Source organism: Streptomyces sp. AV19, assembly GCF_015999245.1.
Lineage (GTDB): Bacteria > Actinomycetota > Actinomycetes > Streptomycetales > Streptomycetaceae > Streptomyces.
The window spans coordinates 253,955-297,782 of sequence record NZ_JAEAMR010000007.1 but is presented as its reverse complement, the minus strand read 5'-3'; the positions used below and the strand labels follow the sequence as shown (position 1 = coordinate 297,782).

The window sequence follows — 43,828 nt, the reverse complement described above, 5'->3', positions numbered from 1 at the left end:
AACCTGCAACCTCTTGATCCGTAGTCAAGTGCTCTATCCGTTAAGCTACGAGCGCTCGGCTTCCCGGCGGTTTTTCTTGCCGGTCGGCGTTGCGGGAACAACATTACATGAACTGCGCCGTGAGGCGAAATCCATTGCCGTCACCCCATCTGACCTGCACAAACACCTTCTTCGTCGGCCAACGCGAAGATCGCGGGAAGCCCGTCGGCGCGGAGATCGAAGCCCGCCGGCGCGAAGATCGCGGGAAAGAGATCACCGGAAGCGGGCCCGGGGAAACAGCCGGCGGATACAGAAGAGCCCCGGCCGTCCTGAGGACGACCGGGGCTCCCGGCTGCGGAGGCGGAGGGATTTGAACCCTCGATGGGCTTTAAGACCCAAACCGCATTAGCAGTGCGGCGCCATAGACCGGACTAGGCGACGCCTCCAGCCGCACCCGCGCGTAGGCGGATGCTGCATGCAGATGATGACACAGCCCAGGGCCTCGCCACCAACCGCACTCCAACGGTACCGGTCTCCGCGGCCCGCGGGCAAAGCAGTTCCGGGCGCGCAACGCCCGGCGCACCCGCGCGTTAGAGGGGTGGGGCGCCGGCCGTGCGGCCCGCCCCGCACCATTCGCACCCCCTGGAGTCCCCGCATGCCGCTCCGCCGTCTCGCCCTCGCCGCCGCGCCGGTCCTGCTGTTCGCCGCGCCCGCGGCGGCCGCCGCCCCGCTCCCCCTGCCCCCGGGACCGGCGGCGGGGGACCACCTCACGGTCACGGTCACGGACAGCGGCCGGCTGAGCGGCCGGTACGAGTTGTACTGCCACCCGGCCCACGGCACCGTCCGCGACCCGAAGGGCGCCTGCGCCCAGCTCGACGAGCAGACGCGGTGGGGCCGGGACCCGTTCGCCCCCGTCCCGCCGGACGCCAACTGCACGATGATCTACGGCGGTCCCGACCACGCCCACGTGTCCGGAGTCTGGGCCGGCCGCCCGGTCGACACCGACTTCAGCCGGGCGAACGGCTGCGAGATCGCCCGCTGGAACAAGTTCTCCCGGCTGCTGGGGGATCCGGGCCGCCCGTCCGGCAAGTGATCTTCCCCGCGCTCCCGATGCACCCCGAATGCCGCGCGACAGGCGACGCCGCACCCCTCATCCGCCGTCGCGCCGGACTCCACAGCCCGTAGACTTCCCCCCAGCAACACGCCGCAGGGGCGGCGGACTCCCCCGGCCACCGCGCCGGCGGTGCCCCCGGTCCTGCGGTCGCACGGTGCGGTAACCAGGGAGGAAGCGTCGCAGTGAGCAGCAGGCCATCCCGAGGCGCTGCTCGCCTCGCAGCCATACTCGACGCCCTTCCCGACGCGCTGTTGCTCGTCAACTGCAACGGCACGGTCGTCAACGCCAACCACATCGCGCTGGAGACGTTCGAGGTGCCGGGCACCGGGCTCGTCGGGCGCGGACTCCTCGACCTGCTGCCCGCGTTCGACTCGCGCCGCATCCCCGGTTCGATGCGGCTGCCCGACCATGAGGCGAACGGCGGGCGCACGAAGCCGACCCGCATGATCGCCCGGCGCACGGACGGCACCCAGTTCCCCGTCGAGGTCAGCAGCGCCAACCTCACGGACGGCCGCACCCCGTACGCCGACCAGGGTTCCTACACCGGCGACGAGCTGCTGATGCTCGTCGTCCGCGACCTGACCGGCACGCTCGACACCGAGGCCGAACTCGCCCGCCAGCAGCGCCAGACGGAGATGATCCTGCGCGCGGCGGCCGAGGGCGTGGTCGGCGTCGACACCGCGGGCAAGGTCGTCCTCGTCAACCCCTCCGCCGCGCAGATCCTCGGCTACCGCGCCAGCGACCTGGGCGGGCGGGAGCTGCACCCGCTGATCCACCACTCACGGGCGGACGGTTCGCCGTTCCCGTACGAGGAGTCGCCCGTCGCCGACACCCTGCGCTCCGGGCGCAAGCACCGGGTGCGCGGGCAGGTGCTGTGGGCCAAGGACGGCCGCGCGGTGCCGGTCGACCTGACCACCGCCCCGGTGCGCGACGGCGACCAGCTCGTCGGCGCGGTGATGACCTTCACCGACCGCCGCCCGTACGACGCGCTCGCCGCGCGCCACGCCCAGTTGACGGCGGTGCTCGACAGCTCGCTGCGCGGCCCGCTGGACCGCCTCCGCGGCGAGCTGGGGGCCTTGGCCGCCGACCCGGCCGGGCAGTTGTGGCCCGAGGCCAACCAGATCCTGCACCATCTCGCCGCCGGTTACGGGCGGATGGCCCGGCTCGTCGACAACGTGCTGGAGTACCAGCGGCTGGAGGCCGGCGAGAGCAAGGTCGTCCGCGCGAAGGCGCAGCTGGACGAGGTCGTCGCGGCGGGTGTCGAGGGGGCCGTCGAGCTGATCGGCCCGGGGCGCGCGCAGTTCGCGGTGCACGCCCCCGCCATAGAGGCCGAGGTCGACGCGGAGTGGTTCGCCCGCGCGCTCGCGCATCTGATCGCCGACGTCGCGGGCGTGGACTCCACCGGTGACGCGCCCGCCGGGGGCGCGCCGTCCGGCGACTCCACGATCGTCGTCGCGGCGGCGAAGCGCGACACGGCCGTCCGCATCGAGGTGCGCGGCCCCTACCCGGGCGGCGACCCGGTCCACGGGCCGGTCGTGCGGGGCATCGTCCGGCGGCACGGCGGCGTGCTGCAGACCCACGACGTGCCGGGCGCGGCGGGCGGCAAGGCGTACGTCCTGGAGGTGCCGGTCTCCGCGGACGCCGGTCCGGTGGCGCCCGGCGACCGGCCGGACTCGCCGCCGAGCATCGGCAGCGGGACGACGATCATGCCGATGCCGGGGCAGCGGACGGCGTCCGCGCCGGTCCCGGAGGGCGGTTCCGGCGGCAAGGGACCGGCGGCGCCCGAGGTGCCGTCGGGCCCGCGCCCGGAGGTGTCCGTCCCCGCCCAGCCGACCGGCCGCCGGCGCGGCCCCGCCCGCGCGGACGAGGAGGACGCCCACGCCAGCCGGCACGGCCGGGACGGCGAGGCCTCCCCGGCGCCCGCGCCGACCGGGCGGCGCGCCCGGCGCGAGGCGGCGACGGCCACCGCGCCCGGACCGGACGCCCCGCGCACGGCGTTCGCGCTGCCCCCGGCCGAGGCCGACCGTCCGTCCGGTGCCTCCACCGGACGGCGGGCGCGGCGCGCCCTTCCCGAGGCGCCGGAGCACCCGGCCCCGGGCGGCTCCGGAGCGGAGGTCCCCCGGACCGCGTTCGCGCTGCCCCCGGCGGAGGCGGACCGCAAGCCGGAGGCTCCGGCCGGCGAGGCGGGCGCCCGTCCCGTCCCGGCTCGGAGCGGGCCGGTGGACGCGGCCGCTCCGGGGGCGCAGAACGAGGCCGGCGCGCCGGAAGCGGCCGGGAACGCGCCGCTGGACGTGGCCGGACTGCTCGGAATCACCGGGCAGCGCGGGCCTGTTGGTGCCGGTGGTGTCAGCGGTGCCGGTGGGAACGCGGGGCAGAACGGACCTTCCGGGACCAGTGCGCCCGCAGGGCCTGACGCGGGTCCCGTGGCGCCGGGTGCGGTCGGCAACGGCCCCCTGGACATGGCCGGACTGCTCGGAACCACCGGGCGGCGTGAGCCTGTTGGTGCCGGTGGGGACATCGGGCAGAGCCGTCCTTCCGGGGCCCCCGTGCCGGGCGCGACCGCCGGGCACAGCGGGCCCGTCGAGCCCCCGGTCACGGCCGGGAACGCCGGGACTTCCGGCCCCGGCGGCGGACCGGCCCCCGCAACGGGCACGCAGGGTCGCCCCGTTGACCCCGCCAAGCCCGCGGACGCGTCCGGCGCACCCGCGGGCCCCGGCGAGCACGCGACACCGGACGGGGCCGCGCGGACCGGTGAGCCCGTGGGCGGCTGGAGCGGCCCCGGCGGACCGGTCGGTCCTGTGGGTCCTGTGGGTCCCGCCGCGCCCGTCGGCGCGTCCGGCCACTCCGGGCCCACCGGCCCGGCCGGCAACGATGACTCCGGCGCCGCCGCCCCGCGGCACCCCGGCGGCCCCTCTGACCACACCGGCCCCGCCGCTCCGACCGGCCGTCGCCGCGCCCGGCGCGCGCTCGCCGAGGAGCCGGGCGCCGCGGCGCAGCAGGGCGGCGGCGGAGCCGACGGCACAGCACAGCCCATCAGCGTGCGGACGCTGGGGCAGGGCGCGCCGTTCGCCCACGGCGGCGGTGACACGCAGGCCAGCGGCACGGGCGTCGGGTCCGGCCGGCGGCGCAAGCTGGGCAATCCCACCGACGGCGAGCGCGAGGCGCAGGCCCAGGCGGCGGCCGCCGCGCCGCGTCCCGGGCCGGTCGGTCCGCGTCCGCCGGCCGCGCCCCAGGGGCGCGCCTTCGCCATAGGGGCACCGGACGAGGGGGCCGAGGGCCCGGAGCCGCTCGACGGGCCGAACGGCGCCGTGGAGATCGTCGGCACGAACGAGGCCGTTCCGCCGCCCGTGGACGACGAGTTGCCGCCCGAGCCGCTCGACAACCCGCGCCGGCTCCTCGTCTGGCCCGCGCCGGACGCGTCCACCCGGCAGGCACTGACCGACCGCGGCTACCGGCCGGTGATCGTGCACTCGCGCGAGGAGGTCGACGCGCAGATGGCGGCCTACCCGGCGGCCCTCTTCGTCGACCCGCTCACCGGTCCGATCACCCGCACCGCTCTTCAGGCGCTGCGCCAGGCGGCGGTGGAGTCCGGGGTTCCGGTGCTGGTGACGGCCGGTCTGGGCCAGGCGACGCGGGAGGCGGCGTACGGAGCCGACCCGGCCGTCCTGCTCAAGGCGCTCGCCCCGCGCGACAGCGAGATGCACCCGCCGCGCGTGCTGCTGGTCGAGGAGCACACGCCGATCGCCGACGCGCTGACGGCGACGCTGGAGCGGCGCGGGGTGCAGGTCGCGTGCGCGGCGACGGACGCCGAGGCGGTGGCGCTGGCCGAGCAGATGCGTCCCAACCTGGTGGTGATGGACCTGATGCAGGTGCGCCGCCGGCGGACCGGGATCCTCGACTGGCTCCGCGACCGGGGGCACCTGGAGCGGACGCCGCTGGTCGTCTACACCTCGGCCGGCATCGACCCGGCCCAGCTGCCCCGGCTCGCCTCGGGCGAGACGGTGCTCTTCCTCGCGGAGCGCTCCACGAGCCCGGAGGTGCAGGGCCGGATCGTGGACCTGCTGGCGAAGATCGGCACCGGGCCGGCCTGAGGCCGGGCCGGCCCGCGGCCGGTCTCAGCCGTCGATGCGCACGATGCGCCGCGCGGCCTCCTGCACGGAGGACCGCAGCCGGGCCCGGTCCTCGTCCGTGTCCCCGGTCAGCACCCGGCGCATCTGCGGCTGCACGGTGGACCAGGACACCATCGAGATCATGATGAACAGCAGGTCGGCCGGGGGGATGCGGGCGCTGATGAGCCCCTTCTCCTGGGCCTCGGCGAAGACGGCCACCTTCCGGTCGTAGTGGCGCCGGCGCTCCTCCTCGTGGGGGAAGCGCTCCGTGCCGTACTCCAGGCCCTCCCAGTAGATGAGCCGGATCAGCTCGGGGTGGGCCGCGTGGTAGTCCATGAGGCGTTCGACCCAGCCGTCGACGTCCTCGGCATCCACCGGGACCTCGGCCGCGAGCCGGGTCAGACAGGCCTCCAGGACCTGGGAGAAGAGCTCCGCCTTGTTGCCGAAATAGGCGTAGAGCAGCTGCTTGTTGGCCTTGGCCTCGCGCGCGATGCGGTCCACCCGCGCTCCGGCGATGCCGTGGGCGGCGAACTCGGCGGTGGCCGCCGCGAAGATGCGGGCCTTGGTGGCCTCGGGATCTCTGGCTGCTGGCATGCCACCCAGGGTAACCAACCGATTGGTTGACAAGCGGGGGCGGGATTGGGAAACCTATAACCAACCAGTTGGTTACTAACCCGGGAGCCGCGTTGCCAGCGTCGTCGTCCCCTCGTACGACCGTCACCCCCGTCACGCCTGCCATGCCCAGCACCAGGACGGGCCCACGCCCCGGAGTGCTGCTGACCGTCATCGCGGTGTGCACGGGCGTCACGGCGGCCAACATCTATCTGGCGACGCCGCTCCTCGGGCTCATCGCGGGCAGCTTCGGCGTCACGGCCTCGGCGGTGGGCTGGATCGCCTCGCTCGCCCAGCTCGGCTACGCCGTCGGCCTGCTGTTCTTCGCACCGCTCGGCGACACCGCCGACCGGCGGCGCCTGGTGTGGGTCCTCTCCGCCCTCGCCGCCGTGGCACTGGCCGCCGCGGCCTGCGCGCCCGGCCCGGCCTCGCTGGCCTCGGCCGTCCTGGTCTCCTGCGCCGCCACGGTCGTCCCCCAGCTGCTCATCCCGCTCGTCGCCGAACGGGCCCCGGCCGACCGGCGGGGACGGCACGTCGGCGCCGTCGTGACCGGGATGTTCGCGGGGAGCGTCGCGGCCCGGGTGTTCGGCGGGCTCGCCGGCCAGGCGTACGGCTGGCGTCCGGTCTTCCTCGGCGCGGCCGCGCTGACGCTGGTCATCGGCGTGGTGACGGCCCTGGTCCTGCCGCCCGAGACCCGTCCCGTCCGCCGGTCGCACCCGCTCCGGGCCATCGCGGGCCTGCCCCGCATGGTCGCCTCCTCGCCCGGCCTGCGCGCCGCGTGTGCCCGCCAGGCCGGGCTGTTCGGCACCTGGAGCGCCCTGTGGACGACGCTCGTCCTGCTGCTGACCTCGGACGGGACGTACGGCATGGCCACGGCGACGGCCGGGCTCTTCGGCCTGTTCGGCCTCACCTCGGCGCTGGCCTCCCCGGCCGCGGGCACCCTCATCGACCGCTTCGGCGCCCACCGCGTCATGGTGACGGGCTACGCGCTGACCGCCGTCTCCCTCCCGCTCTTCTGGCTCGGCGGACACCGGCTGTGGGCGCTGTGCGCGGGGGCGGTGCTCCTCCACGCCGGTTTCACGGCCGGCCAGGTCGCCAACCAGACCCGGGCCCTGGGCTCCTCGACGTCCCCCGCCGCGGCCAACACCGCGTACGTCGTCTCCTGCTTCGCCGGCGGGGCCATCACTTCGGCACTGGCAGGCCCGGCCTTCGCCCACTGGGGCTGGAACGGCGTCTGCGCCATCGCCGCGGGCTGCGCGGCCCTGGGGTGGGCGGGAGGCGCGCTGGCGGAGCGGGGGCGGTGAGCGGTCCGGGGACGACGAGCAGTTCGGGGGGCGCGCGGCGGAGCCGCGGCCGGGGCCCAGGCGGCGCAGCCCGCGGTCCGGGTCCGGGGCTCGCCCCGGAAGGAACGATGAAAGGGCGGGGCAGGGGCACAACCACCCCCGGCCCACGCCCCACCGCCCGCCAGACGCCCCTCACCCGGGGCGCGCCCCACGAGCCGGGGGCACCCCCAACGGGCCCGAAAGCCGTGGGCACCCCCAACGCGCCGGAAGCAGAACGGAACCGCGACGCGACCGCCGCCCAGGCCGGGGCAAGGCCGCACGCCCCGCGCACACCCCCCGCCCCCACGGGCAACCCCCCTCAGCCCCCCACCCGCGGCAACACCACCACCTCCAACTCCCCCTCCGCGTACTGCCGCCGCAAAGCCTTCTTGTCGAACTTCCCCACCGACGTCTTCGGCACCGCCGGCACCCGCACCCACCGCTCCGGCAGCTGCCAGCGCGCCACCCGGTCCTCCAGGAACGCCCGCAGCACCTCGTACTCCACCGCCGAGCCGTCCCGCAGGACCACCGCGGCCAGCGGCCGCTCGCCCCACTTCTCGTCCGGGACGGCCACCACGGCCGCCTCCGCGACCTCGGGGTGGGCCATGAGGTGGTTCTCCAGCTCGACCGAGGAGATCCACTCGCCGCCGGACTTGATGACGTCCTTGGCCCGGTCGGTGAGCGTCAGATAGCCGTCGGGGCTGATCGTCCCGACGTCACCGGTGCGCAGCCAGCCGTCCGGGCTGAACTTGTCCTCGGGACGGAACGGTTCGCCGTCCGCGCCCCCGTGGTACGCGCCCGCGATCCACGGCCCCCGGACCTCCAGCTCGCCGGCGGACCGCCCGTCCCACGGCAGGAACGACCCGTCCGGCCCGGCCAGCCGGGCCTCGACCGACGCGGGGATCCGGCCCTGGGTGACCCGGTAGGGCCACTCCTCCTCCGCCGTCAGCCCGGGCGGCGGGTAGGCCATGGAGCCCAGCGGGGACGTCTCCGTCATCCCCCAGGCCTGCACGATCCGCAGCCCGTGCCGCTCCTCGAACGCCCTCATGAGGGAGGGCGGACAGGACGCGCCGCCACTGATCACGGCCTTCAGCGAGGACGTGTCCCGCGGCCTGGCGTCGAGCTCGGCCAGCAGCCCCTGCCAGATCGTCGGCACGCCGGCGGCCATCGACGGCCGCTCCGACTCGATCATCTCGGCCAGCGGCGCGGGCTGGAGGAAGCGGTCGGGGAGCAGCAGCGAGGCGCCCGACATGAACGCCGCGTGCGGCAGGCCCCACGCGTTCACGTGGAACATCGGCACGACGGGCAGGCAGGTCTCCCCCGCCTTGAGCCCGAAGGAGCTCGCGGAGTTGACCTCCATCGAGTGCAGGTAGACCGAACGGTGGCTGTAGACCACGCCCTTGGGGTCGCCGGTCGTGCCCGAGGTGTAGCAGAGGGCGGCGGCCCGGCGCTCGTCCATCTCGGGCCAGTCGTAGGCGTCGTCCGGCTGTGCCGCGAGCAGTTCCTCGTAGTCGTGCACCCGGGCGCGGCAGCCGTCGAGCACGGACCGGTCCCCGGCACCGGAGACGATCACGTGCTCGACCGTGTCGAGGTGCGGCAGCAGCGGGGCGAGCAGCGGCAGCAGAGAGCCGTCGACGACGACCACCCGGTCCGCCGCGTGCCGGACGATCCAGGCGAGCTGCTCGGGAGCCAGCCGGAGGTTGAGCGTGTGCAGGACGGCGCCCATGGACGGGATCGCGAAGTACGCTTCGATGTGGGCGGAGTTGTTCCACATCAGGGTGCCCACGGGATCCCCGGGGCCGACGCCGAGGCCCCGCAGCCCGTGGGCGAGGCGCGCCGCCCGTGCCCCGGTCTCGGCGAAGGTGCGGCGCTGCGGCGCGCCGTCCCCGGTCCAGGTCGTGATCCGCGACTGTCCGTGGACCACGGAACCGTGCTCCAGGATCCGGGTCACGGTCAGCGGTACGTCCTGCATCGTGCTCTGCACCAGGGGCCTCCCCATTCGGCACTCGTTACGCGAGGGTCGTTCCCGGGTGATTCTGGTGGCGTTTCCAGTGGTACGTCACTACCTCTGCAGCGGCGAAAACGGCCGCGGGCGGCACATATGGCCGCCCACGACGCTCCGTCCCGCCTGCTACGCCGCCCGCGCCAGATCCGGGTCCTCGCGCAGCTTGCCGAGGGCGCGCGAGACCGCGCTCTTGACGGTGCCGATCGACACCCCGAGCAGCTCGGCGGTCTGCGCCTCGGTCAGGTCCTCGTAATACCTGAGGACGACCATCGCCCGCTGCCGGTCCGGCAGCCGGTGCACCGCGCGCCACATCGCGTCGCGCAGCGCCTGCGCCTCGGCCGGGTCGGGGGCGGGCAGCGCCTCGCGCTCCGGGAGCTCGTCGCAGGGGAACTCCTCGACCCTGCGCTTGCGCCACTGCGAGGTGCGCGTGTTGACCAGCGCACGCCGGACGTAGCCGTCGAGCGCCCGGTGGTCCTCTATCCGCTCCCAGGCCAGGTACGTCTTGGTGAGCGCCGTCTGCAGCAGGTCCTCGGCATCGCTCGGGTTCGAGGTCAGAGAGCGGGCGGTGCGCTGCAGCACCGGACCGCGTGCCCGCACGTACGAGGAGAAGGACGGGTACACGGCAGTGGATGCACGGGGGCACACGGTCGTGGTCATGCCTCAACGCTAGGAGCGCGCCGGTACCCGGCGGATCGGCCGCAGGTGCCGAAGGACGATCCGCCTCAAGTCGTACGGGTCGGGCTGCCCCCACCTCCTGGAGGGGTAGACGGAGCGACGTCCGTATCGGCCCCGCCCGGCGGCTCCGGCGCACGTCACCCGATGACGGCCACCGGCGCGTCGACCAGGTCGCGGTCGATGGTCAGCTTCCGGCCGCCGTGGGTCTCCGACACCTCCCCCGCGTACTGGTGGATGCGGCGGTGGGGCTGCCAGGCGGTCTTCGCCAGCGTGCGCTCCTTGTCGGTGGAGGCGGCCACGCGCCAGCGGGCGAACCACATCACCGAGGGCAGCGAGTCCGTGCCGGACCGGCGGGCGCGCTCCATGTGCCGGATGCCGGACTCGGCGCTGCTGTAGAAGCCGGGCACGTAGCCGCGGCGGTTGACGGTGGCGCTCCAGGAGCGGATGAAGGCGAGCGTGGTGGACGCGCAGTCCTCGTCCTTGTCGTCGTACGCCTCCATGTCGAGGTAGATCGGGCTGCCCGGCAGGATCCCCAGCTGCGCGGCCCTGTTCACCGCCTCGACGGCCTCGTCGGCACCCTGCTCCTCGGGCGCGTCCGCCGGGATGGGGACGGACCGCTTGGTCTCGGAGCGGACGCAGGGCGACTGCGAGCCGACGTAGAGGGGGAGCACGCGCCAGCCCAGGTCGCGGGCGCCGGTGAGCCAGGCGGCGCTGAGCCAGCGCTGCCGGGGACAGGCCCGGCCGGATCCGGCGAAGTAGATGCCGACGGCGCGGTACTGGGAGGTCTTCCACGCCCGGAGGGTGACGAGCGACGGGGCTTCGCAGGTGTCGAACGCCCGGCCCCGGAAGACGGCGCGGGCGTGGACCATCGGCGGCTTCAGCGCGTCGTCCGCCGTGGCGGGCACATCACCCGCCGGGAGCTGGGCCACGCCCGCCATCAGGGCGACGAGATATCCGATGATCTTCCTTCGTGGGTACATACGGCGAAGTCAAGGTCCACGATCCCACGCGCCCTCGGTGACACGCCCCGGATTCATCCGTCTGCGCCGAGAAGCAGCCCGGACGTGGGAACTGTCCCTTCTGCGATGACACGTCCCTTGAATCCTGGTTCGGGTGATGCCCCGGGAGGGGGAACCGAGGGGATCCCGCCACTCCGGCGCGGCCGAACTCGACCGGCAGGCCGCGCCGATGGACCGAACACACCGTCAACTTCCCGATGCCTCACCGTCGTACGTCGAACTCCACGCAAAGCAAACGACCGCGCGACGGGCACCGAGGCCCCGTCGCGCGGTCGTTCAGACCCTGTCCACGATCACCACACCCATGGTCACCCCGAGTCGGCCGGGGTGACCGCCACCTCAGTGGCCGTGGATGCTGGTGAAGACGATCCTCACGTTCTCCTGCTGGATGTGCGTGTGACCGCCCCCCGTCACACTGGCCGTATTGTTCTGATTCGTTGCTCCTGTGCCGGTTGCCACCTGCTGGGTCGTCGTGGAGTTGCCGTGGTTGCTCCCCCCGACTCCGCTGCCCACGACGCCGGCGGTCGCCGCGTTGGAGCCCCTGTTGGCGAGCTGGCCGTGGTGGCCGTCGTCCGAGGCCTGGGCGACCCCTGCGAAGAGGAACGCGGCCATCGGGAGAGCGGCTACGGCGGCGAGGATACGGGCTGCAGTGCGGGTGCTTGCCATGTCATGCCTCCAGAACGGAACTGCGGGATCTTGCGGGGTGGTTGGCCGGCCGCCCCAGCGGTGGATCGACGTCGCGACACCAGGTTTGCCCACCGAATCTCCACCGAACCCCCCGCCGCTCCCCATTCCCTCGCAAGCATGACCGTCCCGGAATAAACCTTCACCACATCCCCAAGTCGCCACAACGACCCCCACATCCCACCCTCGACACCCCCAATCCCCAAAAGCCCCAAGCAACGAATCGTTTCGGCACAAATTCGGCCAAGTTGATTTCGGCCACCTCCCACCGACCCTGGCGGACAAGGGATTTGAACACCCGGCCGTGGCGACCGCCCGGCCCGAAACGGGGACGTCCAGCATGACCGGCCCTTCCCGGACCGGACCCGGCCGGAACGATTCCGCGGCCCGCGACAGCGCGTCCGCACCGGCCCTGCGGCCCCCCGGGAGTCCGGGCCGCGCGATCCCCCGAAGCAGTCCGCGAACGCCAGCGTCCGCACAGGAAGGTGCCCGATGAACCTCATACTCCAGGCCCTGCCCGTCGCCGCCCCGACCATCGGATGGGCCGTGCACGCCCTCTTCCTCGTCCGCCGCCTCCGCACCGCCCGCACCGACCCCCTCACCGGCCTGATGTGCCGCGACGAATTCACCTCCCGCGCCCTGCGCGCGATCCGCCGCCCGCACACCGCCGTCCTGCTGCTCGACCTCAACGGCTTCAAGCAGATCAACGACACGCACGGGCACGCGGTGGGCGACCAGGTCATCGCCGCGGTCGGGCACCGGCTCGCGGCCTGGTGCGCCTCCCGCGGGGGCTTCGCCGCGCGGCTGGGCGGCGACGAGTTCACCGCGCTGGTCCGGCTCGCCCCGGACGCGGACCTCGACGCCGAACTGACCTACGGGCTCTCGGCCCGGATCTCCGCACCCCTCGACACCGGTGGCGTCACCCTGGCCCCCCGCGCCTCCATCGGCCTCTGTCACACCGCGCACCGGCCCGGCGCCGGACTCTCCGAACTCCTGCGCGGCGCCGACGAGGCCATGTACACCGCCAAGCGCCTCGGCGACCACTGGCGGACGGCCGGGCCCGCCGACGTGTACCCCACCGTGGCCGGCCGCCGGGCCGGCCGGCCCGGCGCGCACCTGACCCTGCTGGTTCCCGCCCGGCGCCGGGCGGCGTCGTAGGACGCGGGGCGCCTCCGCCGGGCGGATCGTCCCCGCCCGGCGGGAGCCCGGCACCGTATCCGCAGGCCGGGGCAGTTGTCAGTGGTGGGCTGTTCAATCGGTGCATGAACCTTCGCCCCGCAGGACCACCACGCGCCTCGGCCCCACCCCCGGCCGACCGCGTCGCCCGGGTCATCCGCGACGAGGACTGGCACGGACGCCGCCTCACCCCCGACGACCGCCACGAGCGCCACACGTTCCTGGACACCGACTGGACGGAGGTGGAGAACGAGGGCGCCGTCTTCGAGGAGTGCGACTTCGCCGGAGTGCGCTTCAACGCGTCCCGCCACACCGGCGCGGCCTTCGTCAACTGCACCTTCCGCGACTGCACGTTCTTCGATACCAAGTTCACCGACTGCAAGTTCGCCGGAAGCCGCTTCCAGGGAGCGGCCTTCACCCTCCTCGAAGTCAGCGGCGGGGACTGGTCGTTCACGGACCTGGCCGGGGCCGACCTCCGCGGGGCCGTCTTCGACCGGGTGCGGATGCGCGAGGCCGACCTGACAGCCGCCCGATTGGAGGGCGCGACCCTCACCCGCACCGACCTCTCCTCCGCCGCCCTCCACAACTCCCGCCTCACCGGCGCCGATCTGCGCGGCAGCGACATCGGTTCCCTGGACCCACGCACGGTGGACCTCTCGGACGCACTCGTCGACCTGACCCAGGCCGCGGCCATCGTGGCGGCACTCGGCCTGAAGGTGGAGGAAATGCCCTGACCCCGGGACGGGGAGAACAACGCCGGGCGATCGGCAACGCGTTGGTGCCGCATGCCACCGCCGAGCGCCGGTCAATAAGGTCTCCGCATGGCCATACGGGACGACCTCCTCATCGATCTGATCAACCGCACCGAGATGGAAGGCAACGGTCCGCGCATCACGGTCGTGGCGGAAGGCGTAGTGATCACGGGCCGCCTCGCGGCGCACCGGCACTGGGCGACGCACATCGCCGACCGGCTCGCCGACGCCGGCCTGCCCGACGAACGCTTCGCCGAGGACTTCGCCCGGGAGGCCGCGGAACCCCCGCCCTATCCGCCCGCGTTCCTCCACATCCAGGGCAGCCAACTGATCTCCGGTGCCGGCAGCCTTCCCACCGCGCTGGGCGAGTTCTTCCGGGTACCACTGTCCACCGTGAGCGCATGGAGCGTGCGCTGACCCACCCACCACACCGGCTTCCCCCGCGGGCACCCGATGAAGAGTCATGAGACGGAACCGATGGAACCTACAGCACCCATGCAAAAAGGGGTGCCCGGAATTCCCGGCACCCCTTGTGGCCGACGCACGCGCCGGCATGGCGGAGGCTGTGGGATTTGAACCCACGGTGACATCGCTGCCACGACGGTTTTCAAGACCGTTCCCTTAGGCCGCTCGGGCAAGCCTCCCCGCGCCGCGACCTGCCGCGACGCGGGGACAGCCTACCGGGTGCCGATCGAGGACGTGCAGCCCCGCCCGGGAGGGCGGACGGGGCCGTGGCCGGGCGTCACTTGTCGCCCGCGCGCTCCCCGAGGGTGATCTCCGTGGTCTTCTGCTTGCCGTCGCGGACGTAGGTGACGGTGACCTTGGTGCCGGGCTTGTGCGTCCAGATCTCGCTGATCAGGGTCGGGCCGCTGTCGATCTTGGCGTCGTCGAGCTTGACGATGACGTCGCCGGGCTTGAGGCCGGCCTTGTCGGCCGGGCCGCCGGGGGTCACGGCGGGCGTGCCGCCCATGCCGTTGGCGACGATGCGGGCGCCGCCGCCGGCGTCCTTCATGTTCACCGTGGCCTCGATGACCGGGTACACCGGCTTGCCCGTCCTGATCAGCTGCTCGGCGACGTTCTTCGCCTGGTTGATCGGGATGGCGAAGCCGAGGCCGATGCTGCCGGACTGGCCCTGGGCGCCGGGCATGCCGCCGCCGTTGTTGGCGGACTGGATGGCGGAGTTGACGCCGATGACCGCGCCCTGCGCGTTGAGCAGCGGACCGCCGGAGTTGCCCGGGTTGATCGAGGCGTCGGTCTGGAGCGCGCTCATGTACGACGGGTTGCTGCCACCGCCGTCGCTGGAGGCGACCGGGCGCTTCTTGGCGCTCACGATGCCCGTCGTGACGGTGCCGGACAGGCCGAAGGGCGCGCCGATCGCGACCGTGGCGTCGCCCACCGCGGTCCTGTCCGAGTCGCCCAGCGGGAGCGGGCTGAGCTTGAGGCCGGAAGGGTTCTTCAGCTTGATGACCGCGACGTCGTAGCCCTGGGCGCGGCCGATGACCTCGGCGTCGTACTGCTTGCCGTTGGAGAAGGTCACCGCGAGCTTGCCGCCGTCGGCGGCGGAGGCCACGACGTGGTTGTTGGTGAGGATGTGGCCCTGGGTGTCGTAGACGAAGCCGGTGCCCGTGCCGCCCTCGCCGCCGCTGCTCTGCGCCTCGATGGTGACGACGCTGGGCAGGGCCTTGCCCGCGATGTCCGCGACGGACCCCGGGGTCCTGCTGGCGATCTTCGGGTCACCGGCGGAGGAGACGGTGGTGGAGCCGGTGTCGCTCCGGTCCGCCGCCCAGTAGCCGATGCCGCCGCCGACGCCTCCCGCGACCAGGGCGGCCGCCAGCACCGCGGCCACGAGCCCACCACGCTTGCGCCGCGGCGGCTCGGGAGCGCCCCAGGGGGTCAGCGGGACGAGGGGCCCACCGCCGGCGGGATCCCCGTAGGCGGGGGCACCGTAAGGCTGTTGCGGAGCACCGGCGGCGTTGTACCAGGTAGGGGCCTGGGGCGCGCCGGCCCCGGCGGGCGGCGCCGGCGGGACGGCGGGCATCTGCGCGGTCTGCGGCTCCGGAGCCGCGGCACCTGCCGCGGCTCCGGAGCCGCGGTCGGGGCGGGGGGCGCGCCGGCCCCGGCGGGCGGCGCCGGCGGGACGGCGGGCATCTGCGCGGTCTGCGGCTCCGGAGCCGCGGCAGGTGCGGCGGCCGGACGCGCCGGAGCAGCGGGAGCCTCCGCGGGCGCCGCGGCAGGAGCTTCCGGAGCGGGACGCTCCGCGCCCTGCGGCGCCGGAGACCCCTGCGGCCCGGCCGCGGACGGAACGGCGGCGTCCTCGTTCTCGGTGCTCACGGTGGTCTCCTCATTCAGGTGCACATCGGGTCGTACGCGGCCGTGGCCGCGCGGGCGGGCCGGGGCCACACCGGAACACCTACCCTGACCAGCCTTCACCATCGCCCGTCAGGGCGCCGTAAACGGAGGCTGTGCGCGGTGGTGCCCGAAGGGGCCGGCGGGGCGCCGAGCGAACAACCGGACAAACGCCCCATGCGCGATTGTGCCAGGCGGTGGCACGATAACGCGGTGACCTTCGCCCACCCGGCCCCGGAACCCCGCCCGGGACGCCCCGCCCCGGCCGTCGTCGCCCACCGCGGAGCCTCCGAGGACGCGCCGGAACACACCCTCGCCGCCTATCGCAAGGCGATCGATGACGGCGCGGACGCGCTGGAGTGCGACGTCCGGCTGACGGCCGACGGACACCTGGTCTGCGTCCACGACCGCCGGGTCAACCGCACGTCCAACGGCCGCGGCGCGGTCTCCACACTGGAGCTGGCCGACCTCGCGGCGCTCGACTTCGGCTCGTGGAAGGGCCGGGCGGCCGACGCCGAGGAGCCCGACACCGAGACGTCCGGCCCCGACCGCACCGCCGTCCTCACCCTGGAGCGGCTGCTCGAACTGGTCGCCGACGCGGGCCGCCGCGTCGAGCTGGCCATCGAGACCAAGCACCCCACCCGCTGGGCCGGCCAGGTCGAGGCGCGGCTGCTCGAACTCCTCGGCCGCTTCGGCCTGGCCGAGCCGCCGCCCGGCGAGCCCTCGCCCGTCCGCGTGATGAGCTTCTCCGCCCGCTCCCTGCACCGGATCCGGACCGCGGCACCGGAGATCCCGGTGGTCTACCTGATGCAGTTCGTCTCCCCGCGGCTGCGCGACGGACGGCTGCCGCCGGGGGTGGGCATCGCCGGCCCCAGCATCCGGATCGTCAGGAGCCACCCCGGCTACGTGGCCAGGCTGCACCGCGCGGGACACCGGGTGCACGTGTGGACCGTCAACGAGCCGGAGGACGTGGAGCTGTGTCTGCGCCTCGGCGTGGACGCGGTCATCACCAACCGCCCCAAGGCGGTGCTCACTCAGCTCGGACGGCGCTAGGGGCGTCGCCCACGGCCCCCGCCCCGGACCGTCCGCGCCCACCGGTGCGCCTGTGCGCCGTCGGATGCGCCCGTACGCTCCCGCGCCCGTTACCAGGAGTGCACCGGCGCGTTCGGTACGTGTTCGGCCGGGGCCGAGTGCCTCCACCGGGCACCGAGTGGCCGGTTTCCGGTCCAGTCCATTGGGGCATTCATCCCCTGACGTGGGGCAAAGGAGGTCTCGGGGGTGGCGTTGGTGGTGGCGCAGGAGGTGCCCACATCGTCGGTCATGGCCGTACCCCACGGTCCTGCCGGTGTGGGCGAAGCGAGACACCGGATGCGCAAGGATCTGCGCGCCGGCGGGGTACCGGATCCGGTCATCGACGACGCCGTACTCATCCTCTCCGAACTGCTCAGCAACGCGTACCGGCACGGGCGCCCGCTGGGCCGGGACGGCGGTGCGGGCGAGGGCGAGGGCGACGGCGGGATCCGGGCCGCCTGGCGCGTCGACGAGCGCGGCCGGCTCACCGTGGAGGTCACCGACGGCGGCGGACCCACCCGACCGTTTCCGGCCACTCCGTCGGTCACGGCACGCGGCGGCCGCGGCCTCAACATCATCAGCGCGCTGTCCCAGGAATGGGGCGTACGGGACGCCTCGGGAGAGGTGACCGTATGGGCCGCGCTCTCCGCACGCGCCGGTTTCGCTACGCGCGTTGACCTCGCCCCCGAGCTCGACTTCTCCGACCTGGACGGGCTGGTGTGACACCGCCGGGCAGACCCCCGCAGGACGTCCGCCCGAGCCCGTAGGACGGGCGCTTCCCGGCCCCCGCCGAGCCGTCCGCCGACACCCCGCCGACCCCGCCCCGGCCGTCCGCACCCCACGCGCGGACGCACCGGACGCGGCCCTCGGACCGACCCGCCCGTGCTGCCGCGGACGGCGCCCAGCCGGGCGCTAGGCTCGCGCCCGTACCAAGCCGGACGCACCGACACGGGAGACATTCACGCCATGGCCAAGAAGCGCCGCCCCCAGACCAAGGCCGCCGCACCGCGGCCCGGCGACGGCCCGATCCCCGTCGTCGGCGCCCGCGAGCCCTGCCCGTGCGGCTCCGGCCGGCGCTACAAGGCGTGCCACGGCCACGCGGCGGCGAACGCCGCGACCGAGCTGGTGCAGCGGCCGTTCGAGGGGCTGTCGGGCGAGGCCGACTGGGTCGCGCTGCGCGAGCTGGTCCCCGCCGCGACCGTGGAGCTCCACCTCAAGGGCGGCCTCCCCGAGGGCGTGCCCTCGGTGACACTGGCCACCGTGCTGCCCATGGCCTGGCCCGCGCTGCGCCGCGACAACGGCGCGGTCCTGCTGGGCCTGCAGAACGACACCGCGACCGGCGACATCAGCCGCGATCTGGCCGACACCCTCCGGCGGGCCCTGGCCGCCGAGCCCGGCACCCCGGTCGCCGCCGAGCGCACCGCCGCGGACGGCCCCCGGCTCCAGGACCTGCTGGACCCGGCCGCTCCGTTCGAGCCCGCCGTCCACACGGGCTTCGAGTTCTGGGTCGAGAACGCCGAGAACGCCACCGGCGAGGTCGCCGCCTCCCTGGAGCGCGCCAACGCCGCCGCGATCCCGACCGTCCGCCTGGCCTCCGTCGAGGGCGCGTACTGGTGCGAGGTGCCCGAGAAGAACCACCTGCGCTGGGTGATGACCCACCCCGAGGAGCAGTTGCTCGACGCGCTCGCCCGGCTGCACGCGGCCGGCGAGTCCTCGCTCGGCGAGGGCACCCGCCTCGTCGGGTCGTTCCGGGCGCACGGGCTCACCGTCCCGGTGTGGGACCTGCCCGGCACCGTGCGCGCCGCGGACGTCGAGAAGCCGGCCGCGACCTTCGCGGAGCGACTGGCCGGGGCGCTCGCCTCGCAGACGCCCCTGACGGCCGACGAGCGGCGGGCGCGCAACGGTCTCACCAGCCGTCAGGTGACGCTGAACTGACCGGTGCCGCACCCCTCCGGGCGGCGGCGGAGGCTCTCGTTCCGGTGATCCGGAACGACCCCCTCGCGTGACTCCTGTCACAACTCCCGCTGTCGGCCCGGAAATCGGCGTCCGGAAATCCACGATCGAATTTGCGAACCGCCGATCTCTTGTTACCGTTCTAGGAGCCCGGTCGCTGGTGCATCCCCCGTCGCCAGCGATCGGGCGTTTCCATGCCCGGACGCCGGAAGGCTTCCGCGGATTCCTCCCGGCCCGCCGCGTACGGCGCCCCGGGGACCCCCTGCCGCCGCCTCCCCGTCCTGCGCAGGCCGAGGCCACGACGTTTCTCCGGCCCCGCGCCCGGGCCCGCCCACGGGCCACGGCCGGACCGCGCGGACGGAGCCGTTCCGGGTGTCCGGCGCTAATCCTCGGTGAGGTCCGGCGAGTTGCTGCCGGAGCGGAGGAGCAGATTCCCCTCGGCCGAGGCGATCTCCGCGACCGCCGTATACGCGCCATGTCCGCGCAGCGTCCGCCGCCGGGGCGTCTCACAGGCGTCGGGGGCGTCGGTGGCCTCCATCGGACACTGCACCTGGAGCGACCTGCCGTCCGGGGACATCAGCGTCAGCACGCCCGCCAACGGGCCGTCCGTGCCGTTGCGGTAGTACGTCCGGGCCCAGGTCTCCTCGCCCTCCGTCAGGACGCAGGTCTGGGCCTCCAGGCCCTCGGGGGAGTCGAGTTCGGGGCCGCACTGGGCGGCATCGCGGGGCTCCTCCGGCGCACCGGACACGGAGGGCGCGGACGGGGCGCCCACGCCGAGGAGGCCGGCCGGCTCGTCCGTCGAGGGCGAGGAGGCGAGGGAGGGCACCGCGGCGGGCACGGCACCGCCCCCGCCGGGCCTCCGTTCCTTGCCGTCCGGCCAGGCCTTGGCACGGCCGGCCACCGCCGCCGGACCGGCCGTCGCGGCCGCCAGGGGCAGCACGACGGCGAGCGCCACCACACCGGCGAGCACCACCATCCGGAGACTGGCTGCACGTTGCTGGGACACGCCGGGCACACCGGACGCACGCTCCATGGGACCACCTGCGACTCGCCGCGGACACTGGCATTTCACGGGACGGCATAAGGGCCCACCCCGCCCGGACCGACGGCGTCCACAGGCGCCCGGTCGAAACCCGCCGGAGAGCCCGGCGTTCGACCAGCACGGCATCCGACGCAGGCCCGCACCCGAACATAGCGGCCGGCACCCCGTCCTCCCGGCCCTTCCACACCCGATTCCCGCAGTTCTCGGCGCGGCTTACACCCGTAAGAGTGAGAGCGCGTGCGTCTCCCGTCCGTACGCGCTCCCACGGGCGGCCGCGCCCGGCGATCCGTGCGGGCCGCGGGGCGTCAGTGCGCCAGCCTGCTCCCGCCGCCCTGCGTGCCGGTGGCCGCGCTCTGCTCGACCAGGACGTCGACGAGCGACGCCACGTCCGGGAGCCAGGGCCGGGCGTCCGGCGAACCGGCGGACGGACGCGGCGCGCGCGACCGCCCGGACGCCGGCACGGCGGGCTGCGGCGCCCGCTCCCAGCGGGCCCGGCCGGGGCCCGTGGCCGACGGCGGCAGGACGACGTACCCGCCGTCGCCGTGGAAGCGCAGCGAGCCCGGCACCCACTCCTGGCGGTGCAGCAGTTCGCCGAGGACCTCCAGCGAGTACGGCGCGACCAGGAGCGTCCAGCGGGCCGGGGTGGCGACCACGGGGCCGAGGCGCACGCCCGACAGGTCGAGGGCCGCCAGGGCGCGTGCCCCGGCGACGGCGGGCAGGCTCACGGCACAGGCCGCGCGCCCGCCGGTGGCCAGGACGACGGGCGCCTCGGGCCGGTTGGTCCACCACCAGCGGACCATCCGGGCGTCCGTGGTGGCCGCCAGCAGCCCCGGGTCGAAGGGGTGGGCACCGGGGGCCGCGCAGTCGGGGTGGGCGCAGCCGCACTCGCGCACGCGGCCGATGCCGGGCCGCAGGCCCACACCGGGGAGCACGGGCCACTTCCACTCCGTCGCGTAGGTGAGGGCCGCGGTGACCACCGCGGACCGGCCGGACCGCCGGAGCGAGAGCTTGCGTCGCCTTCCGAGGATCTCGCGCATGAGCGCTCGTTCCTTTCCGTGAACGCCGAGGGTGGCCCCGGCCGGAGCCGGGGGCCGTGATGGCACTGCACTTCTTTGCAGGTCACTTCGTTGCAGGTCGCGGCGCTGTGGGTGACAGCACCGCGATGTCGCACTACATGGCACTACGGGCACCGCGTGGCGCGGCACTCAACGCGCCGCCGCCCTTCATGGTCGACGCACCACATGGATCACAGGTCACTGCGCGTACAACGCAGCGCATCACGCCTGGGGCCGAGCGTGAAACATGGCGGAGGGTGGCGCACGCATGGCGCTTGGTGCTGGGGCCGGTATGCCCCTCGCCCACGGCATGGGTTCCCCCACACCGTTCGGGGACGGACACGGCCGTTGCCGGGTAAGACGCCCGGCCCCGCTGCCGGGTTCCGGGGCGCCCCCAACTGCCCCTGTCCTTCCTCGAGTACGTACCCACCGCGGTGGCGGTGACGCGCTGTCGAGCTACGCCAGTCGACCGCAAGAGGGTGGGCACGGCACTATTTTCCGGCCAACTTCAAAACCCCTCAGACACCATCATTCCCATTGGTCCAATGCTGGACATTGCCTCACTGGGGCGTGTACATGTGGAGGCCCCCATAGCACGCACCACGACAGGGGGTTCGCCGTGCTATTTCCTGCCACGCACAGGCCGATGGGCTGGTCGGACGGACTCGCCGAAGTCTCCCCCGGCCCCCGGCGCACGGGCCGCCGGAGCGTCCCCGTCCCGCCTCCCCGGAGCGGACGTCCATGAACGCCCCCCATCTCCCGAAAGTGGCCGGAATCGATCCTCCTGTTCCTGCCCCGACCCTGTCTTCTGCTTCTGCCGCGGCCTCCGGAACCTCCGATTCCCCTGCTCCCACGGGCACTTCCGGCCCCACGGACCCCTCCGATGCGGACTCCCCCTCCACCCCCACGACCCACTCCGGCCTCCAGGCTCCCCACCTCCTCGTCCAGGACCGCCTCGCCCGTTGGGTCTCCGACCTCACGTCGCTCCAGGAACTCACCGAGCGACTCTCCCGCACCACGACCCTCGAAGATTCCCTCCACGAACTCCTGCGTGCGGGCGCCACTCTCGTCGGCGCCGGCCGGGGCCTCGTCACCCTGCATCCCGTCGACGACTCCGGCCGGGCGCTGACCGTCGCCCTCGGGCTCGGCCCCGCCGACCTCGGCCACCTCGAGACCATCCCGCACGGAACGGCGCCCTCCGCCCCGTCCCGCCCGTACGTGGGACTCCTGGAGGACCTGCCCCCCGTCGGCGCCCGTTCCGGAACGGCCCGCCCCGACATCCCCGCCGAGGAGGACCTCGGCCCCCGCCACCGCGAGGTCGCCTCCCGGCTCGGCTACGCCGCCAGCTACGCCGTACCGCTGGACGCGGCGGCCTCCGCCGGCGCGGCGGCCCGCCGGATCGGCGCGGCCGTCTGGCTCTACGACGAACCGGCCGAGCCCGACGAACGGCGTCGCCACCTGGCCTGCCTCTACGCCGCCCACGCCGCCGAGCACCTGGCCCGGCTGCTGGAGCTGGACCGTGCCCGCGAGGCCCTCGCCACCCTCCGCGAGGAGCTGCTGCCCACCCGGCTGCCCCACGTCCCGGGCGTACGGCTCGCGGTCCGCCACCGCACCGGGCCGCACGGCGGCGGGGACTGGTACGACGCGCTGCCGCTGCCCGAGGGCGCGCTGGGCCTGGCCGTCGGCGGAATCACCGGCTCCGGTCCGGGTGCCGTCGCCGCGACGGGCCGGCTGCGGGCCTCCCTGCGGGCCTACGCGGTGATGGAGGGCGAGGATCCGGTCGCCGTCCTGTCCGACCTCGAACTGCTCCTGCGGCTCACCGAGCCCACCCGTTCCGCCACCGCCCTCTTCGCCTACTGCGAACCGGCAGCCCGGAAGGTCGTCCTCGCGGCGGCCGGGCACTGCTCGCCGCTGATCATCGGCGACCACCGCACCGAGTACGTGGACACCTCGCTCTCGGCCCCGCTCAACATGCTCACCTGCTGGGAAGCGCCCAGCGTGGAGATCGAGCCGGCTCCGGGCGAAACGCTCCTCCTCTACAGCGACGGCCTGCTGCACCGCACCGGTGACGCGATGGACCGCGCCTTCGCCCGGCTGCACGCCGCGGCGGCCGGCGTGCCCCGGGAGGCCCGCCGCGACCCGGAGGCCGTGGCCGACCACGTCCTGCGCGCCGTGCTGCCGGACGACGAGGACGGGGCGGAGGGCCCGGACGGGACCGGCGAGGACGTCGTCCTGCTGGTCGCACACTTCGAGTGACGGGCCCCGGCCCCGGACCTACGGCCCTTCTCGGCCGCGTACGGCCGCACCTACGATGGAATGCGGCCCCGTCCGAGGAGGAAAGCATGACCGACCAGCCCGCGCCCGAGAACCCCGAAGGTGACGAGCCGATCAAGCAGCGGAAGAACGGCCTCTACCCCGCCGTCTCCGACGAGCTTGCCGAGAACATGAAGAGCGGCTGGGCGGACACCGAGCTGCGCGACCTGCGGCCCATACCCCAGGCCCAGGAGACCGCGCGGCGCCGCGCCGAACTCTCGGCGCGTTTCCCCGGCGAGCGGCTGGTGATCCCTGCGGGCAACCTCAAGACCCGCTCGAACGACACCGAGTACGCCTTCCGCGCCTCGACCGAGTACGCGTACCTGACCGGCGACCAGACGCAGGACGGCGTCCTGGTCCTGGAGCCCGCCGGTGACGGCCACGAGGCCACGCTCCACCTGCTGCCCCGGTCCGACCGGGAGAACGGCGAGTTCTGGCTCGACGGCATGGGCGAGCTCTGGGTGGGCCGCCGCAACAGCCTCACCGAGGCCGAGCGGCTCTACGGGATGCCCTGCGCGGACGTCCGCGAGCTGGCCGCCGCCCTGGCGCAGGCCACCGGTCCGGTCCGCGTCGTCCGCGGGCACGACGCGGGCGTCGAGGCGGCCCTGACCGACAAGGTCACCGCCGAGCGCGACGAGGAACTGCGGATCTTCGTCAGCGAACAGCGCCTCGTGAAGGACGCGTTCGAGATCGGCGAGCTGCAGAAGGCCGTGGACTCCACCGTCCGCGGCTTCGAGGACGTCGTGAAGGTGCTCGACAAGGCCGAGGCCACCTCCGAGCGCTACATCGAGGGCACCTTCTTCCTCCGCGCCCGGGTCGAGGGCAACGACATCGGCTACGGCTCGATCTGCGCCGCCGGCCCGCACGCCACCACCCTGCACTGGGTCCGCAACGACGGCCCGGTCCGCTCCGGCGAACTGCTGCTGCTCGACGCGGGCGTGGAGACCCACACCCTCTACACCGCCGACGTCACGCGCACGCTGCCCGTCAACGGCCGGTACGACGAGCTCCAGCGCAAGATCTACGACGCGGTGTACGAGGCCCAGGAGGCGGGCATCGCCGCGGTCAAGCCGGGTGCGAAGTTCCGCGACTTCCACGACGCCTCGCAGCGCGTCCTGGCGGAGAAGCTGGTCGAGTGGGGTCTGGTGGAGGGCCCGGTCGAGCGCGTGATCGAGCTCGGCCTCCAGCGCCGCTGGACCCTGCACGGCACGGGCCACATGCTCGGCATGGACGTCCACGACTGCGCCGTCGCCCGCACGGAGGCGTACGTGGACGGCGTTCTGGAGCCCGGCATGGTGCTGACCGTCGAGCCCGGCCTCTACTTCCAGGCCGACGACCTGACCGTGCCCGAGGAGTACCGCGGCATCGGCGTCCGCATCGAGGACGACATCCTGGTCACCGAGGACGGCAACCGCAACCTCTCCGCGGGCCTGCCGCGGACGTCCGCGGACGTCGAGGCGTGGATGGCCGGCCTCAAGGGCTGACCTCGGGCTTTTCCTCCAGGATTCGGCTTCGGGAATTCGGCTTGCGGAAGGGGCCGCAGGGACCGGTGCGGTCCCTGCGGCCCCTTCCTTTTCAGTCTTCCCTTTCAATCCCGCCTGGAGAGCGGCCTGTTCACAGGGCGAACAGCGCGCCGCTCGCGACCCTGGTGTCCCGCAGCGGCCGCAGGGCGAGCCGCATCAGGACGAGGGCGTTGTCGTCCCCGGCGATGCGGTTGGCGCTGAGTTCACCGCAGGTCAGGCACTGGTGGACGATCAGCCATTCGCCGTCCGGGCGTACGGACATGCTCAGCGCCTCCATGCGGCCCCGGCAGGACGCGGCGCGGTCGCCGGGGACCCGACGGTCGACGTGGCGGCTGGCCAGGCAGTTGGGGCAGTGGTTGCGATGAGCGGTGCCCGGCGCGTCGGGGGAGACGTCCAGACCGCAGCCGACGCACCGGAAGGCGTTCGTCCGGTGGCCGCCGCGGCCGTGGAGGACGTCCTTGCGGCGCTGCGGCCGCCGGGGCCGGTGCGGAGTGTTTTTGCGTCGTGCCATGGCCCGGCCCCTCACAGGTCCCCGAACACTTCGAGGGGGAAGGGGGGTTGGGCCAGCGGGCGCACCGCCATGCGCATCAGGATGAGCTGGTTGTCGTCCGCGCAGACGGGGTTGGACGTCAGCTCGTCACAGCGCACGCAGCGGTGGATGACCATCCAACTGCCGTCGCGCAGAACCGCGATGGAGATCGGGGCCATCCGCGCGTGACAGTCGGACGGACCGCCTTCGACGTGGTCGACGACGTGGCACGAGTGCAGACACGACGGGCAGTGGTTGCGGCGGCTTCCGTCGGCCGCGTGCGCGGAGACGGTCAGACCACAGCGCACGCAGGTGAACGTGCTGGTCTTCAGGATGTTGTGGGAGTGGGACACCCAGGGGCTCCTTGCCGGAAGGTTCTCGATGGCAGCGGGAGTCGGCCGAGCGGCCTCGGGGCACCGGGCTTCGCGTTCCGGTCCTCCGCTCGCCGCAACGGGGCGGCGGGGGGAGCGGCTGTTACGCGGTGCGGGCGGGCGCGCTCGGCGCCGGCCGGGTCGTCGACATGAACACCTGTCCCGGGTCGGGCGGGCCGGCGGGCCCGCGAGGAAAAGCCCAGAGGTCCGGAGTCCTGCAGGGCCTGGAGCATCGCCAACGTAGCAGCGGCCCGGACCCGGCTGCCATCGATTTCCCGGGCCCGGCAGAAGTAAAAGCAACGCAGGTCGCATTAACCCTTGCGAGGGGAGGGCGTCGCATGCCATGCTTTCCTCTAACGCGACAGAGGTTGCATTACTTCCTGTTCACCTGCCCTGGAAGGAGCCCCCCATGGCCGCCACCACGATCCCCGACCCCACTGTTCTGCACCCGCTCACCGGCCACGACCGGGTCGTGCTGCTGCGGTCGCTGGTCTCGGACCCCCGCATCGAGGTGGGCGAGTACACGTACTACGACGACCCGGACGGGGCAGAGGAGTTCGAGCGCCGCAACGTGCTCTACGCCTACGGCCCGGAGCGGCTGGTGATCGGCAAGTACTGCGCCATCGCCGCCGGTACACGCTTCATGATGCCGGGCGCCGCGCACCCCACGATGGGCGTTTCCACCTTCCCGTTCACCATGTTCGGCGGCTCCTGGGCCGAGCGGACCCTCGACCTCGTCACGGACCTGCCCAGTCGCGGTGACACCGTGATCGGCAACGACGTCTGGATCGGCTACCAGTCGCTGATCATGCCCGGGGTCCGGATCGGCGACGGGGCCGTGATCGCGGCGGGCTCGGTGGTGACCGGTGACGTCGAGCCCTGCACGATCGTCGGCGGCAACCCGGCCCGGCCGATACGCCGGCGCTTCGACGACGCCGACGTCGAAAGGCTCCTCCGCGCGGCCTGGTGGGACTGGCCCGTGGAGCTGGTCACCGAGCACGTGCGCACGATCATGGCCGGGCGCCCGGCGGAGATCGAGCGGATCGCCGAGGAGTTCGCGGAGCGGAAGGCGGCGTGAAGGACGCGCACGGCCGCTCCCCTCACCTGCCCGCCCGGGCGACCAGCCGCGCCGCCAAGTCGCGGACCGCACCGCGCAGTTCGTCCGGGGTGCGGATGGTGAACGGGAGGTCGAGACCGGCGAGGAACCTGGCCATGCCGTCCAGGCTCTCGGCCCGGGTGCGCAGCAGGACGCCGCCGGCCGTCGCGGTGAGGGTGGCGATCGAGGGCGGGACGCGGTCGCGGGCGTCCTCGAGGGTGGCCTCCAGGACGACCTCCACCTCGTGGGCGTACGGCACCGACGCCAGGGAGCCGAGGACGTGCCGCACCGGATCGACGTCGGCGGGCGGCTCGAAGGAGGCGGTGCCCGGCTCGACGGACAGCATCCGGTCGACCCGGAAGGTGCGGGTCTCGCCGCTGCGGTGGTCGTGACCGGTGACGTACCAGCGGCCCGAGTGGAAGACCAGCCCGTACGGATCCAACTCCCGTTCGCTGTCAGCACCTCGCCAGGATCGGTAGCGCATGCGGACACGGCGTCGTTCCCTCGTGGCCTCGGCCAGGGTCAGCACGGCGTCGGCGGCCGGCCGGGTGCCCTCACGGGCCTCCAGGGTGAATTCCAGGGTCTCCCGCAGCGCCTGGACCCGGTCCCGCAGGCCGGCGGGCAGGACGCGCTGGACCTTGGCCAGGGCGCTCTCGGCGGCCTCGCCCGGCAGCCCCAGCCGGCGCCCGGCGAGCAGTCCGAGCACGACCGCGACGGCCTCGTCGCCGGTGAGCATCAGGGGAGGCAGTTTGTAACCGGGCATCAGCCGGTACCCGCCGTAGCGGCCGCGCTCCGCTTCGACGGGGATGCCCAGCTCGGCCAGCCTGGTCGCGTACCGGCGGACGGTGCGCTCGTCCACGCCGAGCCGCCGGGCGAGTTCGGCCCCTCCCAGGCGATGGTGGGACTGCAGGAGCTCCAGCATGACCAGCACCCTGGTCATGGGGTGTGACACAGGCCACCTCATCAATCGACGGTCAATCCGGGCGGGTTCTGTCCGGTATCGGACCTAGTGTCGGCGAAGCGACGGCGGCGGACCCGTCGGCGGCAGCGGAAAGGTGCGGAGAGACATGGCCACGATCGTTCTGGTTCCCGGATTCTGGCTCGGCGCGTGGGCGTGGGAGGAGGTCGCCCGGCCCCTGCGCGAGGCGGGGCACGACGTCCACCCGCTCACACTGACCGGGCTCGCCGAGCGGGCCGGCGAAGCGGGTCCCGGCGTGGATGTGGAGACCCACGTCGCCGACATCGTGCGGACCCTGGAGGAGAAGGACCTGCGCGAGGTGGTGCTCGTCGGGCACAGCGGGGCGAACCTGCCCGTCACCGGCGCCGCCGACCGGGTGCCGGAGCGCGTCGCCCGCGTCGTCTACGTGGACAGCGGCCCGCTGCCCGGCGGCATGGCGCTGATCGACTTCCAGGGTCCTGAGGCGGCGGAGGAGCAGCGTGCGCGGATCGCCCGGGAGGGTGCGGGGTGGCAGGTTCCGGTGCCCCCGTTCGACCCGGCCGACGAACCGGAGAACCTGGCCGGGCTGAGCGAGGAGCAACTGATACGGATGCGCGAGCGGTGCACCCCTCAGCCGGCCGGCTGTGCCACCCGGCCCCTCGACCGCCCGGAGGCGCTTCCCGGCCTTCCCCGCTCGGTGATCGCCTGCACCTTCACCCCGGAGCTGGTGCACGCGCTCGCCGAGGGCGGGAACCCGGCCTTCTCCGCGATGGCCGGTGTGGAGCTGCACCACCTGCCCACCGGGCACTGGCCGATGTTCTCCCGCCCGTCGGATCTGGCCGCACTGCTGGACGAGATCGTGGCCGGGGCGGCGGACTCCCGGCCGGTTACCGGGGGCTGACGGCCCGGGCTCCGGTCATGAGGCCCTGAGTCACGAGGCCCTGCGTCACGAGGCCCTGAGGAGGGCCGCGTCCTCGCGCCACTTGAGGATCTTGTCGAAGGTGACCACGGCGCCCTGCCGGCCCGGGCGGTTGCGGACGTGGACGTTGTCCGTCAGGGATTCGATCAGAAAGAGGCCCCGCCCGTGTTCGTCATGGGCGGGGGCCGGGGGCCGCGTCTCCAGGCGGCGGGCTGTGCGGCGGCGTTCGCGCAGTGGCGCGGGGCCGGTGAAGCCGGGGCCGGAATCGGTGACCTCGATGCGACAGGTGTCGCCGTCGATCCGGGCCGTCACCCGGTAGCCGGTGGAGGAGTCACCGCCGTGCTCCACGGCGTTCGCACACGCCTCGCTGAGGGCGACCGCCAGGTCGTAGGCCGTCTCGGGGTCGACCCCGGCCGTCTCCATCGCGCCGACCAGCAGCCGCCGGGCGAGCGGAACGCTCGCAGCCTCGCGCCGCAAGTGGAGTGACCACCAAATGCTCATGCTCAGCCTCCTGGCCGCGGCTCGACATATCGATACCTATAGCCACGCGCGACAGGTGGTAAGCCTGCCGGGCGTGTGAGTCCGCTCATTCGGCGGACGCGGCGGGAGGGCGCATTGGGGTATGCGGAGCACCCTGCCGTAGGGAAGGGGTAAGTCCGGTGGGATGATGACGCAGCCATGCCTCACCCCGTCGCGCGCGCCGGCGCCGATCTGCGACTGATCCGGGCCGCGGTGTTCACCGCGGTCTGCGTTCTGCTGTCCGCGGGCGGGCATGCGCTGGCCTCCTGCGCACCGGTGCCGCTGTGGACGCTGGCGGCGGGGTTCGCGACGGTGTTCGCCCTGACGGCACCGCTGGCCGGGCGGGAGCGCTCGCTGCCGGGGATAGCGGCCTGCCTGGCCGCGGGGCAGATGGCGTTGCACGCCCTGTTCGCCCTGGGGCAGCGCGGGCCCGAGGCGGCCCCCCGCTCGGGGCATGACGGTCCACTGGTCAGCTTCGCGGGCCGGCTGCTCTGCAACCAGCGGCCCCCGGCCTCCCCGGCCGAGGCGCGCCGGATCATCCTGGACGCCGGTCTCGACCCGTCCGCCACGCACCCGGCGGCGGCCGCGCCCGCACCCGTCGAGAGCTTTTCGCACGCCCTCGTCCCCTCGTTGCCGATGCTGCTCGGTCACCTGCTCGCGGCCCTGGTCCTGGGCTGGCTGCTGCGGCGCGGCGAGGCGGCGCTGTGGCGGGTGGTGCTGCTGTCGGCGCAGTCGGCCCGCGCGGTCGGCGAGGCGGCGTTCGTCCGGGCGCTGCGCGCCGCGCTGACGTTCGTCCGCGCGTTCCTCACGGGGACGGACGACGGGCCGGACGCTCCCGTGCGCCGTACGCACCGGGACGACGAGCGCCCGGCACGCGAGCCCGAGCTCCAGCACTCCGTGATCAGGCGGGGTCCCCCGCGCTTCGCCCTCGCGGCCTGAGCACACGACGCACCCCGGCACCACGGCGGGAGGGCGATCGTGGCACGGCCGCACGCGCGCCACCTCTTCCGCCTCCTCCTGCCCAGGGAGTGTTTCCGCATGAACATCGACACCACCACGCGCACCCGCACCCGTCTTCCGCGCCGTCTGGCCGTCGTCGGCACCGCCGCCGCGAGCGGCGTCCTGCTGCTGGCCGGCCCCGCCCTCGCGCACGTGAGCGTGCAGCCGGGCACCGCCGAGAAGGGCGGCTACAGCACCGTCTCCATCAAGGTGCCGAACGAGAAGGACAACGCCTCGACGGTCAAGCTCGAGCTCTCCCTCGACCCCAGGCACCCACTCGTCTCCGTGATGCCACAGGCGGTACCGGGCTGGGACGTGAAGGTCGAGAAGACCAAGCTCGACAAGCCCGTCCAGATGCACGGCAAGACCATCGACGAGGCCGTCAGCAAGGTGACCTGGACCGGCGGGAAGATCGAGCCGGGCCAGTTCCAGCAGTTCCCGCTGTCGGTGGGCCAACTGCCCACCGACACCGACGAACTGGTCTTCAAGGCCCTCCAGACCTACTCCGACGACGACGTCGTGCGCTGGATCGACCCGTCCAAGCCCGGCGGCGAGGAGCCCGAGCACCCCGCCCCCGTGCTGAAGCTCGTCGACAAGGCGGACGCCAAGAACGGCAAGGAGGCCAAGGCCCAGGCCGCCGCCTCCGAGGCCCGGGACGGCGGCTCGTCCGACGGCTCCGACACCACCGCGCGGACCCTCGGCATCGTGGGCATCGTCGTCGGCGCGGCGGGCATCGCCTTCGGCGTCTTCGCCGGGCGCCGTCGCACCGCAGCCTGACGCACGGACCGGCCGGGCCGGCGGGCCCGTCCCAGGACGGACCGCCGGTCCCGCACCATCGACCCATCCCTTTGGAGAAGCACTCCATGCGCACCAAGACCGCGAGCGCGGTGCTGGCCCTCGCCGCCGCGCTCACCCTGACGGCCTGCGGCGGATCCGGCGACAAGGCGGAGGACAAGCCGGCCGCCGACGTCTCCGCCGAGCCCAGGAAGACCCCCATCACCCTCGACACGCCCAAGGCCAAGCCCGACCTGGTCCTCAAGGACACCGGCGGCAAGACCTACGAGCTGGTCAAGGAGACCAAGGGCCGTCCGGTCCTGCTCTACTTCGGCTACACCTACTGCCCCGACGTCTGCTCCACGGTGGTCGCCGACATGGCCGCCGCCGAGAAGAAGCTGCCCAAGGCCGAGCAGGAGAAGCTGCAGATCGTCTTCGTCACCACGGACCCCGACCGGGACACTCCCGAGCGGATGCGCAAGTGGCTCGACGCCCAGGGTGGGCAGGACATCGTCGGCCTGACCGGCTCGTTCGACACCGTCCAGGCCGCGGCCAAGCCGCTCGGGATCCTGGTGGAGAAGCCCAAGAAGGAGAAGGACGGCTCCATCACCGTCAGCCACGGCGCCCAGGTCGTCGGGTTCTCGCCCAAGGACGACAAGGGCCACTGGCTCTACACCGCCGAAACCACCGCCGACCAGTACGCCAAGGGTCTCCCGGAGATCGTCAAGGGGGAGAACCCGTGATGCGCCCCGTAAAGATGAACCGCGCGACCGCCGCCACCGCCACCGCCCTGCCGCTGCTGCTCGCCGGCACCCTCGTCCTCGTGACCGGCTGCGACTCCGGTTCCAAGGACAAGCCCGAGCTGTCGGTCAGCGGCGCCTACCTGCCGCAGCCCGCCATGGCGGACATGGCCGCCGCCTACTTCACCGTCAAGAACGACGGCGGCAAGGCCGACCAGCTCACCAAGGTCACCACCCCGCTCTCCGGCGACGTCACCCTCCACACCACCGAGGGCTCGAAGATGAAGCACGCCGCGAAGCTGGACGTCCCGGCCAACGGCACGCTCTCCCTCTCCCGGGGCGGCAACCACCTGATGCTCGGCAAGCTGGACCACAAGCCCAAGGTGGGCGAGAAGGTCGAGTTCACCCTGCACTTCGCCACCTCCGCGCCGGTGAAGGTCCAGGTCCCGGTGGAGAGCGCGTCCTTCCGCCCCAAGGACTGACGTCGCATGAGGACCCCGACCGCCGGGCGGCTCGCGGCCCTGCTGGGCACGCTGGCCGCCGCGCTGCTGTGCGTGCTGACGGCCGGCGCGGGCACCGCGTCGGCGCACGCCGCGCTCACCGCCACCGACCCCCGCCAGGGTTCGGTGGTGCCCACCGCGCCCGCCCGGATCGAGCTGACCTTCTCCGAAGGGGTGCTGCTCGGCGCCGACTCGGTCCGCGTGCTCGACCCGAAGGGCACCCGCGTCGACGCCGGGAAGCCCGTCCACACGGACGGGCGCTCCGAGACGGCCGCCGTCGCGCTGCGCCCCGGGATCGCCGACGGCACGTACACGGTGGCCTGGCAGGCCGTCTCGGCGGACAGCCACCCGGTGGCCGGGGCCTTCACCTTCTCCGTCGGCGCCCCGTCGAGGACCACGGCCGAAGTGGCGGTCGCCGGGACGGACCCGGTGGTCGGGACGCTCTACGACATCGCCCGGTACGCGGCGTACGCCGGGTTCGCCCTGCTCGTCGGCGGCTGTGTCTTCGCCGGCGCGTGCCGGGCGGCGCGTCCCGTGCAGAAACTCGCGGTCGGCGGCTGGATCACACTGTTCGTGTCCACCGCCGTGCTGTTGCTGCTGCGCGGCGCCTACACCGGCGGCAAGGGGCCGGGCTCCGTCCTCGACCTCGCGCTGCTCGGTGACGCACTGTCCACCAAGCCGGGCGCGGCCATGCTGACACGGCTGCTCCTGCTGAGCGCGGCGGCGGTCTTCCTGGCCCTGCTGTTCGGCTCGTACACCCGCGAGGGCGCCCCGCCGCTGCGCGACCGCCCCTCCGTCGCCTGCGGACTGGCCGCCGGCGGCACCGTCGTCGCCGCCGGACTCGCGGCGACCTGGGCGGCGGCCGAGCACGCCAGCCAGGGCGTCCAGCCCTGGCTCGCCATGCCCGTCGACGTGGCGCACCTGCTGGCCGTCGGGGTGTGGCTGGGCGGTCTCGCCGCCCTGCTCGCCGCGCTCCGGGCGGACGACGCCCTGCCGCGCGAGGCGGTGCGGCGGTTCTCCCGGCTGGCGTTCGGGGCCGTGTGCGTCCTGGTGGTCACCGGGCTCTACCAGTCCTGGCGGCAGGTCGGCAGCTGGTCCGCGCTCACCGGCACGGACTACGGGCGCTGGCTGCTCGTCAAGGTCGCGCTGGTGGCCGCGATGGTCGCGTCCGCCGTGTTCTCGCGGCGGTGGACGGCCCGGCTCGCCGACGGCGTCCGGCCGTCCGGCCCCCGGACCGGGACGCCCGCCGCGAGGACCGCCGACTCCCCCGAGCGCGCCGCCCAGCTCGCCCGGCAGCGGGCCGCCGTCGCCAAGGCGGCCGGCAAGCGGAGGCGGGACGCGGACCCCGGCCGCTCCGGACTGCGCCGCTCGGTCCTGACCGAGGCCGCCGTCGCCGTCGTCCTGCTCGCCGTCACCACCGTCCTCACCACCACCCAGCCCGGCCGCGCCGAGGCCGGACAGGAGCGTGCCGGGCGGACGGGCGGCAGCTCGGCACCCGCGAGGACGGGCCCGGCCGTGGTCACCGTCGCCTACGACACCGGGGGAACGGGCGGCCGCGGCACCGCCCGGATCACCCTCGGCCCCGGCCGCTCCGGCGCCAACACCGTCGACGTCGCGCTCACGGACCCCGCCGGCAAGCCCGTCGACGTCCCCGAAGCGGCGGTGTCGTTCACCGAGAAGGAGAAGAGCGTCGGCCCGCTGCGCGTCCCCCTGGAACGCGTGTCCGCGGGGCGGCTGCGCGCCTCCGGCTTCCAGCTGCCCATGGCGGGGCGGTGGCAGCTCACCCTGACCGTACGGACCTCCGAGATCGACCAGGTCACCGAGATCGAAAACGTAGACATCCATGACTGAGACATCCGGCAAGGCGAACAAGACGAAGCAGACCGCGCACGACTCCGCCCTCTCCAGACGCCGGCTGCTCGGTACCGCCGGCGCCGTGGGCGCGGGCGGCCTCCTCGCGGGCGGGGTGGCCGGGGCGGCCGGCGCCACGGTGGCTCGCGACGGCAAGGCGCCGCTGTCCGGCGTCGGCTCCGCGTCACTGCCCTTCCACGGCACGCACCAGGCGGGCATCGCCGATCCCGCCCAGGCCCACGGCCACCTGCTGGCCTTCGACCTCGCCCCGGGCGCCGACCGCAAGGCCGCCGCCGCGCTGCTGCGCCGCTGGTCGGCGACGGCCGCCGAGCTGGCGGCGGGCCGGGCGCCCAAGGGCGACGACACCGGGATCGCGCTGGACGCCGGCCCGTCCTCGCTGACCGTCACCTTCGGCTTCGGCCGCACCTTCTTCGACCGGACCGGTCTGACGGCCAAGCGCCCGGCCAGGCTCGAACCGCTGCCCGCCTTCACCCAGGACGCGCTCGACCCCAAGCACAGCGACGGCGACCTGTGGGTGCAGATCGGCGCGGACGACGCGTTCGTCGCCTTCCACGCGCTGCGCCTGATCCAGCGGCAGGCCGCCGACTCGGCCCGGCTGCGCTGGCAGATGAACGGCTTCAACCGCGCGCCCGGGGCCACCGAGCAGCCGATGACCGGGCGCAACCTGATGGGCCAGATCGACGGCACCAACAACCCCAAGCCCTCGGCCCCCGACTTCGACGAACGGATCTTCGTCCCCGGGGACCACGGGGGCGCGGACGCCTGGATGGCGGGCGGCTCCTTCGCCGTCGTGCGCCGCATCCGGATGCTGCTCGACACCTGGGACCACCTGTCGCCGGAGCGGCAGGAGAGGGTGATAGGCCGCCGCAAGTCGGACGGCGCGCCCCTGTCCGGCGGTACGGAGACGACACCGGTCGACCTGGACAAGGTCAACCCCGACGGCACGCTGGCCATCGCGGGCGACGCCCACATCCGCGTCGCGGCGCCCGAGTCCAACCGGGGCGCGACGATGCTGCGGCGCGCCTACTCGTACCACGACGGTTTCCGCGACGACGGCGCCCCGGACGCGGGGCTGCTGTTCATCGCCTGGCAGGCGGACCCCATGCGGGGCTTCGTGCCGGTGCAGCGGAAGCTAGACCGGGGGGACGGGCTCTCGCGCTTCCTGCGGCACGAGGCGAGCGGGCTGTTCGCGGTGCCGGGCGGATGTGCGGAAGGGGAGTACGTGGGACAGCGGTTGCTGGAGGGGTGAGTTCGCCCCGGCCCCGCAGCCTGTGTCAGTGACCCCAAGTATCGTGGCAGCGCCACCAGGTGATCGATCCGGAGGAATCCTCGTGATGTCGGCCAGCCGCTACGCCTATCTCGGCCCCGAGGGGACCTTCACCGAGGCCGCCCTGCGCACCCTCCCGGAGGCGGCCACCCGCGAGCTCGTCCCGATGGTCTCCGTCCCCGCGGCGCTCGACGCCGTGCGGGGCGGGGAGGCGGCGGCCGCGCTGGTGCCGATCGAGAACTCGGTCGAGGGCGGCGTCACCGCGACACTCGACGAACTCGCCACCGGCGCACCGCTGATGATCTACCGCGAGGTGCTGCTGAGGATCGCCTTCGCGCTGCTCGTCCGGCCGGGGACGCGGCTGTCCGGCATCAAGACGGTGACCGGGCACCCCGTGGCGCAGCCCCAGGTGCGCAAGTGGCTGGCCGCCCATCTCCCGGACGCGCAGTGGGAGTCGGCGGCGTCCAACGCGGACGGCGCGCGGCTGGTGCGCGACGGCCGCTACGACGCCGCGTTCGCCGGGGAGTTCGCGGCACCGACGTACGGGCTGGAGCCGCTGGTCACGGACATCCACGACGCGCGGAACGCGGAGACCCGCTTCGTCCTGGCGGGACGGCCCGCGCGGCCCGCGGCGCGGACGGGCGCGGACCGGACGTCCCTGGTGGTCTGGCTCCGCGACGACCACCCGGGCGCGCTGATGGAGCTGCTCCAGGAGTTCTCCGCGCGCGGGGTCAACCTGACGTGGATCGAGTCGCGGCCCACGGGCGAGGGCATGGGCCGCTACTGCTTCTCGATCGACTGCGAGGGGCACATCGGCGACCGCCGGGTGGCCGAGACCCTGATGGGACTCAAGCGGACCTGCCCGAACGTGCGGTTCCTGGGCTCGTACCCGCGCGCGGCCGCCGGGCAGGACGTGGTGCCGGAGACGGCGGTGCGGCCGGGGACGGCGGACGCCGACTACGTGGCGGCGGCGGAGTGGCTGGCGCGCTGCCAGGACGGCCGGGCCTGACGCCGGAGGGGCGCGGGCCGGTTCTCCACAGGGTTATCCACAGCCCTGGGCCATTCTGGGGATAAGTCGATAGAACGAGGCGTCCGGATGGGTTACGAAACGGTCAACGTCGACAAATCTCTCTAGCAATCCACCGAGTCATCCACAGCCCCGCCCACCGCCCGCGGCGGCCGTCCAGGACCCGACCGTCACCCCAAACGCCTCGAACAACCCTTTAGTGAGGATGATCTCCACCCGAAAGAGCGCCCACGCGAGGTTTATCCGTTAGAGCGCCGTCAAAGGACGGTCGATAACGAAAACAAGTGGAAGATCTGGTTCCGACATCCACAGATTTCCCACACACCCTGTGGACAAAGAAGCGGAAGCGATGCTTCCTGTGGACAACCGCCCGGGCCAACTCCGGCCTTCCATAAGGCGACTCGAAGGCCCCGGAAAGCCGCATCTCGGCCGATAACGCCGCTTCGCCCGCATTCGTCACTTTCGTGCAACGCTTTCGGAAGACGACCTTTTCCGCGCATCCCGAGAATGTCCCGGTGCACCAAAAGATCATTACAGAACGGGACAAACCCCACCGAAGGGGAATATCGCGTCGAGTGATCGCAGCACACAACGGTAGCCTGGTGGGGTGATTGACCTTCGCCTGCTTCGTGAGGACCCCGACCGTGTGCGCGCCTCCCAGCGCGCCCGTGGAGAGGACGTCGACCTGGTCGACGCGCTGCTCTCCGCCGACGAGCGGCGCAGGTCGTCCGGCGTCCGCTTCGACGAGCTCCGCGCCGAGCAGAAGGCGCTCGGCAAGCTCATCCCCAAGGCCACCGGCGACGAGAAGGCCGGGCTGCTGAAGAAGGCCGGCGAGCTGTCCGCCGCCGTCAAGGCCGCCGACGCCGAGCAGGACGAGGCCGCGGCGGAGGCCCAGCGCCTCCTGCTGAGCATCGGCAACATCGTCCACCCCGACGTGCCGCGCGGCGGCGAGGACGACTTCGCCGTCCTGGAGACCGTCGGCACCCCCCGCGACTTCGCCGCCGAGGGCTTCGCGCCCAAGGACCACCTGGAGCTCGGCCAGCTCCTCGGCGCCATCGACGTCGAGCGCGGCGCCAAGGTCTCCGGCTCGCGCTTCTACTACCTGACGGGCGTCGGCGCGCTCCTGGAGCTCGCCCTCGTCAACGCGGCGATCGCCCAGGCCACCGCAGCCGGCTTCACCCCGATGCTCACCCCCGCGCTGGTCAAGCCGCGCGCCATGGAGGGCACCGGCTTTCTCGGCCAGGCCGCGCAGGACGTCTACCACCTGGAGAAGGACGACTTCTACCTGGTCGGCACGTCCGAGGTGCCCCTCGCGGCGTACCACATGGACGAGATCATCGACGCCTCGCAGCTCCCGCTGCGGTACGCCGGTTTCTCCCCGTGCTTCCGCCGCGAGGCCGGCACCTACGGCAAGGACACCCGCGGCATCTTCCGCGTCCACCAGTTCGACAAGGTCGAGATGTTCTCGTACATCGCGCCGGAGGACGCCGAGGCCGAGCACAAGCGGCTCCTGGACTGGGAGAAGCAGTGGCTGAGCAGCCTGGAGCTGCCCTTCCAGGTGATCGACACGGCCACCGGTGACCTGGGCGCCTCCGCCTCCCGCAAGTTCGACTGCGAGGCGTGGATCCCGACCCAGGGCAAGTACCGCGAGCTGACCTCGACCTCCAACTGCGACGAGTTCCAGGCCCGCCGCCTGTCCGTCCGGATGCGCGACGGCAAGAACGTCCGCCCGCTGGCCACGCTCAACGGCACGCTGTGCGCGGTGCCGCGCACCATCGTCGCGCTGCTGGAGAACCACCAGCAGGCCGACGGTTCGGTCCGGGTCCCCGAGGTGCTCCGGCCCTACCTGGGCGGCCGCGAGGTCCTGGAGCCGGCCGCCAAGTGACCGCCACCCCGCCGCCGTACCGCCTGGTCGCGACGGACCTCGACGGGACGCTGCTGCGCTCCGACGAGACCGTCTCCGAGCGCACCCGCGCCGCCCTGGCCCTCGCCGGGGCGGCGGGCGCCGCGCACATCGTCGTCACCGGCCGCCCGGTGGCCTGGTCGAAGCACATACTCGACGCGCTGGACTACCGGGGCCTCGCGGTGTGCGGGCAGGGCGCGCAGGTCTACCACGCGGGCGAGCACCGGCTGCTGACGTCGGTGACACTCGACCGGAAGCTGGCCGCGCTCGCCGTCGCCAAGATCGAGGCGGAGACCGGCCCGCTGCACCTGGCCGCCTCCCGCGACGGCCTGGACGGCGAGCTGCTCGTCACCCCCGGCTACCGGTTCCAGGAGGGGCCGCGCCCGCCCGTCCCGGTCACGGACCGGTCCGAGCTGTGGGCGGAGCCGCTCAACAAGCTCTACCTCCAGCACGCCGAGCTGGACGACGACGCCCTCGCGCAGGCCGCGCGGGCGGCCGCCGGCGGCCTGGTCGACGTGACGATGGCGGGCGCCGGCATCGTCGAGCTCCTTCCGCTCGGGCTGAGCAAGGCCACCGGCCTCTCGCTGGCCGCGCGCCGGCTCGGGGTGAAGGCCGCCGACACGATCGCCTTCGGCGACATGCCCAACGACGTCCCGATGTTCGCCTGGGCGGGCCACGGCGTCGCCATGGCCAACGCCCACGAGGAGCTCAGGGCCGTCGCCGACGAGGTCACCGCCTCGAACGACGAGGACGGCATCGCCATGGTCATCGAGCGGCTCTTCGCCTGAGCGCGCCGAAGTCCCAGGGCCGCAGGCCGCGCACCAGCGGCCCGCAGCCCAGGCCGACGAGCACCGCGATGGCGTGCCCGACGTCGGTGAACCGCACCCCGGCCAGCAGCGGCATCGTGAAGAAGAGGACCAGCCCGGCCAGCCAGGGCCAGCGCCAGGGCCGCGGGATCCGGTAGCTCAGCAGCCCGGCGGCCGCGGCCAGCCCGTACGAGACGCCGATGTCGACCACGTGCTTCATGGCCTGCGGCGCCCTGTGGTGCTCGATGGCCAGCAGCAGCAGCTCCTGGCTGATCAGTGTCGCCGCGACGTGCGCCACGCCGACCGTGAACAGCCAGCGCAGGGTGCCGGCCCAGCGCTCCACATTGGCGTGGACGAGCTCGAAGAGCACGGCGTAGAGCAGGAACGAGACGGGGCTCTCGATCCAGAAGCCGCTGATGAGCAGCGACTGGAACGGGTGCTTGGTGAGCTCGTGGATGTTGCTGCTGGTGCGGTGGAGGAGGAAGGTCTCCAGCCCCTCGCTGGCCGCGGCGATCACCAGGCTGGTGATGCCGATGACGAGCAGCCAGATGTGCGTACCGGGGGACGAACGGACCCAGGACCTGACCGGGGCGGCCCACCGCGCGTACCGGCGTTCCATCATTCGACGGTAACGGAGACCGGCCCGCCGGGCCTTCGAGGGCCGAGCGGATCGGGCGAAGTCCGCTGCGGTTCGGCAGCGGACTTCGCCCGGAGGGGCGCGGGCCCCTTTCGCCGTGCGGCTCCGCCCCGGGGGCGCGCCCCGCCCCCCCCGCGCCCCCCCCCGCCCGCGCCCCCGCCCGGCCCGTCCCCCGGCGCCCCCCAGGCCGCGGCCCGGCGCGCCGACCGGCGCGGCGGGTCCCGCGGCCCGTCCGCCGTGGGAAGGCTCCTCGCCCCGGCCGCGGCCGGGCACGGAGGAACTGCTGCGTGGTGCGGCACGGCGGCCGGACGTCGGCTGCTGCGCCGCGCGCCGGGCCGCGGCTCGTCCGCCGCCCTGCGAACGCGGCGGCTTGCGACGATGCTCGCTCATCGAACGACTACTTCCTCGGGCAGGCGCTATCGCCTGGAAGCGGCAGGTGGCTTGCGTTCCCCCCGGTGCGCGAACCGGTCCCCTGAACGGCCGGGCGCACTGCATCCGGGACGAGGACGCCCCCCGGCGTCACCCGGTTCCCAGTGGTCTGCATGGCGCACAGACTACGCACGGTCAAATCCCGACTACTCTGGATGTTCACTCCAATTCAGGCCGCCGGTGTCCCACGAACCGGTGATGTGACCTCGTTCACCGTTCCCCCTCTTGTCGACTCAGGACCCGAGCCCTATCGTCTGGATGTATCGAGTCGATACATCAGCTCGGTACATCAGCTCGGAATAAGGGACCAGTAAAGACGCGGGAGCAAAGGACTAGGCTGTGGGGGACAAGGAGGCGAAACATGAGCAGACGCTCCGGCATCCTCGAGTTCGCCGTCCTCGGCCTGCTCCGCGAATCCCCGATGCACGGCTACGAGCTGCGGAAACGACTGAACACCTCACTCGGTGTGTTCAGGGCGTTCAGCTACGGCACCCTCTACCCCTGCCTGAAGTCCCTCGTGGCGAACGGCTGGCTGGTGGAGGAGCCCGGGAGCGCTCCCGAGGACGCCAAGGCGGCCTCACTGGCCGGGCGGCGCGCGAAGATCGTCTACCGCCTGACGGCGGAGGGGAAAGAGCACTTCGAGAAGTTGCTCGCGCACACGGGCCCGGACGCGTGGGAGGACGAGCACTTCGCCGCCCGCTTCGCGTTCTTCGGGCAGACCTCGCGGGACGTACGGATGCGCGTGCTGGAAGGCCGCCGCAGCCGGCTGGAGGAGCGTCTGGAGAAGATGCGCGCCTCCCTGGCCCGTACCCGGGAACGGCTGGACGACTACACCCTCGAGCTTCAGCGGCACGGCATGGAGTCCGTGGAGCGCGAGGTCCGCTGGCTGAACGAGCTGATCGAGAGCGAACGGGCCGGGCGTGACAGACGCGCCGGTCCGGACCAGTGAGCCCTGCACTCAGCAGGGCTTCGTCGAGAACGAACAGGGAGCAACCGGAATGGGTTCGGTTCGCGTAGCCATCGTCGGCGTGGGCAACTGCGCCGCCTCGCTGGTGCAGGGCGTCGAGTACTACAAGGACGCCGACCCGAACGGCCGCGTGCCGGGTCTGATGCACGTGCAGTTCGGCGACTACCACGTGCGGGACATCGACTTCGTGGCGGCTTTCGACGTGGACGCCAAGAAGGTCGGGCTCGACCTCGCCGACGCCATCGGCGCCAGCGAGAACAACACGATCAAGATCTGCGACGTGCCCTCGTCCGGCGTCACCGTCCAGCGCGGCCACACCCTCGACGGCCTCGGCATGTACTACCGCCAGACCATCGAGGAGTCCGCCGAGGCCCCGGTCGACGTCGTCCAGATCCTCAAGGACCGTCAGGTCGACGTGCTCGTCTGCTACCTGCCGGTGGGCTCCGAGGACGCCGCCAAGTACTACGCGCAGTGCGCCATCGACGCCAAGGTCGCCTTCGTCAACGCCCTCCCGGTCTTCATCGCCGGCACCAAGGAGTGGGCCGACAAGTTCGCCGAGGCCGGTGTGCCGATCGTCGGCGACGACATCAAGTCGCAGGTCGGCGCCACCATCACGCACCGCGTGATGGCCAAGCTCTTCGAGGACCGGGGCGTCGTCCTGGACCGCACCATGCAGCTGAACGTCGGCGGCAACATGGACTTCAAGAACATGCTCGAGCGCGAGCGCCTGGAGTCCAAGAAGATCTCCAAGACACAGGCCGTCACCTCGCAGATCCCCGACCGCGACCTGGGCGAGAAGAACGTCCACATCGGTCCCTCGGACTACGTGGCCTGGCTGGACGACCGCAAGTGGGCCTACGTCCGTCTCGAGGGCCGCGCCTTCGGCGACGTCCCGCTGAACCTGGAGTACAAGCTCGAGGTCTGGGACTCCCCGAACTCCGCCGGTGTCATCATCGACGCCCTGCGCGCCGCGAAGATCGCCAAGGACCGCGGCATCGGTGGCCCGATCCTCTCCGCCTCCTCGTACTTCATGAAGTCGCCGCCCGTGCAGTACTTCGACGACCAGGCCCGCGAGAACGTCGAGAAGTTCATCAAGGGCGAGGTCGAGCGCTGAGCGCTTCACCACGTCGATCGCAGGCCCCCGGGACCGAGTCGTCAGGCTCTTGACCCCCGGGGGCCTGTCGCGTGTGTGAAGCTGACCGCATGCCCGTCGTGCGTGATCTTCGCGTCCTGCTCCAACTGCGCGATTTCCGCCGCCTGCTGACCGTGCGCCTGCTCTCCCAGGGCGCCGACGGGGTCTACCAGGTCGCACTCGCCGCCCACGTCATCTTCTCCCCCGAGAAGCAGACCTCCGCCGCGGCCATCGCCTCGGCCATGGCCGTCCTGCTGCTCCCGTACTCCCTGCTGGGCCCCTTCGCCGGAGTGCTCCTGGACCGCTGGCGCCGCCGCCAGGTGCTGCTGTACGGCAACCTGCTGCGCGCCGTCCTGGCCGTCGGCACCGCCCTGCTCATCCTCGCCGCGGCGCCCGACTGGCTCTTCTACGTTTCCGCACTGTCCGTCACCGCCGTCAACCGCTTCGTCCTCGCCGGACTCTCGGCCTCCCTGCCGCACGTCGTGGACAGTCCGGAGCGTCTGGTGATGGCCAACGCCCTCTCCCCGACCGCCGGCACGCTCGCCGCCACCGCGGGCGGAGGCGTGGCCTTCGCGGTACGCCTCGCCGCCCCGGCCGGGGCCGTCTCCGACACCCTCGTCGTCCTCGTCGGCGCCGCCCTCTACCTCTGCGCCGGGGCTGCCGCACTGCGCATCCTCGTCACGCTGCTGGGCCCCGGCGCCATGGCCACCCGGGCCTCGCTGCGCACGGCCCTGACCGTGACGGTACGCGGACTGACGGCCGGCCTGCGGCACCTGGCCCATCGGCGGGACGCTGTACGTGCGCTGGCGGCGATGACGCTGATGCGCTTCTGCTACGGCGCGCTGACGGTGACTCTGCTGATGCTCTGCCGGTACGCCTGGACCGACAGCGACTCGGCCGGGCTGGCCCTGCTCGGACTCGCCGTCGGCGTCTCGGGGGCCGGGTTCTTCGCGGCGGCGGTGGTCACCCCATGGGCGGTCGGCAGGTTCGGGCGACTGGGGTGGATCGTGGTCTGCGCCGCCGCGGCGGCCGTCCTCGAACCCGCACTGGGCCTGCCCTTCGCCCCCACCCCGATGCTGGTCGCCGCCTTCGTGCTGGGGCTGATCACCCAGGGCGCCAAGATCTCCACGGACACGGTGGTGCAGGCGACGGTGGACGACGCCTTCCGCGGCCGGGTGTTCTCGCTCTACGACGTCCTGTTCAACGCCGCCTTCGTGGGCGCGGCAGGCGTGGCCGCACTGATGCTGCCGCACGACGGTCGGTCGGTCACCCTGATCGTCACCGTCGCGGTGCTCTACGCGGTGACGGCGGCCGCGCTGGCGGCCGGGGGGCCAGTTTCACGTGAAACATCGCCGTCCGAAACGTCGCCGTCCGACGACGGCGCACGTTTCACGTGAAACACCGCTCGGCCACACTCAGTCCTGCTGGGCCGCCCACCAGCGCTTCAGCTCGGCGACGGCCTCGTCCTGCTCCATCGGGCCGTTCTCCAGCCGGAGTTCGAGCATGTGCCGGTAGGCCTGGCCGACCTGGGGGCCGGGGCCGATGTCCAGGATGCGCATGATCTCGTTGCCGTCGAGGTCCGGGCGGATCGCGTCCAGCTCCTCCTTCTCCTGGAGGTCGGCGATGCGCTGCTCCAGGCCGTCGTAGGCGTCGG

Annotated in this window: 37 protein-coding genes, 2 tRNA genes and 2 pseudogenes; 25 read left to right on the top strand and 16 right to left on the bottom strand. The window is 73.2% G+C overall.

Going from position 1 to position 43,828, the window contains the following annotated elements; translation table 11 throughout:
• Positions 1-334: 334 nt before the first annotated feature.
• Positions 335-425, bottom strand: a tRNA-Ser gene (locus I5Q34_RS10940).
• A gap of 209 nt (positions 426-634) precedes the next feature.
• Here I5Q34_RS10940 and I5Q34_RS10935 point away from each other — a divergent pair.
• Both I5Q34_RS10935 and I5Q34_RS10930 read left to right on the top strand, forming a co-directional pair.
• A complete protein-coding gene (locus I5Q34_RS10935; RefSeq protein ID WP_234428714.1) occupies positions 635-1,072 on the top strand; it encodes an SSI family serine proteinase inhibitor in 438 nt (145 codons plus the stop codon).
• A gap of 203 nt (positions 1,073-1,275) precedes the next feature.
• The gene (locus tag I5Q34_RS10930) at positions 1,276-5,184 is read left to right on the top strand and encodes a PAS domain-containing protein (protein ID WP_199892007.1); all 3,909 of its coding nucleotides are present in this window, start codon (positions 1,276-1,278) and stop codon (positions 5,182-5,184) included.
• A 24-nt stretch (positions 5,185-5,208) separates the two neighbouring features.
• Here I5Q34_RS10930 and I5Q34_RS10925 read toward each other — a convergent pair whose 3' ends face one another.
• Positions 5,209-5,796 (bottom strand): TetR family transcriptional regulator, encoded by a 588-nt coding sequence (locus tag I5Q34_RS10925; protein WP_199892006.1) that lies wholly within the window; start codon positions 5,794-5,796, stop codon positions 5,209-5,211.
• A gap of 143 nt (positions 5,797-5,939) precedes the next feature.
• Between I5Q34_RS10925 and I5Q34_RS10920 the strand changes: the two genes are divergently transcribed.
• A complete protein-coding gene (locus tag I5Q34_RS10920; RefSeq protein ID WP_199892005.1) occupies positions 5,940-7,118 on the top strand; it encodes an MFS transporter in 1,179 nt (392 codons plus the stop codon).
• A 337-nt stretch (positions 7,119-7,455) separates the two neighbouring features.
• Here I5Q34_RS10920 and I5Q34_RS10915 read toward each other — a convergent pair whose 3' ends face one another.
• The 4 genes from I5Q34_RS10915 to I5Q34_RS10900 all read right to left on the bottom strand — a co-directional run bounded on the left by I5Q34_RS10915 (position 7,456) and on the right by I5Q34_RS10900 (position 11,501).
• On the bottom strand, positions 7,456-9,120 hold the full coding sequence (locus I5Q34_RS10915) for a long-chain fatty acid--CoA ligase (protein WP_199892004.1): 1,665 nt from the start codon (positions 9,118-9,120) through the stop codon (positions 7,456-7,458).
• A gap of 147 nt (positions 9,121-9,267) precedes the next feature.
• Positions 9,268-9,798 carry a SigE family RNA polymerase sigma factor gene (locus I5Q34_RS10910; protein ID WP_199892003.1) on the bottom strand — a complete coding sequence of 177 codons (531 nt, stop codon included), beginning with the start codon at positions 9,796-9,798 and terminating at the stop codon, positions 9,268-9,270.
• A gap of 155 nt (positions 9,799-9,953) precedes the next feature.
• Positions 9,954-10,796: a glycoside hydrolase domain-containing protein gene (locus I5Q34_RS10905; protein ID WP_234428713.1), complete on the bottom strand. Its 843-nt coding sequence runs from the start codon at positions 10,794-10,796 to the stop codon at positions 9,954-9,956.
• A gap of 378 nt (positions 10,797-11,174) precedes the next feature.
• Positions 11,175-11,501 carry a hypothetical protein gene (locus tag I5Q34_RS10900; protein ID WP_199892002.1) on the bottom strand — a complete coding sequence of 109 codons (327 nt, stop codon included), beginning with the start codon at positions 11,499-11,501 and terminating at the stop codon, positions 11,175-11,177.
• Between the two features lie 510 nt (positions 11,502-12,011).
• On the opposite strand from I5Q34_RS10900, the gene I5Q34_RS10895 reads away from it, so the two are divergent.
• The 3 genes from I5Q34_RS10895 (at position 12,012) to I5Q34_RS10885 (ending at position 13,864) form a co-directional block, all read left to right on the top strand.
• Entirely contained in the window at positions 12,012-12,677 is a 666-nt protein-coding gene (locus I5Q34_RS10895; protein ID WP_199892001.1) for a GGDEF domain-containing protein, read from the top strand.
• A 104-nt stretch (positions 12,678-12,781) separates the two neighbouring features.
• Entirely contained in the window at positions 12,782-13,429 is a 648-nt protein-coding gene (locus I5Q34_RS10890) for a pentapeptide repeat-containing protein (RefSeq protein ID WP_199892000.1), read from the top strand.
• Positions 13,430-13,516: 87 nt separating this feature from the next.
• Entirely contained in the window at positions 13,517-13,864 is a 348-nt protein-coding gene (locus tag I5Q34_RS10885; protein WP_199891999.1) for a hypothetical protein, read from the top strand.
• A gap of 137 nt (positions 13,865-14,001) precedes the next feature.
• On the opposite strand, the gene I5Q34_RS10880 is transcribed toward I5Q34_RS10885, so the two are convergent.
• Both I5Q34_RS10880 and I5Q34_RS10875 read right to left on the bottom strand, forming a co-directional pair.
• A tRNA-Ser gene (locus tag I5Q34_RS10880) sits at positions 14,002-14,091 on the bottom strand.
• 98 nt (positions 14,092-14,189) lie between these two features.
• Positions 14,190-15,293 carry a S1C family serine protease gene (locus tag I5Q34_RS10875; protein ID WP_374192998.1) on the bottom strand — a complete coding sequence of 368 codons (1,104 nt, stop codon included), beginning with the start codon at positions 15,291-15,293 and terminating at the stop codon, positions 14,190-14,192.
• Positions 15,294-16,006: 713 nt separating this feature from the next.
• Between I5Q34_RS10875 and I5Q34_RS10870 the strand changes: the two genes are divergently transcribed.
• The 3 genes and pseudogenes from I5Q34_RS10870 to I5Q34_RS10860 all read left to right on the top strand — a co-directional run bounded on the left by I5Q34_RS10870 (position 16,007) and on the right by I5Q34_RS10860 (position 18,799).
• Positions 16,007-16,846, top strand: coding sequence for a glycerophosphodiester phosphodiesterase (locus tag I5Q34_RS10870; RefSeq protein ID WP_277965227.1), 840 nt, complete (start codon positions 16,007-16,009; stop codon positions 16,844-16,846).
• 180 nt (positions 16,847-17,026) lie between these two features.
• A pseudogene (locus I5Q34_RS10865) lies at positions 17,027-17,587 on the top strand (ATP-binding protein).
• A gap of 243 nt (positions 17,588-17,830) precedes the next feature.
• Positions 17,831-18,799: a DUF5926 family protein gene (locus I5Q34_RS10860; protein WP_199891996.1), complete on the top strand. Its 969-nt coding sequence runs from the start codon at positions 17,831-17,833 to the stop codon at positions 18,797-18,799.
• Between the two features lie 400 nt (positions 18,800-19,199).
• Here I5Q34_RS10860 and I5Q34_RS10855 read toward each other — a convergent pair whose 3' ends face one another.
• Together I5Q34_RS10855 and I5Q34_RS10850 are read right to left on the bottom strand one after the other, a co-directional pair.
• The gene (locus tag I5Q34_RS10855; protein WP_199891995.1) at positions 19,200-19,850 is read right to left on the bottom strand and encodes a hypothetical protein; all 651 of its coding nucleotides are present in this window, start codon (positions 19,848-19,850) and stop codon (positions 19,200-19,202) included.
• 314 nt (positions 19,851-20,164) lie between these two features.
• The gene (locus I5Q34_RS10850; protein ID WP_199891994.1) at positions 20,165-20,896 is read right to left on the bottom strand and encodes a bifunctional DNA primase/polymerase; all 732 of its coding nucleotides are present in this window, start codon (positions 20,894-20,896) and stop codon (positions 20,165-20,167) included.
• A gap of 759 nt (positions 20,897-21,655) precedes the next feature.
• On the opposite strand from I5Q34_RS10850, the gene I5Q34_RS10845 reads away from it, so the two are divergent.
• Both I5Q34_RS10845 and I5Q34_RS10840 read left to right on the top strand, forming a co-directional pair.
• Complete coding sequence (locus I5Q34_RS10845; protein WP_199891993.1) at positions 21,656-23,170, top strand: PP2C family protein-serine/threonine phosphatase; 1,515 nt, start codon at positions 21,656-21,658, stop codon at positions 23,168-23,170.
• 86 nt (positions 23,171-23,256) lie between these two features.
• Positions 23,257-24,711 carry an aminopeptidase P family protein gene (locus tag I5Q34_RS10840; protein WP_199891992.1) on the top strand — a complete coding sequence of 485 codons (1,455 nt, stop codon included), beginning with the start codon at positions 23,257-23,259 and terminating at the stop codon, positions 24,709-24,711.
• Positions 24,712-24,841: 130 nt separating this feature from the next.
• On the opposite strand, the gene I5Q34_RS10835 is transcribed toward I5Q34_RS10840, so the two are convergent.
• Positions 24,842-25,261: an RNHCP domain-containing protein gene (locus I5Q34_RS10835; RefSeq protein ID WP_199891991.1), complete on the bottom strand. Its 420-nt coding sequence runs from the start codon at positions 25,259-25,261 to the stop codon at positions 24,842-24,844.
• 11 nt (positions 25,262-25,272) lie between these two features.
• Positions 25,273-25,632, bottom strand: a complete 360-nt coding sequence (locus I5Q34_RS10830; RefSeq protein WP_199891990.1) for an RNHCP domain-containing protein — start codon at positions 25,630-25,632, stop codon at positions 25,273-25,275.
• 427 nt (positions 25,633-26,059) lie between these two features.
• Here I5Q34_RS10830 and I5Q34_RS10825 point away from each other — a divergent pair, with 427 nt between their 5' ends.
• On the top strand, positions 26,060-26,728 hold the full coding sequence (locus tag I5Q34_RS10825) for a CatB-related O-acetyltransferase (RefSeq protein WP_199891989.1): 669 nt from the start codon (positions 26,060-26,062) through the stop codon (positions 26,726-26,728).
• 22 nt (positions 26,729-26,750) lie between these two features.
• Here I5Q34_RS10825 and I5Q34_RS10820 read toward each other — a convergent pair whose 3' ends face one another.
• Positions 26,751-27,668, bottom strand: coding sequence for a YafY family protein (locus I5Q34_RS10820; RefSeq protein WP_234428712.1), 918 nt, complete (start codon positions 27,666-27,668; stop codon positions 26,751-26,753).
• 145 nt (positions 27,669-27,813) lie between these two features.
• Between I5Q34_RS10820 and I5Q34_RS10815 the strand changes: the two genes are divergently transcribed.
• The gene (locus I5Q34_RS10815) at positions 27,814-28,584 is read left to right on the top strand and encodes an alpha/beta fold hydrolase (RefSeq protein WP_199891987.1); all 771 of its coding nucleotides are present in this window, start codon (positions 27,814-27,816) and stop codon (positions 28,582-28,584) included.
• A gap of 45 nt (positions 28,585-28,629) precedes the next feature.
• Here I5Q34_RS10815 and I5Q34_RS10805 read toward each other — a convergent pair whose 3' ends face one another.
• Entirely contained in the window at positions 28,630-29,103 is a 474-nt protein-coding gene (locus I5Q34_RS10805) for an ATP-binding protein (RefSeq protein WP_199891985.1), read from the bottom strand.
• 177 nt (positions 29,104-29,280) lie between these two features.
• Here I5Q34_RS10805 and I5Q34_RS10800 point away from each other — a divergent pair, with 177 nt between their 5' ends.
• From I5Q34_RS10800 to I5Q34_RS10760, 9 genes are all read left to right on the top strand, one after another.
• Positions 29,281-30,060 carry a hypothetical protein gene (locus tag I5Q34_RS10800; protein ID WP_199891984.1) on the top strand — a complete coding sequence of 260 codons (780 nt, stop codon included), beginning with the start codon at positions 29,281-29,283 and terminating at the stop codon, positions 30,058-30,060.
• A gap of 99 nt (positions 30,061-30,159) precedes the next feature.
• Positions 30,160-30,897, top strand: a complete 738-nt coding sequence (locus I5Q34_RS10795) for a YcnI family protein (protein ID WP_199891983.1) — start codon at positions 30,160-30,162, stop codon at positions 30,895-30,897.
• Positions 30,898-30,983: 86 nt separating this feature from the next.
• Positions 30,984-31,637 (top strand): SCO family protein, encoded by a 654-nt coding sequence (locus tag I5Q34_RS10790; RefSeq protein ID WP_199891982.1) that lies wholly within the window; start codon positions 30,984-30,986, stop codon positions 31,635-31,637.
• Positions 31,637-32,116, top strand: coding sequence for a copper chaperone PCu(A)C (locus I5Q34_RS10785; protein WP_234428834.1), 480 nt, complete (start codon positions 31,637-31,639; stop codon positions 32,114-32,116). The genes I5Q34_RS10790 and I5Q34_RS10785 overlap by 1 nt, the downstream gene beginning before the upstream one ends.
• 6 nt (positions 32,117-32,122) lie before the next feature.
• Positions 32,123-33,985, top strand: a complete 1,863-nt coding sequence (locus tag I5Q34_RS10780; RefSeq protein ID WP_199891981.1) for a copper resistance protein CopC — start codon at positions 32,123-32,125, stop codon at positions 33,983-33,985.
• Positions 33,978-35,255 (top strand): iron uptake transporter deferrochelatase/peroxidase subunit, encoded by a 1,278-nt coding sequence (gene efeB, locus I5Q34_RS10775; protein WP_199891980.1) that lies wholly within the window; start codon positions 33,978-33,980, stop codon positions 35,253-35,255. The genes I5Q34_RS10780 and efeB overlap by 8 nt, the downstream gene beginning before the upstream one ends.
• A gap of 85 nt (positions 35,256-35,340) precedes the next feature.
• A complete protein-coding gene (pheA, locus tag I5Q34_RS10770; protein ID WP_199891979.1) occupies positions 35,341-36,282 on the top strand; it encodes a prephenate dehydratase in 942 nt (313 codons plus the stop codon).
• Positions 36,283-36,907: 625 nt separating this feature from the next.
• Positions 36,908-38,185 carry a serine--tRNA ligase gene (gene serS, locus I5Q34_RS10765; RefSeq protein WP_199891978.1) on the top strand — a complete coding sequence of 426 codons (1,278 nt, stop codon included), beginning with the start codon at positions 36,908-36,910 and terminating at the stop codon, positions 38,183-38,185.
• Positions 38,182-38,991, top strand: coding sequence for an HAD family hydrolase (locus I5Q34_RS10760; protein ID WP_199891977.1), 810 nt, complete (start codon positions 38,182-38,184; stop codon positions 38,989-38,991). The genes serS and I5Q34_RS10760 overlap by 4 nt, the downstream gene beginning before the upstream one ends.
• Here I5Q34_RS10760 and I5Q34_RS10755 read toward each other — a convergent pair.
• The gene (locus I5Q34_RS10755; RefSeq protein ID WP_234428711.1) at positions 38,969-39,628 is read right to left on the bottom strand and encodes a rhomboid-like protein; all 660 of its coding nucleotides are present in this window, start codon (positions 39,626-39,628) and stop codon (positions 38,969-38,971) included. The two genes, I5Q34_RS10760 and I5Q34_RS10755, sit on opposite strands and share 23 nt — an antisense overlap.
• An 808-nt stretch (positions 39,629-40,436) precedes the next feature.
• On the opposite strand from I5Q34_RS10755, the gene I5Q34_RS10750 reads away from it, so the two are divergent.
• The 3 genes from I5Q34_RS10750 to I5Q34_RS10740 all read left to right on the top strand — a co-directional run bounded on the left by I5Q34_RS10750 (position 40,437) and on the right by I5Q34_RS10740 (position 43,571).
• Positions 40,437-41,024 (top strand): PadR family transcriptional regulator, encoded by a 588-nt coding sequence (locus tag I5Q34_RS10750; RefSeq protein ID WP_199891975.1) that lies wholly within the window; start codon positions 40,437-40,439, stop codon positions 41,022-41,024.
• A 49-nt stretch (positions 41,025-41,073) separates the two neighbouring features.
• The gene (locus tag I5Q34_RS10745; protein WP_199891974.1) at positions 41,074-42,156 is read left to right on the top strand and encodes an inositol-3-phosphate synthase; all 1,083 of its coding nucleotides are present in this window, start codon (positions 41,074-41,076) and stop codon (positions 42,154-42,156) included.
• 89 nt (positions 42,157-42,245) lie between these two features.
• Positions 42,246-43,571 carry an MFS transporter gene (locus tag I5Q34_RS10740; RefSeq protein ID WP_199891973.1) on the top strand — a complete coding sequence of 442 codons (1,326 nt, stop codon included), beginning with the start codon at positions 42,246-42,248 and terminating at the stop codon, positions 43,569-43,571.
• Between the two features lie 18 nt (positions 43,572-43,589).
• Here I5Q34_RS10740 and I5Q34_RS10735 read toward each other — a convergent pair.
• Positions 43,590-43,828 (bottom strand): annotated as a pseudogene (locus I5Q34_RS10735) (CCA tRNA nucleotidyltransferase); the annotation flags it as partial.

What these genes read in the sequence shown, in the direction of transcription:
- I5Q34_RS10750 (WP_199891975.1), top strand. Translation starts at nt 40,437, where the DNA reads ATGAGCAGACGCTCCGGCATCCTCGAGTTCGCCGTCCTCGGCCTGCTC.
- I5Q34_RS10825 (WP_199891989.1), top strand. Translation starts at nt 26,060, where the DNA reads ATGGCCGCCACCACGATCCCCGACCCCACTGTTCTGCACCCGCTCACC.
- I5Q34_RS10850 (WP_199891994.1), bottom strand. Translation starts at nt 20,896, where the DNA reads ATGCGCGAGATCCTCGGAAGGCGACGCAAGCTCTCGCTCCGGCGGTCC.
- I5Q34_RS10790 (WP_199891982.1), top strand. Translation starts at nt 30,984, where the DNA reads ATGCGCACCAAGACCGCGAGCGCGGTGCTGGCCCTCGCCGCCGCGCTC.
- I5Q34_RS10935 (WP_234428714.1), top strand. Translation starts at nt 635, where the DNA reads ATGCCGCTCCGCCGTCTCGCCCTCGCCGCCGCGCCGGTCCTGCTGTTC.
- I5Q34_RS10840 (WP_199891992.1), top strand. Translation starts at nt 23,257, where the DNA reads ATGACCGACCAGCCCGCGCCCGAGAACCCCGAAGGTGACGAGCCGATC.
- I5Q34_RS10785 (WP_234428834.1), top strand. Translation starts at nt 31,637, where the DNA reads ATGCGCCCCGTAAAGATGAACCGCGCGACCGCCGCCACCGCCACCGCC.
- I5Q34_RS10910 (WP_199892003.1), bottom strand. Translation starts at nt 9,798, where the DNA reads ATGACCACGACCGTGTGCCCCCGTGCATCCACTGCCGTGTACCCGTCC.
- I5Q34_RS10740 (WP_199891973.1), top strand. Translation starts at nt 42,246, where the DNA reads ATGCCCGTCGTGCGTGATCTTCGCGTCCTGCTCCAACTGCGCGATTTC.
- I5Q34_RS10890 (WP_199892000.1), top strand. Translation starts at nt 12,782, where the DNA reads ATGAACCTTCGCCCCGCAGGACCACCACGCGCCTCGGCCCCACCCCCG.
- I5Q34_RS10885 (WP_199891999.1), top strand. Translation starts at nt 13,517, where the DNA reads ATGGCCATACGGGACGACCTCCTCATCGATCTGATCAACCGCACCGAG.
- I5Q34_RS10820 (WP_234428712.1), bottom strand. Translation starts at nt 27,668, where the DNA reads ATGCTGGAGCTCCTGCAGTCCCACCATCGCCTGGGAGGGGCCGAACTC.
- I5Q34_RS10900 (WP_199892002.1), bottom strand. Translation starts at nt 11,501, where the DNA reads ATGGCAAGCACCCGCACTGCAGCCCGTATCCTCGCCGCCGTAGCCGCT.
- I5Q34_RS10800 (WP_199891984.1), top strand. Translation starts at nt 29,281, where the DNA reads ATGCCTCACCCCGTCGCGCGCGCCGGCGCCGATCTGCGACTGATCCGG.
- I5Q34_RS10920 (WP_199892005.1), top strand. Translation starts at nt 5,940, where the DNA reads ATGCCCAGCACCAGGACGGGCCCACGCCCCGGAGTGCTGCTGACCGTC.
- efeB (WP_199891980.1), top strand. Translation starts at nt 33,978, where the DNA reads ATGACTGAGACATCCGGCAAGGCGAACAAGACGAAGCAGACCGCGCAC.
- I5Q34_RS10925 (WP_199892006.1), bottom strand. Translation starts at nt 5,796, where the DNA reads ATGCCAGCAGCCAGAGATCCCGAGGCCACCAAGGCCCGCATCTTCGCG.
- I5Q34_RS10895 (WP_199892001.1), top strand. Translation starts at nt 12,012, where the DNA reads ATGAACCTCATACTCCAGGCCCTGCCCGTCGCCGCCCCGACCATCGGA.
- I5Q34_RS10860 (WP_199891996.1), top strand. Translation starts at nt 17,831, where the DNA reads ATGGCCAAGAAGCGCCGCCCCCAGACCAAGGCCGCCGCACCGCGGCCC.
- I5Q34_RS10795 (WP_199891983.1), top strand. Translation starts at nt 30,160, where the DNA reads ATGAACATCGACACCACCACGCGCACCCGCACCCGTCTTCCGCGCCGT.
- I5Q34_RS10755 (WP_234428711.1), bottom strand. Translation starts at nt 39,628, where the DNA reads ATGGAACGCCGGTACGCGCGGTGGGCCGCCCCGGTCAGGTCCTGGGTC.
- pheA (WP_199891979.1), top strand. Translation starts at nt 35,341, where the DNA reads ATGTCGGCCAGCCGCTACGCCTATCTCGGCCCCGAGGGGACCTTCACC.
- I5Q34_RS10780 (WP_199891981.1), top strand. Translation starts at nt 32,123, where the DNA reads ATGAGGACCCCGACCGCCGGGCGGCTCGCGGCCCTGCTGGGCACGCTG.
- I5Q34_RS10835 (WP_199891991.1), bottom strand. Translation starts at nt 25,261, where the DNA reads ATGGCACGACGCAAAAACACTCCGCACCGGCCCCGGCGGCCGCAGCGC.
- I5Q34_RS10845 (WP_199891993.1), top strand. Translation starts at nt 21,656, where the DNA reads ATGAACGCCCCCCATCTCCCGAAAGTGGCCGGAATCGATCCTCCTGTT.
- I5Q34_RS10905 (WP_234428713.1), bottom strand. Translation starts at nt 10,796, where the DNA reads ATGTACCCACGAAGGAAGATCATCGGATATCTCGTCGCCCTGATGGCG.
- I5Q34_RS10745 (WP_199891974.1), top strand. Translation starts at nt 41,074, where the DNA reads ATGGGTTCGGTTCGCGTAGCCATCGTCGGCGTGGGCAACTGCGCCGCC.
- I5Q34_RS10855 (WP_199891995.1), bottom strand. Translation starts at nt 19,850, where the DNA reads ATGGAGCGTGCGTCCGGTGTGCCCGGCGTGTCCCAGCAACGTGCAGCC.
- I5Q34_RS10815 (WP_199891987.1), top strand. Translation starts at nt 27,814, where the DNA reads ATGGCCACGATCGTTCTGGTTCCCGGATTCTGGCTCGGCGCGTGGGCG.
- I5Q34_RS10805 (WP_199891985.1), bottom strand. Translation starts at nt 29,103, where the DNA reads ATGAGCATTTGGTGGTCACTCCACTTGCGGCGCGAGGCTGCGAGCGTT.